58 protein-coding genes and 1 pseudogene (2 of these 59 cut by a window edge) are annotated in these 57,514 nt (G+C 49.4%); 33 read left to right on the top strand and 26 right to left on the bottom strand.

From position 1 onward, the window contains the following. The 4 genes from aceE to LC431_RS01020 all read left to right on the top strand — a co-directional run. Positions 1-1,907: the 3' portion of a pyruvate dehydrogenase (acetyl-transferring), homodimeric type gene (gene aceE, locus LC431_RS01035; RefSeq protein ID WP_013576985.1), read on the top strand. The gene continues 757 nt to the left of window position 1, outside the view; 1,907 of the gene's 2,664 nt are visible here — the last part of the coding sequence; its start codon lies beyond the left edge, outside the window; its stop codon occupies positions 1,905-1,907. A gap of 13 nt (positions 1,908-1,920) precedes the next feature. After that, entirely contained in the window at positions 1,921-3,816 is a 1,896-nt protein-coding gene (aceF, locus tag LC431_RS01030; protein WP_013576984.1) for a pyruvate dehydrogenase complex dihydrolipoyllysine-residue acetyltransferase, read from the top strand. A 211-nt stretch (positions 3,817-4,027) separates the two neighbouring features. Then, positions 4,028-5,452 carry a dihydrolipoyl dehydrogenase gene (lpdA, locus tag LC431_RS01025; RefSeq protein WP_013576983.1) on the top strand — a complete coding sequence of 475 codons (1,425 nt, stop codon included), beginning with the start codon at positions 4,028-4,030 and terminating at the stop codon, positions 5,450-5,452. A gap of 250 nt (positions 5,453-5,702) precedes the next feature. Then, complete coding sequence (locus tag LC431_RS01020; protein WP_223509165.1) at positions 5,703-8,114, top strand: glycerophosphodiester phosphodiesterase family protein; 2,412 nt, start codon at positions 5,703-5,705, stop codon at positions 8,112-8,114. Positions 8,115-8,138: 24 nt separating this feature from the next. On the opposite strand, the gene LC431_RS01015 is transcribed toward LC431_RS01020, so the two are convergent. Together LC431_RS01015 and LC431_RS01010 are read right to left on the bottom strand one after the other, a co-directional pair. Next, positions 8,139-9,251, bottom strand: a complete 1,113-nt coding sequence (locus LC431_RS01015) for an ROK family transcriptional regulator (RefSeq protein WP_013576982.1) — start codon at positions 9,249-9,251, stop codon at positions 8,139-8,141. Positions 9,252-9,273: 22 nt separating this feature from the next. Further along, on the bottom strand, positions 9,274-10,104 hold the full coding sequence (locus LC431_RS01010) for a glycerophosphodiester phosphodiesterase family protein (protein WP_013576981.1): 831 nt from the start codon (positions 10,102-10,104) through the stop codon (positions 9,274-9,276). A 228-nt stretch (positions 10,105-10,332) separates the two neighbouring features. Here LC431_RS01010 and LC431_RS01005 point away from each other — a divergent pair, with 228 nt between their 5' ends. The 8 genes from LC431_RS01005 to LC431_RS00970 all read left to right on the top strand — a co-directional run bounded on the left by LC431_RS01005 (position 10,333) and on the right by LC431_RS00970 (position 19,329). Next, the gene (locus LC431_RS01005) at positions 10,333-11,424 is read left to right on the top strand and encodes an ABC transporter ATP-binding protein (protein WP_013576980.1); all 1,092 of its coding nucleotides are present in this window, start codon (positions 10,333-10,335) and stop codon (positions 11,422-11,424) included. Then, positions 11,411-12,274, top strand: a complete 864-nt coding sequence (locus tag LC431_RS01000; protein ID WP_013576979.1) for an ABC transporter permease — start codon at positions 11,411-11,413, stop codon at positions 12,272-12,274. The genes LC431_RS01005 and LC431_RS01000 overlap by 14 nt, the downstream gene beginning before the upstream one ends. Next, positions 12,271-13,107 carry an ABC transporter permease gene (locus tag LC431_RS00995; protein WP_013576978.1) on the top strand — a complete coding sequence of 279 codons (837 nt, stop codon included), beginning with the start codon at positions 12,271-12,273 and terminating at the stop codon, positions 13,105-13,107. Before LC431_RS01000 ends, LC431_RS00995 begins: the two co-directional genes overlap by 4 nt. 57 nt (positions 13,108-13,164) lie before the next feature. Further along, positions 13,165-14,220, top strand: a complete 1,056-nt coding sequence (locus LC431_RS00990) for an extracellular solute-binding protein (RefSeq protein WP_369794759.1) — start codon at positions 13,165-13,167, stop codon at positions 14,218-14,220. 262 nt (positions 14,221-14,482) lie between these two features. Beyond that, entirely contained in the window at positions 14,483-15,007 is a 525-nt protein-coding gene (locus LC431_RS00985; RefSeq protein ID WP_223509163.1) for a fimbrial protein, read from the top strand. Positions 15,008-15,102: 95 nt separating this feature from the next. Continuing rightward, positions 15,103-15,816: a molecular chaperone gene (locus LC431_RS00980; RefSeq protein WP_223509162.1), complete on the top strand. Its 714-nt coding sequence runs from the start codon at positions 15,103-15,105 to the stop codon at positions 15,814-15,816. Between the two features lie 80 nt (positions 15,817-15,896). Continuing rightward, positions 15,897-18,338 (top strand): fimbria/pilus outer membrane usher protein, encoded by a 2,442-nt coding sequence (locus LC431_RS00975; protein ID WP_223509160.1) that lies wholly within the window; start codon positions 15,897-15,899, stop codon positions 18,336-18,338. A gap of 7 nt (positions 18,339-18,345) precedes the next feature. After that, complete coding sequence (locus tag LC431_RS00970; protein WP_223509159.1) at positions 18,346-19,329, top strand: fimbrial protein; 984 nt, start codon at positions 18,346-18,348, stop codon at positions 19,327-19,329. A 105-nt stretch (positions 19,330-19,434) separates the two neighbouring features. Here LC431_RS00970 and LC431_RS00965 read toward each other — a convergent pair whose 3' ends face one another. Continuing rightward, positions 19,435-19,815, bottom strand: a complete 381-nt coding sequence (locus LC431_RS00965; protein WP_223509157.1) for a hypothetical protein — start codon at positions 19,813-19,815, stop codon at positions 19,435-19,437. A 755-nt stretch (positions 19,816-20,570) separates the two neighbouring features. Here LC431_RS00965 and acnB point away from each other — a divergent pair. Next, complete coding sequence (gene acnB / locus LC431_RS00960; protein WP_223509155.1) at positions 20,571-23,168, top strand: bifunctional aconitate hydratase 2/2-methylisocitrate dehydratase; 2,598 nt, start codon at positions 20,571-20,573, stop codon at positions 23,166-23,168. A gap of 76 nt (positions 23,169-23,244) precedes the next feature. Beyond that, positions 23,245-23,610 (top strand): protein YacL, encoded by a 366-nt coding sequence (gene yacL / locus LC431_RS00955; RefSeq protein WP_013576972.1) that lies wholly within the window; start codon positions 23,245-23,247, stop codon positions 23,608-23,610. On the opposite strand, the gene yddG is transcribed toward yacL, so the two are convergent. From yddG to LC431_RS00930, 5 genes are all read right to left on the bottom strand, one after another. After that, entirely contained in the window at positions 23,600-24,490 is an 891-nt protein-coding gene (gene yddG / locus LC431_RS00950) for an aromatic amino acid DMT transporter YddG (protein WP_217244619.1), read from the bottom strand. The two genes, yacL and yddG, sit on opposite strands and share 11 nt — an antisense overlap. A gap of 103 nt (positions 24,491-24,593) precedes the next feature. Beyond that, positions 24,594-25,469, bottom strand: a complete 876-nt coding sequence (locus tag LC431_RS00945; RefSeq protein ID WP_015690452.1) for a hypothetical protein — start codon at positions 25,467-25,469, stop codon at positions 24,594-24,596. A 430-nt stretch (positions 25,470-25,899) separates the two neighbouring features. Continuing rightward, positions 25,900-26,694: an adenosylmethionine decarboxylase gene (gene speD / locus LC431_RS00940; RefSeq protein ID WP_013576969.1), complete on the bottom strand. Its 795-nt coding sequence runs from the start codon at positions 26,692-26,694 to the stop codon at positions 25,900-25,902. A gap of 28 nt (positions 26,695-26,722) precedes the next feature. Further along, positions 26,723-27,598 carry a polyamine aminopropyltransferase gene (speE, locus tag LC431_RS00935; RefSeq protein ID WP_013576968.1) on the bottom strand — a complete coding sequence of 292 codons (876 nt, stop codon included), beginning with the start codon at positions 27,596-27,598 and terminating at the stop codon, positions 26,723-26,725. 214 nt (positions 27,599-27,812) lie between these two features. Continuing rightward, a complete protein-coding gene (locus LC431_RS00930; protein WP_013576967.1) occupies positions 27,813-28,160 on the bottom strand; it encodes a YacC family pilotin-like protein in 348 nt (115 codons plus the stop codon). Positions 28,161-28,370: 210 nt separating this feature from the next. On the opposite strand from LC431_RS00930, the gene cueO reads away from it, so the two are divergent. From cueO to tssD, 13 genes are all read left to right on the top strand, one after another. After that, positions 28,371-29,975, top strand: a complete 1,605-nt coding sequence (cueO, locus tag LC431_RS00925) for a multicopper oxidase CueO (RefSeq protein ID WP_217244618.1) — start codon at positions 28,371-28,373, stop codon at positions 29,973-29,975. Between the two features lie 258 nt (positions 29,976-30,233). Beyond that, positions 30,234-30,782 carry a PTS glucitol/sorbitol transporter subunit IIC gene (locus tag LC431_RS00920; RefSeq protein WP_013576965.1) on the top strand — a complete coding sequence of 183 codons (549 nt, stop codon included), beginning with the start codon at positions 30,234-30,236 and terminating at the stop codon, positions 30,780-30,782. Between the two features lie 47 nt (positions 30,783-30,829). Further along, positions 30,830-31,819: a PTS glucitol/sorbitol transporter subunit IIB gene (locus LC431_RS00915; protein ID WP_013576964.1), complete on the top strand. Its 990-nt coding sequence runs from the start codon at positions 30,830-30,832 to the stop codon at positions 31,817-31,819. Positions 31,820-31,828: 9 nt separating this feature from the next. Beyond that, positions 31,829-32,191, top strand: coding sequence for a PTS glucitol/sorbitol transporter subunit IIA (gene srlB / locus LC431_RS00910; protein WP_013576963.1), 363 nt, complete (start codon positions 31,829-31,831; stop codon positions 32,189-32,191). Positions 32,192-32,213: 22 nt separating this feature from the next. Then, positions 32,214-32,993 carry a sorbitol-6-phosphate dehydrogenase gene (srlD, locus tag LC431_RS00905; protein ID WP_013576962.1) on the top strand — a complete coding sequence of 260 codons (780 nt, stop codon included), beginning with the start codon at positions 32,214-32,216 and terminating at the stop codon, positions 32,991-32,993. A gap of 86 nt (positions 32,994-33,079) precedes the next feature. Then, positions 33,080-33,442 (top strand): transcriptional regulator GutM, encoded by a 363-nt coding sequence (gutM, locus tag LC431_RS00900; RefSeq protein ID WP_013576961.1) that lies wholly within the window; start codon positions 33,080-33,082, stop codon positions 33,440-33,442. A gap of 79 nt (positions 33,443-33,521) precedes the next feature. Then, positions 33,522-34,295 carry a DNA-binding transcriptional repressor gene (locus tag LC431_RS00895; RefSeq protein ID WP_013576960.1) on the top strand — a complete coding sequence of 258 codons (774 nt, stop codon included), beginning with the start codon at positions 33,522-33,524 and terminating at the stop codon, positions 34,293-34,295. Then, positions 34,288-34,440 carry a hypothetical protein gene (locus tag LC431_RS00890; protein WP_157962109.1) on the top strand — a complete coding sequence of 51 codons (153 nt, stop codon included), beginning with the start codon at positions 34,288-34,290 and terminating at the stop codon, positions 34,438-34,440. The genes LC431_RS00895 and LC431_RS00890 overlap by 8 nt, the downstream gene beginning before the upstream one ends. A 4-nt stretch (positions 34,441-34,444) precedes the next feature. Beyond that, positions 34,445-34,972, top strand: a complete 528-nt coding sequence (locus LC431_RS00885) for a hypothetical protein (protein ID WP_223509154.1) — start codon at positions 34,445-34,447, stop codon at positions 34,970-34,972. 214 nt (positions 34,973-35,186) lie between these two features. Beyond that, on the top strand, positions 35,187-35,723 hold the full coding sequence (gene hpt / locus LC431_RS00880) for a hypoxanthine phosphoribosyltransferase (RefSeq protein ID WP_013576959.1): 537 nt from the start codon (positions 35,187-35,189) through the stop codon (positions 35,721-35,723). Between the two features lie 411 nt (positions 35,724-36,134). Beyond that, a complete protein-coding gene (locus LC431_RS00875; protein ID WP_013576958.1) occupies positions 36,135-36,494 on the top strand; it encodes a tlde1 domain-containing protein in 360 nt (119 codons plus the stop codon). After that, the gene (locus LC431_RS00870) at positions 36,491-36,991 is read left to right on the top strand and encodes a hypothetical protein (RefSeq protein WP_013576957.1); all 501 of its coding nucleotides are present in this window, start codon (positions 36,491-36,493) and stop codon (positions 36,989-36,991) included. The genes LC431_RS00875 and LC431_RS00870 overlap by 4 nt, the downstream gene beginning before the upstream one ends. 1 nt (position 36,992) lies before the next feature. Continuing rightward, complete coding sequence (tssD, locus tag LC431_RS00865; RefSeq protein WP_013576956.1) at positions 36,993-37,484, top strand: type VI secretion system tube protein TssD; 492 nt, start codon at positions 36,993-36,995, stop codon at positions 37,482-37,484. Between the two features lie 1,669 nt (positions 37,485-39,153). On the opposite strand, the gene LC431_RS00860 is transcribed toward tssD, so the two are convergent. From LC431_RS00860 to LC431_RS26370, 7 genes are all read right to left on the bottom strand, one after another. Further along, positions 39,154-39,375: a DNA-binding transcriptional regulator gene (locus LC431_RS00860; RefSeq protein WP_112151099.1), complete on the bottom strand. Its 222-nt coding sequence runs from the start codon at positions 39,373-39,375 to the stop codon at positions 39,154-39,156. Between the two features lie 317 nt (positions 39,376-39,692). Continuing rightward, positions 39,693-41,036 (bottom strand): contractile injection system protein, VgrG/Pvc8 family, encoded by a 1,344-nt coding sequence (locus LC431_RS00855; RefSeq protein ID WP_223509152.1) that lies wholly within the window; start codon positions 41,034-41,036, stop codon positions 39,693-39,695. Beyond that, positions 41,029-41,151: a GpE family phage tail protein gene (locus tag LC431_RS00850; protein ID WP_223509151.1), complete on the bottom strand. Its 123-nt coding sequence runs from the start codon at positions 41,149-41,151 to the stop codon at positions 41,029-41,031. The genes LC431_RS00855 and LC431_RS00850 overlap by 8 nt, the downstream gene beginning before the upstream one ends. Before the next feature lie 32 nt (positions 41,152-41,183). Then, entirely contained in the window at positions 41,184-41,465 is a 282-nt protein-coding gene (locus LC431_RS00845) for a phage tail assembly protein (RefSeq protein WP_223509150.1), read from the bottom strand. Between the two features lie 58 nt (positions 41,466-41,523). Further along, positions 41,524-42,033, bottom strand: coding sequence for a phage major tail tube protein (locus tag LC431_RS00840; RefSeq protein ID WP_223509149.1), 510 nt, complete (start codon positions 42,031-42,033; stop codon positions 41,524-41,526). A 13-nt stretch (positions 42,034-42,046) separates the two neighbouring features. Beyond that, complete coding sequence (locus LC431_RS00835; protein ID WP_223509147.1) at positions 42,047-43,216, bottom strand: phage tail sheath protein; 1,170 nt, start codon at positions 43,214-43,216, stop codon at positions 42,047-42,049. A 207-nt stretch (positions 43,217-43,423) separates the two neighbouring features. Further along, positions 43,424-43,486: a tail fiber assembly protein gene (locus tag LC431_RS26370; protein ID WP_223509213.1), complete on the bottom strand. Its 63-nt coding sequence runs from the start codon at positions 43,484-43,486 to the stop codon at positions 43,424-43,426. Between LC431_RS26370 and LC431_RS00825 the strand changes: the two are divergent. Further along, a pseudogene (locus LC431_RS00825) lies at positions 43,476-43,640 on the top strand (terminase); the annotation flags it as partial. The gene LC431_RS26370 and the pseudogene LC431_RS00825 overlap by 11 nt on opposite strands. Position 43,641: 1 nt before the next feature. Next, a complete protein-coding gene (locus LC431_RS00820; RefSeq protein WP_223509145.1) occupies positions 43,642-44,673 on the top strand; it encodes a phage portal protein in 1,032 nt (343 codons plus the stop codon). A gap of 118 nt (positions 44,674-44,791) precedes the next feature. On the opposite strand, the gene LC431_RS00815 is transcribed toward LC431_RS00820, so the two are convergent. From LC431_RS00815 to LC431_RS00770, 10 genes are all read right to left on the bottom strand, one after another. Beyond that, positions 44,792-46,468, bottom strand: coding sequence for a hypothetical protein (locus LC431_RS00815; protein WP_223509144.1), 1,677 nt, complete (start codon positions 46,466-46,468; stop codon positions 44,792-44,794). Positions 46,469-47,391: 923 nt separating this feature from the next. Next, complete coding sequence (locus LC431_RS00810) at positions 47,392-47,778, bottom strand: hypothetical protein (protein WP_223509142.1); 387 nt, start codon at positions 47,776-47,778, stop codon at positions 47,392-47,394. A 224-nt stretch (positions 47,779-48,002) separates the two neighbouring features. Beyond that, the gene (locus tag LC431_RS00805; protein WP_223509141.1) at positions 48,003-48,770 is read right to left on the bottom strand and encodes an HNH endonuclease; all 768 of its coding nucleotides are present in this window, start codon (positions 48,768-48,770) and stop codon (positions 48,003-48,005) included. Further along, complete coding sequence (locus tag LC431_RS00800; protein ID WP_223509140.1) at positions 48,763-50,016, bottom strand: AAA family ATPase; 1,254 nt, start codon at positions 50,014-50,016, stop codon at positions 48,763-48,765. The genes LC431_RS00805 and LC431_RS00800 overlap by 8 nt, the downstream gene beginning before the upstream one ends. A gap of 271 nt (positions 50,017-50,287) precedes the next feature. Then, positions 50,288-52,312, bottom strand: a complete 2,025-nt coding sequence (locus LC431_RS00795; RefSeq protein WP_223509139.1) for a replication endonuclease — start codon at positions 52,310-52,312, stop codon at positions 50,288-50,290. Between the two features lie 79 nt (positions 52,313-52,391). Further along, positions 52,392-52,616 (bottom strand): TraR/DksA family transcriptional regulator, encoded by a 225-nt coding sequence (locus LC431_RS00790; protein WP_015690415.1) that lies wholly within the window; start codon positions 52,614-52,616, stop codon positions 52,392-52,394. Beyond that, the gene (locus tag LC431_RS00785; RefSeq protein ID WP_015690414.1) at positions 52,616-52,798 is read right to left on the bottom strand and encodes a DUF2732 family protein; all 183 of its coding nucleotides are present in this window, start codon (positions 52,796-52,798) and stop codon (positions 52,616-52,618) included. Before LC431_RS00785 ends, LC431_RS00790 begins: the two co-directional genes overlap by 1 nt. A 66-nt stretch (positions 52,799-52,864) precedes the next feature. After that, complete coding sequence (locus tag LC431_RS00780) at positions 52,865-53,191, bottom strand: hypothetical protein (protein WP_223509138.1); 327 nt, start codon at positions 53,189-53,191, stop codon at positions 52,865-52,867. Positions 53,192-53,198: 7 nt separating this feature from the next. Further along, complete coding sequence (locus tag LC431_RS00775) at positions 53,199-53,363, bottom strand: phage filamentation protein Fil family protein (RefSeq protein WP_015690412.1); 165 nt, start codon at positions 53,361-53,363, stop codon at positions 53,199-53,201. A gap of 10 nt (positions 53,364-53,373) precedes the next feature. Beyond that, a complete protein-coding gene (locus LC431_RS00770) occupies positions 53,374-53,646 on the bottom strand; it encodes a Cox family DNA-binding protein (RefSeq protein ID WP_015690411.1) in 273 nt (90 codons plus the stop codon). Between the two features lie 120 nt (positions 53,647-53,766). On the opposite strand from LC431_RS00770, the gene LC431_RS00765 reads away from it, so the two are divergent. Continuing rightward, entirely contained in the window at positions 53,767-54,066 is a 300-nt protein-coding gene (locus LC431_RS00765) for a helix-turn-helix transcriptional regulator (RefSeq protein ID WP_015690410.1), read from the top strand. Between the two features lie 75 nt (positions 54,067-54,141). Then, positions 54,142-55,149, top strand: coding sequence for a tyrosine-type recombinase/integrase (locus tag LC431_RS00760; protein ID WP_223509137.1), 1,008 nt, complete (start codon positions 54,142-54,144; stop codon positions 55,147-55,149). Between the two features lie 148 nt (positions 55,150-55,297). Here the strand turns inward: LC431_RS00760 and can are convergent, their stop codons facing one another. Next, on the bottom strand, positions 55,298-55,954 hold the full coding sequence (gene can / locus LC431_RS00755) for a carbonate dehydratase (protein ID WP_013576954.1): 657 nt from the start codon (positions 55,952-55,954) through the stop codon (positions 55,298-55,300). Positions 55,955-56,089: 135 nt separating this feature from the next. Here can and LC431_RS00750 point away from each other — a divergent pair, with 135 nt between their 5' ends. Further along, on the top strand, positions 56,090-57,013 hold the full coding sequence (locus LC431_RS00750) for an ABC transporter ATP-binding protein (RefSeq protein WP_013576953.1): 924 nt from the start codon (positions 56,090-56,092) through the stop codon (positions 57,011-57,013). Beyond that, positions 57,013-57,514, top strand: the 5' portion of a protein-coding gene (locus LC431_RS00745) for an ABC transporter permease (RefSeq protein WP_013576952.1). 269 nt of this gene lie beyond the right edge of the window; 502 of the gene's 771 nt are visible here — the first part of the coding sequence; its start codon is at positions 57,013-57,015; its stop codon lies beyond the right edge, outside the window. Before LC431_RS00750 ends, LC431_RS00745 begins: the two co-directional genes overlap by 1 nt.

Genomic DNA, 57,514 nt, shown 5'->3' with positions numbered 1-57,514 from the left:
ACCTGTGCTTCATCATCAATTGTAACCTGCAGCGTCTTGATGGCCCGGTAACCGGTAACGGCAAAATCATCAACGAACTCGACGGCATCTTTGCAGGCGCTGGCTGGAACGTGATCAAAGTGATCTGGGGCAACCGCTGGGATGAACTGCTGCGTAAAGACACCAGCGGTAAACTGATCCAGCTGATGAACGAAACCGTGGATGGCGACTACCAGACCTTCAAGTCCCGCGACGGTAAATACGTTCGTGACCACTTCTTCGGCAAATACCCTGAAACCGCCGCTCTGGTCAAAGATATGACCGACGACGAAATCTGGGCGCTGAACCGTGGCGGCCATGATCCGAAGAAAGTCTTCGCTGCACTGAACAAAGCACAGAACACCAAAGGTCAGCCGACCGTTATCCTTGCGCATACCATTAAAGGTTATGGCATGGGCGACGCTGCCGAAGGTAAAAACATTGCTCACCAGGTGAAGAAAATGAACATGGATGGCGTGCGCTATATCCGTGATCGTTTTAGCGTGCCAGTAACCGATGAAAATCTGGAAAAACTGCCGTACATCACGCTGGAAAAAGACTCTGCAGAATACAAATACCTGCACGAACGTCGCGCTGCGCTGAAAGGCTACCTGCCGACCCGTCTGCCAAACTTCACGCAGAAGCTGGAAATGCCGAAACTGGAAGACTTCTCACAACTGCTGGAAGAGCAGAAGAAAGAGATCTCTACCACTATCGCTTTCGTCCGTGCACTGAACGTGATGCTGAAAAACGACTCCATTAAAGACCGTCTGGTGCCGATCATCGCCGATGAAGCGCGTACATTCGGTATGGAAGGTCTGTTCCGTCAGATTGGTATTTACAGCCCGAACGGCCAGCAGTACACCCCGCAGGACCGTGAGCAGGTTGCTTACTATAAAGAAGACGAGAAAGGTCAGATCCTGCAGGAAGGTATTAACGAACTGGGTGCCGCGTCTTCATGGCTGGCCGCAGCGACGTCTTACAGCACCAACGATCTGCCAATGATCCCGTTCTACATCTACTACTCCATGTTCGGTTTCCAGCGTATCGGCGACCTGTGCTGGGCAGCGGGTGACCAACAGGCGCGTGGCTTCCTGATCGGTGGTACGTCAGGTCGTACTACCCTGAACGGCGAAGGTCTGCAGCACGAAGATGGTCACAGCCATATTCAGTCTCTGACTATCCCTAACTGTATTTCTTACGACCCGTCTTACGCGTACGAAGTGGCTGTCATCATGCATGACGGTCTGGTGCGTATGTACGGTGAAGCGCAGGAAAACATTTATTACTACATCACCACGCTGAACGAAAACTACCACATGCCAGCCATGCCGGAAGGCGCGGAAGAAGGCATCCGTAAGGGTATCTACAAGCTGGATACGCTGGAAGGCAGCAAAGGGAAAGTGCAGTTGCTGGGCTCCGGTTCCATCCTGCGTCACGTACGTGAAGCGGCAGAGATCTTGTCCAAAGACTACGGCGTAGGTTCTGACGTTTACAGCGTGACCTCCTTCACTGAACTGGCCCGCGATGGTCAGGACTGTGAGCGCTGGAACATGCTGCACCCGACTGAAACCCCACGCGTTCCGTACATCGCCCAGGTGATGAGCGACGCGCCAGCGGTGGCGTCTACTGACTACATGAAACTGTTTGCTGAACAGGTTCGTACATACGTTCCGGCCAGCGATTATCGCGTACTGGGTACGGATGGCTTCGGTCGTTCAGACAGCCGCGAAAACCTGCGTCACCACTTCGAAGTGGATGCGTCTTACGTTGTGGTTGCTGCGCTGGGTGAATTGGCTAAACGCGGCGAAATCGAAACGTCTGTAGTGGCTGAAGCCATTAAGAAATTCGATATCAATCCAGAAAAAGTTAACCCGCGTCTGGCATAAGAGGTAAAGACAGATGGCTATTGAAATTAACGTACCGGACATCGGTGCAGATGCAGTGGAAGTCACCGAAATTATGGTGAAGGTGGGCGATAAAGTTGAAGCAGAACAATCGCTGATCACCGTAGAAGGCGATAAAGCTTCTATGGAAGTGCCTTCTCCACAAGCTGGCGTGGTCAAAGAAATTAAAGTTGCGGTCGGCGATACCGTCGAAACCGGCAAACTGATCATGATCTTTGACGCCGCTGACGGTGCTGCTGATGCAGCACCTGCGAAACAGGAAGCCAAAGCAGAAGAGAAACCTGCTGCTGCCGCACCTGCTTCCAGCGAAAGCAAAGAAGTGAACGTACCTGATATCGGTGGCGACGAAGTTGAAGTCACTGAAATCATGGTGAAAGTGGGCGATACAGTAGAAGCGGAACAATCGCTGATCACCGTAGAAGGCGACAAAGCCTCTATGGAAGTCCCTGCGCCGTTCGCGGGCAAAGTGAAAGAAATCAAAATCGCTGCGGGCGACAAAGTCAGCACCGGTTCCCTGATCATGGTCTTCGAAGTGGCAGGTTCTGGTGCAGCCGCACCTGCCGCAGCAGCAGAAACCCAATCAGACGCGGCACCTGCGGCTGCGGCTCAGTCCGGCAGCAAAGAAGTGAACGTGCCTGATATCGGTGGCGACGAAGTTGAAGTCACTGAAATCATGGTGAAAGTGGGCGACAAAATCAGTGCAGAACAGTCACTGATTACCGTTGAAGGCGACAAAGCCTCAATGGAAGTCCCGGCTCCGTTCGCGGGTACCGTGAAAGAAATCAAAATTGCTGCGGGCGACAAAGTCAGCACCGGCTCTCTGATCATGGTCTTCGAAGTAGAAGGCGCTGCGCCTGCTGCTCCGGCGGCTAAGAAAGAAGAAGCGGCTGCCCCGGCGAAACAGGAACAAAAAGCCGCTGCTCCTGCTGTTAAAGCAGAAAGCAAAGGCGAATTCGCAGAGAACGATGCTTACGTTCACGCCACGCCGGTTATCCGTCGTCTGGCCCGTGAATTCGGCGTTAACCTGGCGAAAGTCAAAGGCACTGGCCGTAAAGGTCGCATCCTGCGTGAAGACGTACAGACTTACGTGAAAGACGCGGTCAAACGTGCTGAAGCCGCGCCGGCAGCAGCAACGGGTGGCGGTCTGCCGGGCATGTTGCCTTGGCCGAAAGTGGACTTCAGCAAGTTCGGTGAGATTGAAGAAGTTGAACTGGGCCGTATCCAGAAAATCTCTGGTGCGAACCTGAGCCGTAACTGGGTGATGATCCCGCACGTTACGCACTTCGACAAAACTGATATCACTGAGCTGGAAGCGTTCCGTAAACAGCAGAACGATGAAGCCGCTAAACGCAAACTGGACGTGAAATTCACCCCGGTGGTCTTCATCATGAAAGCCGTTGCCGCTGCCCTTGAGCAGATGCCACGCTTCAACAGTTCCCTGTCCGAAGATGGTCAGAAACTGACGCTGAAAAAATACATCAACATCGGTGTGGCGGTTGATACGCCAAACGGTCTGGTTGTTCCGGTCTTCAAAGACGTGAACAAGAAAGGCATCGCCGAGTTGTCCCGTGAGCTGATGGCTATCTCCAAGAAAGCCCGTGACGGTAAGCTGACTGCTGGCGAAATGCAGGGCGGTTGCTTCACTATCTCCAGCCTCGGGGGTATCGGGACGACCCACTTCGCGCCAATCGTTAATGCGCCGGAAGTGGCTATCCTCGGTGTTTCCAAGTCTGCCATTGAGCCAGTCTGGAACGGCAAAGAGTTCACACCGCGTCTGATGATGCCAATGTCGCTCTCCTTCGACCACCGTGTCATTGACGGTGCCGATGGTGCGCGCTTCATCACCATCATCAACAACGTGTTGTCAGACATTCGCCGCCTGGTGATGTAAGTGAAAAGCCGGCCAGACGGCCGGCTTTTTTCTGATAATCTCTTCATGCTGTTTGAGATTTTCCAGGGCAAAGCACAAATCGGATGCCGTTTGTTGTTTCAAATTTGTTAACAATTTTGTAAACTGCGGGCGGATAGAACGACCCGGTGGATGATGGGCGTTACGATATAAAATGACGTCAGACCCGCCGGACATAAATTAAGAGGTCATGATGAGTACTGAAATTAAAACTCAGGTCGTGGTACTTGGGGCGGGTCCTGCGGGCTATTCTGCTGCTTTCCGTTGCGCTGATTTAGGTCTTGAAACTGTTCTGGTTGAACGTTATTCCACGCTTGGCGGCGTGTGTCTGAACGTTGGCTGTATCCCTTCTAAAGCTCTGCTGCACGTCGCGAAAGTGATCTCTGAGGCAAAAGCACTGGCTGAACACGGTATTGTTTTCGGTGAGCCGAAAACGGACATCGATAAAGTCCGCGTCTGGAAAGAAAAAGTCATCAACCAGCTGACCGGCGGTCTGTCCGGTATGGCGAAAGGCCGTAAAGTCAAAGTCGTTAACGGCTTGGGCAAATTTACTGGCGCGAATACTCTGGTTGTTGAAGGCGAAAATGGTCCGACGACCATCACTTTCGACAATGCCATCATTGCGGCGGGTTCCCGTCCAATCAAACTGCCATTCATTCCACATGATGACCCGCGTGTCTGGGATTCTACTGATGCACTGGAGCTGAAAAGCGTCCCTGAGCGTCTGCTGGTCATGGGCGGCGGCATTATCGGTCTGGAAATGGGCACCGTTTATCACGCGCTGGGTTCTCAGATTGACGTGGTAGAAATGTTTGATCAGGTGATCCCTGCGGCTGATAAAGACGTGGTGAAAGTCTTCACCAAGAAAATCAGCAAGCAATTCAATCTGATGCTGGAAACCAAAGTGACAGCCGTAGAAGCCAAAGAAGATGGCATTTACGTCACGATGGAAGGCAAAAAAGCCCCTGCTGAACCACAGCGTTATGACGCCGTGCTGGTGGCTATCGGTCGCGTGCCTAACGGTAAACTGCTGGAAGCGGGCGCTGCAGGCATTGAAGTGGACGACCGTGGTTTCATCCACGTCGACAAACAAATGCGCACCAACGTGCCACACATCTTTGCTATCGGCGATATCGTCGGTCAGCCAATGCTGGCGCACAAAGGTGTTCACGAAGGCCACGTGGCTGCCGAAGTTATCTCCGGCAAGAAACACTACTTCGATCCGAAAGTCATTCCATCCATTGCCTACACTGAGCCAGAAGTTGCCTGGGTGGGTCTGACTGAGAAAGAAGCGAAAGAAAAAGGCATCAGCTACGAAACCGCCACCTTCCCGTGGGCAGCTTCCGGCCGTGCTATCGCTTCCGACTGCGCAGACGGCATGACCAAACTGATCTTCGACAAAGAATCTCACCGTGTTATCGGTGGTGCGATTGTCGGCACCAACGGCGGCGAGCTGCTGGGCGAAATCGGTCTGGCGATCGAAATGGGTTGTGATGCAGAAGATATCGCGCTGACCATCCATGCTCACCCGACTCTGCACGAGTCCGTGGGTCTGGCAGCAGAAATCTACGAAGGCAGCATTACCGACCTGCCAAACCCGAAAGCGAAGAAAAAGTAATTTTCTCCTTTGCTGATAAACGCCTCTCCGGAGGCGTTTTTTTTTTGCCTGATATTAGGTGCTAGTTATTTATATATCAAATGGGTTGTTAATGATAAATATAAATTGAATATGTTTAATGCGTTGATTGTTTAATATTTGGTGTCTGATTGCTTTATTCGTGAGCTTGGTAGCATTTTATTTTAAATTCAATGTTAAAACGGAGGGGGTTAATTGTTTTAATTACATTAGATATATAAATGGAGCAACAATGGACGTTAAGTTAAGGACTACGCTCAGCGTATTATGTTTATTGTCATTATGTCCGTCGGCTAAGGCCGCAACCGAATGTATGTTTACCTCACAATCAAACGTAAATATCACCTACAGCGATACGATTGTAATTACTGATGAAGCACCGCCTGCCAATGGTTTTAAGCAACTCACCACGCAAACCAGTACGCAATATATTCCTTCAACCGAGATTCATTCAACCTGTAATGCAGGTCAGGATGGGCAAGCTTTTTCAGGCAGTGTTGCCGGATATCAGGGATCATTAGATATTTTTACCGCCATAAATGGTAAAAACGTGCAACTTTATGGCACGTCTATTCCCGGCATATTTTATGCGGTAAAAATGTATAGCAAAAAATGCCCGGAAATGGGGGGCTATGTTCCCCCGAGTAAAGACTGGACGTTTCTCTATGATGTTGGCGATGACGATGAAAAATCGTGTTTGAAAAGTGATGAGCCTTATTATTTTGACCTGGCTTTCTTTATGAATTCAGATTACCAGCCGCGGGAAGATACCATCGCGATTCAAAATATCCCGATACAGGAACACGGCAATTTCAAACTTTCCGGTACGGATGGTGATGATGCGCAAGGGAAGGCAACGGTTGAAACGGTGCAGTTTGTCGCTGAATTAAGGAAGAATGCCACGGAATGTCCAACGTCGGCGACATTGTTGAATGAATTACAAAACAACCTTGCGAAGAATAACCAAATAGTCACGGCCCAGCATCGAGGGGATTTTAATGACACGCAGCCAGAAAACAGCCTCGGTGCTTTTCATCTGTCCTATGATCGTTGCCGCGCTAACGTGGAAACGGATGTCCGCGCGACGTCAGACGGTGAACTGGTTGTGTTTCATGATCTCAACATCGGTAAGATGCTTGAGCCAACTTATGATCCTATCGCGAACTCCGGGCCGAATGTGGCGCTGAGTAGTTTGACACTGGCAGAATTGCAGCAAAAGTACCTCGTCAATGTTGCCACGCGACAACCGACAACGTATACGGTACCGACGGTCAATCAACTGATAGATGATTACATTGCCTATAATGGCCAGTCACTCATTTATCTCGAAACCAAGTCATCTTCCGTCATCATGCCCACTGCACTGGCCCTGTATAATAAATCGGTTACGTATTCGGGCAGCAACCTGTTACAGCGGATCATTATGAAAGTGAATATGGCGGAATATCCCTCGCCAGACCTTTGGAATAATGCACTGATTAACGCCGGTATCCCGGCGGGGGTCACCATCATGATCGATCCGGTGATTACACCTAATGATGCCAGTAAAATAAATGACTTGCCTGACACCACCTTTGCCTGTCCTGCCGGGATCTCCGATAGCAAGGCGGTTTGTGCCGTTCGCGCATGGGCAAACGCGCCAGCGACACTGGCCCCGATGGTCTCTGTGTTAATTAAAGATTCCGCCGATTTTGAGGAAGTGAGCACCAAACAAAATGAACAGGGCAGCTATGACGCGCCAGCCAATTTCCAGTTATCAAATACGGTGAGTGGTACGGTGGCTGAAATGGTGGCGGTAATTAAAGGGGCAGGGAAAGCGCTGGAGATATTCTCACCCGTACCAGATTACATGTTATGGAAAAATTTAAATTTCTACACCGAAACGGTCTATGACAAAAATATCCCGCAGGATATCTCGGTCAGAGAAGCATTTTATAATAACGACTCATCATGCTGTTACCGCGTGCTGGATAAGCTCAGTCCGTCAACAATAGCGGCAGAAAAAAATGATTATCGCATGAACCTCGGCTGGCTGCGGGATATCGGCGCAAATGTCATTACGGCTGACGACACGGATTCGATTAATACTTATTTTTCTGGCACTGGAGTGCTTGATAGAAAATTAACGCCACATGTCTGGACACCTTCTTTTTATATGCAATCGATTCTGTCCTGGCAATTGGGTAGTGCAGTCATGGAAGGCAAGAGTCTGGCTTCCGAGAAAGATGCTTATGCTCTCTATAATAACAATGATTCCTATGCATGGACCTATCGTCCCGACCCACCTATTGCGGTGATGCGAGCCGGCTATTACGCATGGATGTCAGTTAAACGACAACCCGATGGACGGGTACGTATTTCACCCGCATATAATAAGGAGCAATGCTTGCGCTCAGCGTTGAGCAACCATTCGTGGGATTATGTTGGCTGGAAAAAGGATTGCACCTCGGAGAATACATTGTGGGAGATGCAACCTAAAAGCGGCAGTGAGGATTGGTTTTCGCTAATTGATGCCCATCATATGAGCCTGGGTTGGGCATACTCGGGCAAACTGTATTACGCCTATTCCTATGGCTATGTCTACGTCGATAAACCGTCAACGCTATCGGATCCTTATTACTGGTCATTCGGCACAGCAATATAACACGCGGTCGTCAGGCATAGTGCGCTATGCCTGATTAATCACCTGATACAACGGGATCATCGCCGCGCCCCACGAGGCGCTTTCGGCACCCATCGGGGAGTTCGCCAGCCGGACTTTCGGGCGGTCTGGATCAAGCCTGGCATCGAGCCTTTGCGTTAAAACCTCAGTCAGCCTTTCGGTGATGGTTTTCGGCATGGCACCCCCTAAAATAATCAACTGTGGATCCAGCCATTGCAGACATCCCATGATGCTCTGCTCGACCTGATCGCAACAGCGTGAAAACCAGACTTCCAGCAAGGGATGCTGTTCTGCGGTGAGTGCCGGTAGTTGCGCTTCGCTTAACCCTGCTTGTGTGAGCGTCGCGACCAGATCTTTATAGGATGGACGCGGTTTATCGCCGGGAAATGCCATACCGACTTCACCGGCATTCAGAAACCCGCCGCGCAGGAGTTTGCCATCGGCGATAATCCCGGCACCGATCCCGTAGCCGAGATCGATAAAGGTTATGTCACGATAGGAATTCCACGTACCTGAATACAGCTCGCCAATCGCCGAGGCATTGGCGTTGTTTTCAACCCATGTCGGCCAGGGCAAATTGTCCTCAAACGCCTGTTGCAGGTCGACATCGCGCCAGCTTGAAAGCCAGGCCACACAGTGACGCTTTTTGCCATCGGGCTTGAGAAAACCCGGCACGGCATACCCCATGCCGAGGATGCGCGCATGTTTAAGCTGGCGTTTTTTTAACGTCTGCTCCACCAGGTTTTTAATCTGTTTTAGTGTGGTGGCAAGCGGCTGATTTTCCTGATGAGGCTCAGAAATACTGAACAGTTTGCGGCCACTGAGATCGACCAGCGTCATGTCGATAAAGCCAGGGCTGAAAGCCAGCCCGACCGCACACGCGCCGCCAGGATTGAGCCGCAGGGGCAGCGACGGTTGTCCGCGCTGCCCCATATTGCGTTCGCCTTCGATAACCAGACCCGAAAATAAAAGCTCCCGGCATTGTTGGGTGATTGCCCCTGCAGTGAGATTTGAATAGCGCGCCAGTTCGGCGCGTGTCACCGGTGCATGGCGACGAATCAGCTCCAGCAGCAAACGTTGGGTAGGACGCAGTTCCAGACGGTCAGGTTTTACATTCATAATATGGCTATCGTTTTTGTTATCAGGCCCAGCGCAGTCCCGCTTCTTCAATCAGCGCCTGCAGGTACGGAAGATCATCATGGCTGAGCATATCGATCAGACCTTCACGCAGCCAGCCCATGATCTCGGGGTGACTATCATACCCGAATTTGTGCTGGTACTGCTCCAGTGGCGTCATGCCATTTTTCACTTCATGCAGGTACATGCGTACCCCCAGTCCCGCCTGTTTATAGGCCCGAAGATCGTCAACATGGGCGAACTCATATTCAAAACAGACGCAACTGGCATGGGAATGCTGCACGGCGGCCAGTTGATTGTTGTAACGCTCCAGCGTCACGACCTGCAATGCTAAATCTGGGATCAGGGCTTTGACGCGGTTAATCAACACATGATTAAACCCCAGCAACTGAATATGTGACAGCGCCTCTGGCATTGACTGCAACAAGGCAACCAGATGATACACAAATTCGTCATGTCGACGACGTTGCTTCACTTCCACGATCAGGCCCATGCCATTCTCTACCGCCCAACGCAGAATATCCTGCAATAAAGGGATCGGCGTGCCCGCAAATTGCGCATGGTATTTAACGCCGAAATCAAATTGCCGTAACTGCGCGAGCGTCATTTGCTCGACAAAACCTGTGCCGGTCGACACGCGATCAATGCGGTGATCGTGTGTGACCACCAGATGATTATCTGCGGTCAGATGAATATCTAACTCAATGCAATGAGTCCCTGCCTCTTTTGCCCCGATAAACGCGGGCAGAGTGTTTTCCGGATAACGGCTGGAGTAGCCGCGGTGACTGTTTGCCAGCACGATGCCTTGTGCGGCCTGATGAAAGTTAAACGCCATTGCCTGTTCCTTTTATGGTGTGAACATATGGCCATTAAATTTACTCTTTAAATTTAATTATGGAAATAAAATAATTATAGTGATTATTTTTATTGTTCAACATTATGATAAATAATTAGTTTTTGTGTTTTTATGGCTTGGTTTTGATTTTGAGGATCTTTGTCACATAAATTTTATATTTAGTGTGTAAATTTAATTGCCGGAGTATTAACACAGGATTTGTACACTATGTCGACGCTTTCACTGGAACAGGTTACAAAGCAATTTGGCGCGTTTTACGCCGCCCGCGAGATCTCCTTCACCGCCGAGGAAGGTGAATTTGTCACCCTGCTTGGCCCGAGCGGCTGTGGCAAAACCACGCTGCTCAAAATGATCGGCGGGTTTCATCAGCCAGACAGCGGACGCATTCTGATTAACGGGCAATCCGTTAATAATTTGCCGCCGGAAAAGCGCAACACGGCAATGTGTTTTCAGTCGTACGCGCTGTTTCCGCACCTGAATGTGGCGCATAACATCTGTTTTGGTTTGAAGCAAAAACGCTTACCTCTTGCCGAGCAGCAACTGCGGCTGGCGGAGGCGTTGAAGCAGGTTGGCTTGCAGGATCAGCACCTGAAAATGCCGGTGCAACTTTCTGGCGGGCAGCAGCAACGCGTGGCACTGGCCAGAGCGATGGTCACGCGTCCGGATGTGGTGTTGTTTGACGAGCCGCTGTCCAATCTGGATGCGAAACTGCGTGAAAGTGTGCGTTTTGAAATCAAAGAGTTACAGCGGCAATATCAACTCACGTCCATTTATGTCACCCATGATCAGGCCGAAGCGTTGACCATGTCCGATAAGATCGTGGTGCTCAATGCGGGCAACGTGGAGCAAATTGGGCCGCCAGAAGAGATTTATTACCGTCCTGCTAACCGTTTCGTCGCTGATTTTATTGGTGCAGCCAATATCGATATCGCCCACATCACTCCTGCGGAACAGCCTGGTTTTTATCGGGTTCGTTGCCAGTTAGGTGAGTTTTACGTACGTTCTCCGCGTCCTCCGCTCGCTGAGCATTGCTATATCTGCTGGCGGCCTGAAGATGCGCGCTTTGTGCCGCAACCACAAACCGGCGATAACCATTTCTTCCTCACGCTGCGCAAAATGGCGTTTATGGGCAACCTGACCGAAGCATGGGGCGATAACGATGACGGTAAATTGTCGGTACGTCTGCAACTGGTCAAAAAACCGCAGGCCGAAAGCGGGGCGCGGGTTTGCTTCCGTTTACCCGAGGATGCGATTCACTTCCTCGAGCCAGTAGTGGAGGGGCACGATGAAATGGCGTAATGAGCTGACCGCCTGGCTGCTGATGATCAGTGGACTAGGCACCATTGTGTTGCTGATGGGATCGACCTTTTACGTGGTGCTGGTACAAAGCATCGGCTATTTCAATCTTTCCGGCGACAGCCAGTTTTCGCTCGAATACTGGCAAAACGTATTACAAGATCCGGTGCTGCACAGCGCGCTGATCTATTCGGTTAAAGTCTCAATATTGGGGGCTTTCGGTGCGGTGCTGCTCTCTTACCCGCTGGCGTTGTGGCTCCGTCAGCCGCTGGTGGCGAAAGAAGGTATCGTTGCTGTTTTGCGTGCGCCGATGTTTATTCCCGGCCTCGTGGCGGCATTTCTGTTCATCAATATTATTGCTTATCACGGCGTGATCAATGAGCTATTGCTGGCGCTGGGCGTTATTGATCAACCGCTGCGTATGCAGAACGATGACTTTGGCTGGGGCGTCGTTATCTTACAAATCTGGAAGAATCTGCCGTTCGCGCTGATTCTGGTCGGTGGCTCAGTTAACGCAATCCGTACCGATGTACTGGACGCGGCGAGTAACCTGGGTGCCAGCCGCTGGCGCTGTTTTCGGGACGTTATCTTTCCCCTGACGTTACCCGCAGTGCAAGTGTCCCTGATCCTTATTTTTATCGGTGCGCTGGGCGACTTTGCCTTCTTCTCCGTCGCTGGTCCGCGCAATACCTACTCGCTGGCTCGCCTGATGCAGGCCACGGCCATGGAATACGGCGAATGGAATAACTCTGCGGTTATTGCCGTGATTATCATGCTGACGGCAGCATTGGGTACCTTGCTTATCGCCATCCTCCTGACACCGCTCGCCACCCGCAAAGGAGAGGTCAAATGAACCGCACGGCGAATGGACGCCTGATCGTCACGATTTCACTGTTGTTCTTTATTCTGGTCAATCTGGTCTGGCTTGGACTGCCATTTTCAATGGCTATCTTATGGTCGCTGGTTGACCCGCAACACCCGTGGAGCTACCCGGACTTATTCCCGCAAGTGTTGTCGATTAACCGCTGGATACAGGTGTGGCAGCAAACTTCGCTGTCAGAAGCCCTCTTTAACAGCTACACCATTGCGCCCGCCGTGGCGATGCTGAGTTTACTGCTGTCGTTACCCACCGCTTATGCGTTTGGGCGCATGACTTTTCGGGGCAAAGCCGTTGCGGAAATGCTCACGCTGATCCCACTGGTCATGCCAGGTATGATCATCGGGATTTTCTTCAGCGCCATGCTGATGAATCTGAATATCAGCAACCCGTTTATCAGCATCGTGTTAGGGCACACTGTGCTGACACTGCCTTACTCGATTCGCATTATGTCCGCAGGGTTTAAAGCGGTGCCGCAAGATTTAATTGATGCCAGTCGCGATCTCGGTGCCAGCCATTGGGGAACGTTCTGCAATGCTTTTTTACCGATGCTCAAGCCCAGTTTCCTGGCCGCGTTGATTTTTTGTCTGGTGCGCAGTTTAGAAGAGTTCAGCATTTCATACGTTCTTGGCGCGCCAGATTTTATTACCGTGCCGACCATTCTTTATTCTTTTCTCGGCTATTCCTTTGTGCGCCCGGATGCGGCGGTAGTCTCAATGATCCTGGTGATCCCGAATGTAGTCCTGATGGTCATTATTGAGAAGCTGTTGAAAGGGAATTATCTGTCACAGTCAACCGGCAAGGCGTGATCCTTGATAAGGGAGTCATTCAACATGAAAACAGGCACGGTTTTATTTCTCAGTGGCATGTTATTGAGCGGGGCAGCGACCGCCACGCCACTGGCACAACAAGATTGGGATCTTGTCGTCGCACAGGCCAAAAAAGAAGGCTCAGTCACCTTCAACGTCTGGTATTTACAACCGCAATGGCGCAGTTTCGTTGCTGATTTTGAGAAACAGTACGGAATTAAAGTGCGTATTCCGGAAGGGTCGATTGATGGCAACATGAATAAACTGCTGGCGGAAGCTCGCCGCGAGAAAGGCAAAATGGACGTGGTGGCCTTGTCGGTGGCGCAATTACCGATCATCCGTAAAGCAAATGCCCTGGCGCAGGTAGACTGGCTGCCGGGTTACGGGGATGCGGTGCATCAGTTGCAAAGCGTGAATACCGAAGGATATGCGGTTGCCTTTTGGGGCAACCAAACCGGTATGGCCTACGATCCGCAACAGATGGGCAATCAACCTTTGCCGCAATCACTCGATGATTTACAACACTTTATCGATGCGAATCCGAAGAAGTTTGGTTACAACGATCCGAATAACGGCGGGGCAGGCGAAGCCTTTATTCAGCGCGTGGTCACCCTCTCCTCAGGCACATTTGATGCCGATGCCACGCAAGTCGATCCTGACATTATTAAAAACTGGAAAAAGGGTTGGGAATGGTTCGTCGGTAATAAAGAAAAAATCACCCAGACCGCATCGGGTGCGGATAGCCTGACCCGTCTGAATGATGGCGAATTATTGCTGGTACCCGCCTGGGAAGATCATCTGGCAGGTTTGCAAAAATCCGGGGCGATTACCGGGCGCCTGAAATTTTATATTCCGGCTTTTGGTATGCCGGGAGGGGGCAATATTGCGGCTATTGCCGCAAACAGCACACATCCGGCGGCGTCGGCGGTGTTCCTGAACTGGTTAACGCAAGCTGAAACCCAGCGTGCGTTGAATGTCGCTTTCGGCGCGGTGCCGATGAACAAACAAGTGAAAACAGACGTGGTGCAGCCAGACATTGCCACGCAGTTTTACGGCAAGGAATACAGCATGCAGCTCAGAAAAGAGTTTGTGCGCCAGGTTTCTATGCAATAAGTCGTCCATGTCTGAAACCGGAAATATTTCTCATTTCCGGTTTTTTTGCCTTTTTTCACCCGTGGCATACACTGTGCCTGTTCTCATTTATCTCATTACACCCTCATTCATTTATTTTCTTCAGCTCAATGTTATCGATAAAATAATGTGAGGGGATGTGATTACCTCAAATATACCTGCTTGTTTAAAGTGAATGTATATCGCCAGCTTTGATAAATGAATCTGGTGGGATTTATTTAATTTTAATCTCAGGTATTATTCCATGAATAAGCGTAATCCTTTTATTTTACTTCTTGGTACGGTTTTGTGTTTCAGTCAGACCGTCGTACAGGCAGCCGATGGCACCATTAATTTCATCGGACAAATTGTTGCCACGACATGTGATGTGAATGGCGGAAGTAATGCCTCCATTAATGTGGATTTAGGCACTGTCGCCGCGACCTCATTTACGGCAGCCGGTGATACTTCTTCGCCGACCGCGTTCACGATTTCACTCACCAACTGCCCGACAACCTTCACCGCTGCGGCCGTCAAATTCGATGGTACCGCCGATGCAGTGGATAATCAGCTGCTGGAAGTTAGCGGTGGCGCAACCGGTATAGGCATTGAAATTGCGGATAGTCAGGGGACACCAATTCCTCTTTACACGGCCTCACGTTTTTATCCCATTGATGCGACTGCCGAAGGGGTGGATATGAACTTTATCGCCCGCTACAAAAGTACCGGGGCAACCGTAGGCGAAGGCGCAGCAAATGGGACCTCTCAGTTCACCATTAATTATCAATAATAATAATCAACAAATAATCTCTTTAAACTGGCAGGGATGCCAGAGCTTCAGACGCGGATGTCTTTTTTTTATTGACGGAAATATGAGAGGAATATATGCGGCGTCTTTTTATTATTTTATCAGGGATGTTATTTATTCTCTTTCCGGTGCCTCCGGTTTATGCGGGTGTGATTACAGAAGCCACGCGGGTGATATATCCGGGTAATAAAAAAGAAACCTCGCTGACCGTCAGTAATCAGGATGCACAGTCAGAGCCCTTTCTGATCCAGTCATGGGTGGATAATAACGGGCCTGACGGGACACAAAAATCCTCCGTTCCTGCGCCTTTTATCGTGACTCCCCCTTTATTTCGGCTGAATGCCGGTCAAGATAACAGTCTGCGAATTATCCGTACAGGCGGCGTGCTGCCTGAAGATCGCGAATCCCTGTTCTGGCTGAATATCAAATCCATCCCCCGTTTGCCTGAAAATGCCCCCGCCGGTTTATTGCAAATCGTGGTGAAGACGCGCCTGAAGCTTTTTTACCGGCCCGCAGCGTTGCTCGCCCCCGCCGCGCAAAGCGCCTGGCGGCAGTTGCAGTTCTCCCGTCAGGACTCAACGCTGCGGGTGACCAATCCGACACCTTATTACTTCACATTTTTCAGGTTAAACCTTGGCAGCAACCGTGTGGCAACAGGTAACACCATGGTTCCGCCCTTTGGGGAAGCCCGTTATCCCTGGCCTCAGGGAGCGGTCACTGGCGAGGTCAGCTGGCAGGTCGTCAATGATTATGGCGGTACCAGTTCAGTGGAAAAAAACCGGATGCGCTGAGGCATGTTATGAATAAAAATCATGTCGTTACGCATCTTTCATCTTCCCTTTTGCGGTCATGGCTTCTGGCGGGAATCGCTTTGGGAACATCTGAAACACGCGCGGATGACCGTTTTAACGTTCAGGCACTGGAAATAGAACATCCGGGCGCGCCGGTGGATATATCGCAATTTTCCCGGGCTGGCGGGCAGACGCCGGGTGTTTACCGCGTGGATGTGCTGGTGAACAATGTGCCGAAAGGGCGGCAGGATGTGACGTTTATCGCCTTGAGGGATCTGACACTCTCCCCGCTTTTTACTCCGGCACAATGGCAAAATCTGGGACTCAGAACCCGCAGCATTCCGGCATTACGCGACTGGCCTGTACAAAAGCCGGTTGAGGATTTCACGCCGCTGATGCCCGGTGTTGTGAGCCAGTTTGACTTTTCCCGCCAGAAACTCCTGATCACCATCCCTCAGGGATTGCTCGACACGCTGGCAAGGGGCGCGGTCAGCCCGGAGTTATGGGATGAGGGAACGCCGGCCTTACTGCTTAATTACAACCTCAGCGGTGCCCGTACCTGGCAAAATTCAGGCGGCAGTGATCAGAGCCAGTTTCTGAGCCTGAGAAGTGGTGCCAACTGGGGCGGCTGGCGGCTGCGCAACTACAGCACCTGGCGTTACAGCCGCAACATTGACGGGCAATCGCAGCAGGACTGGGATTCGGCGTACAGCTTTCTCCAGCGCGATGTGCCGGTGCTCAAAGGGCAATTTATCGCGGGAGAAAGCACGACACCTGCGGATATTTTTGACAGTTTTACCTTTCGCGGCGTGCAGTTGTCTTCCGATGACAATATGTTGCCTGACAGCTTACGCGGCTTCGCCCCCGTGATCCGCGGTATTGCCCGAAGCAACGCGCAGGTGACGATTAAGCAAAACGGCATGGTGATCTACCAGACCTATGTGCCGCCCGGCGCTTTCAGCATCGACGACTTATACCCGACTTCCGCTTCCGGGGATCTGGAGATAACGGTCAGGGAAAGTAATGGCGAAGAGCGACATTTTACCCAGGCATTTTCTGCTATCCCGATCATGCAGCGCGAAGGCCGGTTGAAATATGCCCTGACACTGGGGAAATACCGCACCTATCAGTCCGGGGGTGATGAACCTGAATTTCTTCAGGGATCACTGATTTATGGTCTGGGTTATGGCGTGACGCTGTTTGGCGGCAGTCAGCTGGCGCAGAACTATAAAGCGGCGAATGCCGGTATCGGCAGTATGGTCGGGGATTGGGGATCCTTGTCATTTGATACCACGCTGGCCAACAGCGAACTGACAGACAATCACACAGAACGCGGTCAGGCATACCGGCTGCAATATGCCAAAAGTGTGACTGCAACAGGCTCAACGCTGTCGCTGGCAGGGATCCGCTTTGCCGGGGATTTTTATCATTTCAGTGATGCCAGTAACTGGCGTGAGGACGAAAGCAACGGAAATTACTATGGTCAGCCACGGGAACAGTATCGCCTTAACCTGACCCAGATGATCAACAACGGGCAGTGGGGATCGCTTTCGCTTTCGTGGTATCAGCAAAACTACCGACAGTCGCAAATTAATCAGCGCAGTCTGGGGATCAGTTACAACGTCAATATTGCCAGTATCGATTACGCCTTATCGGTATCGGATAACCGTACTTACGGCACTGAGAGCGATAAACAGATCGCCTTTAATGTCAGTATCCCCCTGGGTCGCTGGCTGTCAAACGCCTGGGCCACGGCTAACGTGAACAGCGCCAGTCACGGGCGGACGCTTTATCGGACCGGTATCAACGGCATGCTGCTTGAGGATAACAACCTCTCTTATGCCGTCAGTGAAGGTTATGGCACTCACGGGCAGGGAAACAGCGGTAGCGCCAGCCTGAATTATCTGGGCAGCGCCGCGCAGCTCAGCGGGGGCTACAACTACAATCAGGACACTCATCAGGTCAATTACGGATGGCAGGGTGCCATTGTGGGCCATCCCTTCGGTGTCACTTTCGCGCAGCCTCTTGCCAGCGATCTCTCTGCCATTGCCATTGTCCGCGCCCCGGGGGCGGCGGGCGTGAAATTACAAAATAATACCGGCGTGTATACCGACTGGCGCGGCTACGCGGTGGTGAATTATCTCAGCCCGTACAAGCGAACCCGTGTGGCGCTGGATACCACATCACTGGACGAAAACGTCGATATTGACGACAACATCCTTTCCGTTGTTCCCACTGCCGGTGCCGTGGTTATGGCGTCCTTTACCACGCGGGCCGGTAGCAGATTATTGCTCAACCTTACCTATAACGGGCAGCCTGTGCCCTTCGGCGCAGAGGCGTTTGTGGTGGGCGACGAACGAAACCGCGCCATCGTCGGCGACCAGGGGCAGGTGTATCTCAGTGGCTTGTCGGATCAGGGCGCGGTCAGAGTGACATGGCAAGGGGGACAGTGCGAAGCACCGTTTACATTATCTGGTGCGCAAAAAGCGGCGGTCTCTCAGGCCAGCAGCGTATGTCGATGAGGTATTTATGAAAATGATGATACTGCTGGTCTGTCTGGTTCTGTTTTCTGGCAAATTATGGGCAGCCTGTTCTACCGCACCGGTAATGCCGCAGTCCTGGGATTTAAGTTCGGTTGCGGTAACATCCTCTTTGCCTGTTGGGGCGGATATTCCCGGAAGTCAGCATACTTTCAGCATCAGCGGTACTTGCGGTACAAACGGCAGCAACGAACTCTCCGGCGACCCGATCATCGCCTGTTACTACGGAAACGGTACAGAAATCGCGGGTTTCCCCGGCGTTTACTCTACCGGTGTCGAGGGCATCGGTATTGCCCTGACTAACTCCAGCGGACAACGTGTGGTTGGCGGTGGTGTAGGCTGCGATACGCGCAACACATCGCTGGGTAACCTGGACAGCAGTCTCAGCTATCAGATAGCTGTCACGTTATCGTTAGTCAAAACCGCCAATGACATTTCGGATACGGCACTGGCGCAAAGCCAGACCCGTTTCGGGCTGGGGGTGTATGGCAAATCCGGCCTCGGGGGCGGGGGAGCCAACACGCTCTCTTATACAGGCAATATCAACATCAGAACGGAAAGCTGCGATGTGCTGAATAACACCATTAATGTTTCTCTGGGCACGGTCTGGCCGGGGCTTTTTTCCAGTGCCTCCGCTGGCGGCGTCACGCCCGATGTCCCATTTAGCATCGAACTCAATTGTGATGCCGGGGCGAATGTGAATATCCGTATCGATGGCACTGCTGACGATTCGCTGGTCGCCGGTGTGATCAAAATCAGCAATGGTGCGGAAGGGCAGGCATCCGGAGTGGGAATTCAGATCCTGAAAGGCAATACCTCGCCTGTGAGCCTCGGACAACAATGGGCAATCACCCCTTCGGCCAGCGAAGGAAGCCTGAGTATTCCCTTTTTTGCCCGCTACTATCTCAACGGGCAAACACTCAGCAGCGGGAGTGCGAATGGCACGGCCACGTTTACGATGATTTATTATTGAGAAAGGTCGCCTTTGCAGACGACATGAAGTGAAGTTTGTTCTGATAAAACAGCCAGATATGTACGATAACCTCCCGGCGTGTCCGCACTGAGTGTCGGTTTCCGGCTATTTATCATCAAAATCATACTGCGGGCTGCTTTGGAATGAGGGGTAGGATCTGAGGTTTTTATTTTTTAAGCGTGCTTCTAACTCAGTCCTGGTTTTTAAGGGAAAGCTCTCATATTCTCTTTCTAACCGTATATTTCCGGCAGGTAAAAGAGCAAAAAGATCATTATGAAGTGTTTTAACTTGTTGGCTGTAGACGCTAACTTCTGTTAGTGCATCGTAGTAGTCAAATGCCCTGATCATAAACTGATGATGTTCATTCCCGGCACATTGATCGATTTGAGCGGTGCCAAGGTATAAAACGGCGATGCTTACCGTTCTTTTGTCATAATCTGCTATATCGGCTGAAGTAATAAAAGGCCGGGATTTCATTTCTGCCATACATTCCTCCAGTTTAGTGTTGAGATTATTGTAGGCTAAAAGATACTTATCACGGCTATATTCGATGTCTTCATTGATATGCGCAAAGCAAGAGAATGTCATCGTGAGCATAAGCATCAGAAGGTTTTTTTCATATTTAACGATCCCTGTTATTTAAACGTTTTTTCCATGTATTAAATAAACCGGTAATTTTCTTCCTGAGTAATCAGTAATAAATCAATATTCAAAAACATATAGCGAAGTTGTTTTCCCGAGCAATAAGTATTTCCTGCCAATGTTGTGTTTTGCGATCCGAAGATGAGTCCGGGGGTTATAAGATTGCTTTTCACTCACTTTCTGTTCAGGAAGCACTGACCTGCCAGCTACAAACCGGCTGTCCTTTGGGGCGGTTTTTTTGTGTCTTTTTTCTGCATTTCCCGCCGTTTATTCCCTTGTGTGATCAGGGTTGTTGTGATGATCTAGAAGGCGAATTGGGATGAACAGCCGATCCGTCTGTGCTCAACGATTCAGCAAAGATTTAATGTTGCTTTTATGTGAACGAATTAACAAGCGGGCAAAATCCTGCTATGCTGCCCGGGCGCTAAAGGGCACTGTGCTCAGGTTCAGGATGTGTCGTAAACCGACAAAGAAACAATCATACCCGCAGTGTCCCCGAGTCATCAGACCGTTTGAATTCCCCTGTCCCTACAGGCATGACGCGAGGCTGATGATGGAAGCCAGGCATAATAAATGACAATGAGAGCGAGGAGAAAGTCGTGCTAGAAGAATACCGTAAGCACGTAGCCGAGCGTGCTGCAGAGGGCATCGTCCCTAAGCCACTTGATGCTTCACAGATGGCAGCGTTGGTTGAGTCCCTGAAGAATCCGCCACAAGGCGAAGAAGACACTCTGTTAGACCTGCTGATTAACCGTGTTCCACCGGGCGTCGACGAAGCCGCCTATGTTAAAGCCGGATTCCTGGCTGCAGTCGCCAAAGGCGAAACTACCTCTCCGTTGGTCACTCCTGAAAAAGCCGTTGAACTGCTGGGCACCATGCAGGGCGGTTATAACATTCACCCGCTGATCGACGCACTGGATAGCGACACGCTGGCGCCTGGCGCCGCGAAAGCGCTGTCTCATACGCTGCTGATGTTTGATAACTTCTACGATGTGGAAGAAAAAGCGCATGCGGGCAACGAACACGCGAAAAAAATCCTGCAGTCGTGGGCCGATGCCGAATGGTATCTGTCACGTCCGCAACTGGCTGAGAAAATCACCGTCACTGTGTTTAAAGTGACGGGTGAAACCAATACCGATGATTTGTCACCAGCTCCGGATGCCTGGTCCCGTCCAGATATTCCTCTGCATGCGCTGGCAATGCTGAAAAATGAACGCGAAGGCATTCATCCGGATCAACCGGGCAGCGTCGGTCCGATCAAACAAATCGAAGAACTGAACAAAAAAGGTTTCCCGCTGGCTTACGTGGGTGACGTTGTCGGTACCGGTTCTTCGCGTAAATCGGCCACTAACTCCGTGCTGTGGTTCATGGGTGATGACATTCCTCATGTGCCAAACAAACGCGGCGGTGGTGTGGTGCTCGGCGGTAAAATCGCGCCAATCTTCTTCAACACCATGGAAGATGCCGGTGCCTTACCGATCGAAGTGGACGTGTCCAACCTGAATATGGGCGATGTTATCGACATCTATCCGTATAAAGGTGAAGTGCGGAATCACGAAACCGACGAAGTGCTCGCGACTTTCGAACTGAAAACCGATGTCCTGCTCGATGAAGTGCGCGCAGGCGGCCGTATTCCATTGATCATCGGCCGTGGTTTAACCACCAAAGCCCGTGAATCCCTGAAATTGCCGCAGAGCGAAGTGTTCCGCATTGCGAAACCTGTTGCTGCAAGCAACAAAGGTTTCTCGCTGGCGCAGAAAATGGTGGGGCGCGCCTGTGGCGTTGCCGGTGTTCGTCCGAACGAATATTGTGAACCCAAAATGACGTCCGTGGGTTCTCAGGACACCACCGGTCCGATGACCCGTGATGAACTGAAAGACCTCGCGTGTCTGGGCTTCTCTGCCGATCTGGTGATGCAGTCATTCTGTCATACCGCTGCTTATCCTAAGCCGGTTGACGTGACCACCCACCATACGCTGCCTGATTTCATCATGAACCGTGGCGGTGTTTCACTGCGCCCTGGCGATGGCATCATTCACTCCTGGCTGAACCGTATGCTGCTGCCGGACACTGTCGGCACCGGCGGTGACTCCCATACCCGTTTCCCGATCGGGATTTCGTTCCCGGCGGGTTCCGGTCTGGTGGCCTTTGCGGCAGCGACCGGCGTGATGCCTCTTGATATGCCGGAATCCGTTCTGGTGCGTTTCAAAGGCAAAATGCAACCGGGCATCACTTTGCGTGACCTGGTGCATGCGATCCCTTACTACGCGATCAAAGAAGGTCATCTGACCGTCGAGAAGAAGGGCAAGAAAAACCTCTTCTCTGGCCGTATTCTGGAAATCGAAGGCTTGCCGGAACTGAAAGTCGAACAGGCGTTTGAACTGGCGGATGCGTCCGCAGAACGTTCAGCGGCAGGTTGTACGATCAAACTGGATCAGGCGCCGATCAAAGAATACCTCAGCTCTAACATCGTTCTGCTGAAGTGGATGATCTCTGAAGGTTACGGCGATCGTCGTACCATCGAGCGTCGTATCAAAGGCATGGAAGAGTGGCTGGCGAATCCGACCCTGCTCGAAGCCGATGCGGATGCTGAATACGCGGCAGTGATCGAAATCGATCTGGCCGAGATCAAAGAGCCAATTCTTTGTGCGCCAAACGATCCGGATGATGCGCGTCTGCTGTCTTCCGTACAGAACAGCAAAATCGATGAAGTCTTTATCGGTTCGTGCATGACCAACATCGGTCACTTCCGTGCGGCGGGTAAACTGCTCGACAGCCATAAAGGCGCGTTGCCAACCCGCTTGTGGGTTGCGCCACCGACCAAAATGGATGCGGCTCAGCTGACGGAAGAGGGCTATTACAGCGTCTTTGGTAAGAGCGGTGCGCGTGTTGAGATTCCGGGCTGTTCACTGTGCATGGGTAACCAGGCGCGTGTGGCGGACGGCTCTACCGTCGTTTCCACCTCTACCCGTAACTTCCCGAACCGTCTGGGCAACGGCGCTAACGTCTATCTGGCTTCGGCGGAACTGGCGGCGATCGCCTCCCTGCTGGGCCGTCTGCCAACGCCGGAAGAATATCTGGGTTATATGGCGGAAGTGGATAAGACCGCAGTGGATACTTACCGTTATCTGAACTTCGACAAGCTGAGTGAATATACCGATAAAGCTGACGGCGTGATCTTCCAAACCGCAGTCTAAGTCGCTATATTTGCGCCAGTGTTGAAAGGGAGCTTCGGCTCCCTTTTTTATTGTGATTTTTTCAGAGGACTGCACCATGGATTACGATTTTTTGCGCGACATCACCGGTGAGGTCAAAGTGCGTTTTTCAATGGGCCATGAAGTGCTTGGTCACTGGCTGAATGAAGAAGTGAAGGGCGACCTGAGCGTGCTCGATAACGTCGAAGCGGCATTGAGCGATCTGAAGGGCAGCGAACGCCAGACGCAGATGGCCGGCCATGAATACACGCTGCTGTTAGCCGACGATGAAGTGATGATCCGTGCCAATCAGCTGGATTTCGACGGCGATGAGATTGAAGAAGGGATGAGTTATTACGACGAGGAGAGTCTGGCGTTTTGCGGCGTCGAGGACTTTTTGCAAGTCCTCGCCAAATACCGTTCTTTCGTGATGACTAACCGCTGAGTGACTTGCCCCGCGAGGCGGTCCAGCACAGCAGCGAACCGCCGACCACCATCAGCACGCCCGGCCAGAAACTGGCGCCCGGCAACGTATGCAGCCACAATCCGGCAATCAGAATCGATGACAGCGGCGTGAAATATGACAGCGCGGCCACCAGTGTCGTATTGCCTTTTTTCATGGCAATATCCCAGCACTGATACGACACCGCGGTCACCGCGCCCATCGCCAGTAATTCGAGAATGGCAGGTAATGTCAGGCTGATACGGCTGGAGGAATACGTGAAGTAAAGCGCCCACAGTACGCCGCCGGTTGCCAGCAGAAACAGCGGCAGCACGCCTTTGCCTTTACACAATACGCGGACCAGATTGGAATACAGTGCCCACGACACGGCCGCGCCCAGTGCCAGACCGTAGGCCACCGGGTTGCCGCGCACATTGCGCATCATCTGGTGAATATCCAACCCGTGACCGCCGCTGATTGCCCACAGCACTCCCGCAAATGCCAGCACCGCGCCCGGCCAGATCCACCAGCGGACACGTAATTTCAGCAGCGGAACCGCAAACAGCAACGTCAGACTGGGCCAGAGATAATTCACCAGCCCGAGCTCCAGCGTTTGCTGACGGGTATGCGCCAGACCGATCGCCAGTGAAAATGCCACCATATAAAAGATAAATAGCAGACCGCAGATGATCAGATATGCAGCAGATTCACCACGCAGAGACGGTTTGCCGCCGACCATCCAGACTAAAATTCCGCTGACAGTATAAATAGAGGCGGCCGCACCAAAAGGCCCCAGAGATTCGGACAAACTGCGGGTGAGCGCCACGCTCATGCTCCACAATAAAATGGCGAGAACGCCAGACAGTGTTGCAAAACGATCCATAAGAAAGGTAAGCCTCTGGAAAAGGAGACTTTTAAGATAAGCGATTGTTCCGGTTATTTACACCGGAACAATCCGCTTGAGAGGCGCTTATTGTCTGAAATCATCAGAAGTAGAAACCGGCTTCCAGACCCACGGTGGAAGTGGTGGTCGCGGGCTGATAATAGCCAACGGTGCGTCCGTTCAGATCACCCTGTTTCTCGTCCGACTTGCCGTATTTCTGATGCACATAACTGGCTTTCACAAAAACATCTTTGTTGATATTCCAGGTCAGGCTGGTAAATGGCGAAAGCCTGGATTTCGGCTCCAGCCAGACCCCTCCCTGATTGCTGTGCGTCCAGGTTTTAATCGGATACAGCGCACCGCCTTCCAGACTCAGACGTGAATCTGCGGTCATTTGCCAGTTCGCCCCCAGTGACGCTTTGGCGTAAGGCTGCAAAGACACTTCAACGGCGGTGTACTGCCGGGTGGTGTTTTGTGAGGCAATATACACATCGTCAGAGCGGATATTTCGCACCCACGCCTGGCCGCCGACAGCGCCTTTCATATCGAAAGACACACTGTCGGATGCCCGGTAACGGTAGCCACGGGTCATGTCCGCGCTGTAGCCGGTGTAATAGGTTTTGCCCTTCAGCGAGCCGTTCGGCACGTTGGCCTGATCGTCCAGCGTACTGCCTTTATAACGGACGATCCCGAACATCACGCTCATGTCCCAGGCTTTTAATAAGCCGCTTTGGGTATCGAGATAGTTATTGGATCCGAAATTAACGCGCAGGCGCGGGCCATGTTCAGCAACATATTTACCGTCCATATTACTGACGGATTCGTCCCACTTGTAATATTCGGCACCATAACTCACATAGTGCCGCATCCCTTCGGTATTGCTGCTCAACAAACTTTCCCCGGCCCGGGAAACCCCGGAAACCAATAAAGAACTCGCGACCAGCAAGCTGGATACGGTCTTTAATTTAATCATTTTCATGTTTTATTTCTACTTACGGGTGGATGGAGCTGGTTGCTTAGTAAGCAATGAGGGGATGCTAATGTCAGGAGGGGGATAATTAAAGTTATTTATCTGTTTTTAGTAAAAAAGCGATCTTTTGATCTGCCATAAGCTAAATTATTGGTTATATAACAATTTTGTTTGACTTAATATCTGTATATTATTTCTTTAATTTGGCTTAAATAACAGATCCTTCATCGTTAAATTTAGCTTAAATAAAGATTTAATGACTGTTTTGATATTAATTTGTCTTAAGGAGTATAGCGGGTATTCATCCATGTAAATATATTTTACTTAAGTAATGCTTATTGAGTTTCAGGCGGGGGAATATTCAATATCAGAATTTGTCTATACAAAAGAAAGGCCGGACATTTCAAAAATGCCCGGCCTTTCCTTTATTCAGCTCTGATCAGACTGACGGCAGATTGCGGCCGTAATAGATTTCCTGCATTTCCTTGTAGAGCAAATCGGTGATTTCTTTACGCTCTTGCGCGCTCAGTTCATCCGGTTTGGCATTAAACAAGTAATGTTTGAGATCGAACTCTTTCAGTAACATCTTGGTATGGAAGATGTTTTCCTGATACACGTTGACGTCCATCATGTCGTACAGTGCTTTCATATCCTGCGACATGAAGTTCTGAATCGAATTGATGGAATGGTCGATGTAGTGTTTAACGCCGTTCACGTCGCGGGTGAAACCCCGGACACGGTAATCGATGGTGACGATGTCGGATTCAAGCTGATGAATCAGATAGTTCAGCGCTTTCAGCGGCGAAATCACGCCACAGGTCGAGACTTCAATGTCAGCGCGGAAGGTACACAGCCCGCCTTCGGGATGGCTTTCCGGATAGGTATGCACACAGATATGGCTTTTATCCAGATGCGCGACCACGGAATTCGGCAACGGACCCGGATGCTCGGTGGTATCGACATCACGCGGGTCCATCGGCTCTTCGCTCACTAAAATCGTCACGCTGGCGCCCTGTGGTTCGTAATCCTGTCGCGCCACGTTGAGGATATTGGCACCGATAATGGAGCAGGTTTCGGTGAGAATTTCCGTCAAACGGTTGGCGTTATATTCTTTGTCAATGTAGGCAATGTAGCCATCACGATCATCTGCGGTTTTGGCGTAGCAGATATCGTAGATACAAAAACTCAGGCTTTTGGTCAGGTTGTTGAAGCCATGCAGTTTCAGCTTTTGCAATTTAGTTCACCCCCTTATGGATGCTGTATCAGCGTGCGGCTGACAGGGCATTCAGTAAATATTGCGGCAGGGCAAAGCTGCCGTGATGAATCGCCGGATTGTAATAACGGCAAGTTATGTCTGCGGCGTCGAAACGCGCCTGCAAGGTTTTGCTGTCAATCTGGCGATATTCCGGGCTGTTGGTCGCCCAGGCAAAGGTCATGATGCCGCCGTAATAGGTCGGGATCGCGGCCTGATAGAAACTGACATCACTGAAATAGTGGCTCAGTTTGGTGTGGCTGTTCACCGCTTCATCCTGCTGGAGGAAGCACACGCCATTTTGTGCCACGAAAATGCCGCCCGGATTGAGGCAACGGGCACAACCTTCGTAGAATGCCGACGTAAACAGGCTTTCTCCGGGACCGATGGGATCGGTGCAGTCGGAGATGATCACGTCGAAGGTTTCAGTGGTCTGATTAACGAAGTTCACGCCGTCGTCGATCACCAGTTTGAAACGCGGATCGTCATAAGAACCGGCATTATGGTTGGGCAGATACTGGCGGCAAAACTCCACCACGCCGGCATCAATTTCCACCATCGTGATCGACTCCACGCCTTTGTGGCGAGACACTTCGCGCAGCATTGCGCCGTCGCCGCCACCAATGATCAGCACCTTGCGGGCGCTGCCGTGGGCGAACAACGGGACGTGGGTCAGCATTTCGTGGTAAATGAATTCATCACGCTCGGTGGTTTGCACCACGCCGTCGAGCGCCATCACGCGACCCAGCGCCGCGTTCTCGAAAATCACCAGATCCTGATGATCGGTTTTCTCTCGGTATAACTCTTTATCGACGCTGAAGTACTGGCCAAAATGGGCGTGCAGCGTCTCATACCATATTTCTTTGGATGACGAGTTCCGGGACATGTCGTTGTTTCTCCTGATCAATCGCAGCCATAAAAATGGGCGCACATGATAGCTAACTCTGCCTGTCCATGCACGGTTGAATTTCAGACAGGTAAATGTAGATTAAGTGTAGACGAGGCAGGCGTGGTGCGAAAAATCGGGGGACAGGGAGGAAAGCAAACAGGCTCCGGCATCAGAATGACGGAGCTCACGGCTGAAAAACGGCTGACAGGATTCAGTTGGTGTAGGCCAGTAAACTCAGCGAGTCGCGGGCCAGAGACTTACATTTTGTCGGTTTAGGCACGGCGATCCCACTCAGATCACGGTAGCTTTCTTCGCCCATCGACTGCATGTTAAAGCTGTTGTAATTGCTCAGGTCCCAGCGATTTTGCTGGGCGAAAAACACGATAGCCCGTTTGATTTGGGTGTTCGGCAGTTGTTCGTAACCGCAGTTATTTTTCAGATAAACGAAGACTGCCGTCAGATCCGCCAGATCTTCCGCTTCTGATTCACTCAGCGCCTGACTGGCGGAGGAGAAACCGAGCAGCGACAGTAATAACAAACACAGTGTTGTTTTTTTCATGGGTGTGTTCTTGTTCTTGTAGATTGAAAGTCAGAAGGACTTGGCTCACAGGCAGTTAAAAGGACGTTACCATATTTGCACTGAGCGGCACCAAATTTCTTTTACCGCTGAACCGCTTGACCTTCCCCTTAGGGGAAGGAATAGGCTGTCGTACTATTATGGCACGCCTGCGCCATCTGTCTGGTTATCACCCTTCAAAAGGACCGAAAAATGAACCGACGCGATTTCGTGAAGTGGACGACCCTGATGGGCGCCGCCAGTATGCTGCCCGGCTGGAGCCGTTTCGCGCTCGCCGCTGACCGCCCGGCATTGCCCATCCCGGCATTGCTCGAACCGGATATCCGCAGCGCCATTACGCTCACATTACAGCGCGGGCAGAGCCAGTTTCTGCCCGGCGTGAACACTGAAACCTGGGGCGTAAACGGTAATCTTCTCGGCCCCGCGTTGCGTATCCGTCGTGGGAAACCGGTCAGCGTCACCATCAATAACCGGCTGGATGTGGCCAGCACCGTTCACTGGCACGGGCTGGAAATTCCCGGTGACGTGGATGGCGGGCCGCAGGGATTAATCGAACCCGGCCAGAATCGCAAAGTCAGTTTGCAACTTGATCAACCCGCATCGACCTGCTGGTTCCACCCGCATCCGCATCAGACCAGCGGTTATCAGGTGGCGATGGGGCTCGCCGGGCTGGTGCTGATCGAAGATGAAAGCAGTGATCTGTTGCAGATCCCAAAACGCTGGGGCGTGGATGATATTCCGGTCATTTTGCAGGATAAGCGCCTGAACGACGCCGGTAAAATCGATTATCAGATGGACGTCATGACCGCCGCCGTCGGCTGGTTCGGGCAACACATGCTGACCAACGGCGCGGTGTATCCGCAGCACGGAATTTCCCGTGGCTGGGTACGTTTTCGTTTACTCAATGGCTGTAATGCACGTTCGCTGCACATCGCCACCAGCGATCAGCGGCCGATGTATGTCATCGCCAGTGACGGCGGTTTCCTGCCTGAGCCGGTGAAAGTCAGCGATTTGCCGCTGCTGATGGGCGAGCGTTTTGAAGTGCTGATTGATTGCAGCGACGGCAAAGCTTTTGATCTGGTCACGCTGCCGGTGAAGCAAATGGGCATGACGCTGGCACCGTTCGACAAACCGTTGCCGGTGTTACGCATTCAGCCGACGCTGACCCAAAGCGGCAGTTCATTGCCGGACACGCTGGTGCCGCTTCCGGCGCTGGTGTCAGTGGATAATCTGCCGACCCGCTGGCTGCAACTGATGATGGATCCGCAGCTTGATCAGCAGGGTATGGCGGCGCTGATGAAACGTTATGGCCACAAGGCGATGGCCGGCATGAGCATGGATCACGGCGGGGGCGGGATGGCCGCAATGCCGGGTATGTCCGGTTCCGGTCACGACGGTCATGGCGGTATGGCAGGAATGGACATGAGTCAATCGTCCGGTGGTTATGATTTCATGCAGGGCAACAAAATTAACGGCAAAGCCTACGACATGAACCTGCCCGCTTTCGATGTGAAACAAGGCCAGTATGAGAAATGGACCCTTTCGGGCGAAGGCGACATGATGCTGCATCCTTTCCATATCCACGGCACACAGTTCCGTATTCTTTCTGAAAACGGTCAGCCGGTCGCGCCCCATCGTCAGGGCTGGAAGGACATCGTGCGCGTTGAAGGCGCCCGCAGCGAAGTGCTGGTGTGCTTTAATCATCTGGCGGATAAACAACATGCTTACATGGCGCACTGTCATCTGCTGGAACACGAAGACACCGGCATGATGCTCGGCTTTACGGTATCCGCGTGATCCGGTTTACTGCTTTCCTTTCTGTAATTTCTTAAAAATCAGCGGCCGGGGGCGATCCTCCGGCCCGCCTCTTTCCCTTCCCTCCCGTTTCTTTCTTTGCCTGTGCTACTCCTTCGAACATCTATCTTTCAATTTGAAAGATTAAACTTTCAAAATGTGATCAATATATAATTAATATAAATTCAATATGATTATATTTTCAGCGTGGAGTAACAAAACATGAAAGCTTAAACCCACGTATCCCTACAGGAGAAGATGATGATCGATGTAATAACGCACGGTGCCGAGTGGTTTATCGGCCTGTTTCAAAAAGGGGGAGAGGTGTTTGTCGGCATGGTCACCGGCATTCTGCCTCTCTTAATTAGTTTGCTGGTCGTCATGAACGCGCTGATCGTGTTTGTCGGACAGCGGCGGATCGAACGTCTGGCGCAGCGTTGTGCCGGAAATCCGGTTTCACGTTATCTGCTGTTACCGGTGATTGGCACCTTTGTTTTCTGCAATCCGATGACCCTCAGCCTCGGGCGTTTTATGCCTGAAATCTACAAACCCAGCTATTACGCCGCAGGCTCCTACAGCTGCCATTCCATGAACGGACTCTTCCCGCATATTAACCCCGGCGAACTGTTTGTGTATCTCGGCGTTGCCAGCGGACTGACCACGCTGGGATTACCGCTCGGGCCGCTGGCCGTCAGTTATTTCCTGGTCGGTATGGTGACTAACTTCTTCCGCGGCTGGGTAACGGATCTCACCACCCGCATCTTTGAACGCAAGATGGGCATTCAGCTTGATCGTGAGGTTCAGTTGTAATCAGGTTCAATTCTAATCAGGTCAAATTCTAAAAAGCGGAGCAGAAAATGAGCGTTACGATTCGCATTAACCGGGGTGAAGGTGGCTGGGGTGGTCCGTTGCTGATTGAGGCGGTGCCCGGCAAAAAAGTGATGTATATCACGGCGGGCACGCGCCCGGCGATTGTCGACAAGCTGGCAGAACTGACCGGCTGGGAAACGGTAGACGGTTTTAAAGAAGGTGAGCCACCGGCAGAGGAAATCGGTGTGGCGGTAATCGACTGTGGCGGCACGCTGCGCTGCGGCATCTACCCAAAGCGACGCATCCCGACGGTTAATATCCATTCGACCGGTAAATCCGGCCCGCTGGCACAATTTATTACCGAAGACATTTATGTTTCCGGTGTCCGTGAGCATGACATCGTGCTGGAAAGCGCAGAGGCGGCTGAGCCGGTAAGCGCAGCGGCTAAACCCGCACCGGCTGCGGCAGGACGCGACTACGACACCACTAAAAAAATTACCGAACAAAGCGACGGCCTGCTGGCGAAAGTCGGGATGGGGATGGGCTCCGGCGTAGCCGTTTTATTCCAGGCCGGGCGCGACACCATCGACACCGTGCTCAAAACCATCCTGCCATTTATGGCGTTCGTGGCGGCGCTGATCGGCATCATTATGGCCTCCGGGCTGGGTGATCTGGTGGCGCACGGGCTGACGCCGTTGGCGAAAAGCCCCGTCGGGTTGGTGATGCTGGCGCTGATCTGTTCCTTCCCGTTGCTTTCTCCTTTCCTCGGCCCGGGCGCGGTGATCGCGCAGGTTATCGGCGTGCTGGTGGGGGTGCAGATCGGGCTGGGCAATATCCCGCCACATCTGGCGCTGCCTGCACTTTTCGCCATCAACGCTCAGGCGGCGTGCGATTTCATTCCTGTCGGACTTTCGCTCGCCGAAGCCAAACAGGACACCGTGCGCGTCGGCGTGCCTTCGGTGCTGGTCAGCCGTTTTCTGACCGGCGCACCGACGGTACTTATCGCCTGGGCCGCTTCCGCTTTCATTTACCAGTAAGGAGTCACTGTGCAAACCATTTATCAAACCACTATTACGCAAATCGGCGATTTCGCCCGTGAAGCCTTAACCGACCAGATGCTGATCACCTTCCGTGAAGGGGCACCAGCGGATATTCAGGATTATTGCTTCATTCACCAGCCCGGGAAAATGGAAGGGGAATTGCATCGTGGCGCGTATATGGAACTGGCTGATGTGCGTTATCCGGTGACCGCCGTGGGAGAGGTGGCGATGCAAAATCTGCGCGAGCTGGGGCATATCACCCTGCGTTTTGACGGCAGTGCCGAGGCTGAGTTTCCCGGCAGCGTACATGTAAAAGGCACCACGCCCGACGATATTCCGCTGGGCAGCGTATTGAAATTTATCGATTAACTATCAGAGTCAGGAGTCAGTTATGGAACAGGTTGCAGTCGTGATCGGCGGGGGGCAGACGCTGGGCGCATTTCTCTGTCAGGGGCTGGCTGAATCCGGCTATCGCGTGGCGGTGGCGGATTTGAATGAGAAGAATGCCGCATCGGTGGCAGAGCAGATTAACCGGCAGTTTGGCGAGGAAAGGGCGTTCGGATTTGCAGTCGATGCCACCAATGAAGCCAGCGTAGAACAACTGGCGAAAGCGGTGGATCAGACGTTCGGCAGGGTCAGTTTACTGGTATACAGCGCAGGGATGGCGAAGGCATCGCCAATCACGGATTTTGCCCTCAACGACTTTGATCTCTCGTTGCAGGTCAATCTGGTGGGATATTTCCTTTGCGCCCGTGAGTTTTCGCGCCTGATGATCCGCGACCGTATTCCGGGACGCATTATTCAGATCAACTCCAAATCCGGCAAAGTGGGCAGCAAACATAATGCCGGTTACAGCGCGGCCAAATTCGGCGGCGTGGGGCTGACACAGTCTCTGGCGCTGGATCTGGCAGAGTACGGTATTACCGTGCATTCGCTGATGCTGGGCAATTTACTCAAATCGCCGATGTTCCAGTCATTATTACCGCAATACGCCAAAAAACTGGGCATTCAGGCCGATGAAGTCGAGCAGTATTACATCGATAAAGTACCTCTGAAACGCGGGTGCGACTATCAGGATGTGCTGGATATGCTGCTGTTTTATGCCAGCGATAAAGCCTCGTATTGTACCGGTCAGTCGATCAATATCACCGGCGGACAGGTGATGTTCTGATGTGCTCCGCCTCTGTTATGCAGGGGCGGATTACTCTGTCATTAACAACATCATGTTATTAACAACATCATGTTAAGGAGAAAATGATGACCCCGACTGCGGCATTAATATTCTGTGCGGTGCTGGCCTGGGTGGCACAAATCGCGCTCGGCTGGTGGCAGTTACAGCGCTTTAACCGGGCATTCGACAGACTGTGTTTACAGGGAAATGTGGGCGTCGGGCGTTCCGGCGGACGTTTCAAACCGAGAGTGGTACTGGCGCTGGCTTTCGATAAACAAGAAAAAGTCTGTGACGGCTTTTTACTGCGCGGCCTGACGATTTTCGCCCGCCCCCGGCCGGTAACGTCGCTTAATGGCATGAGCCGGGAACAATTGATGACAGGTGTGATCTTCCCGAAAGATCCGAATATTCAAACTGCACTATCATTAGCGATTGAACCGAAATCATGATATTTTCACTTTAAAAGCTATTATCTTTCAAAAAGAATGATGGCTGTGAATTTATCTTAAAATTTGAGCGAAAATCGTGATGAAACCTAAGCAACGGCAGGCGGCGATACTGGAGCATTTACAGCAATTTGGAAAGACGGCGGTGGACGATCTCGCCGCGCATTTCGCCACAACCGGCACCACTATCCGCAAAGATCTCACCCTGCTGGAAGAAGAGGGTGCAGTAATCCGCACTTACGGCGGTGTGGTGCTCAGCCGTGAAGAAGGCGACCAGCCTATCGACCGTAAAACCCACATTAATACCGGAAAAAAATTGCGCATTGCCCGCGCAGCTATTCAGGAAATTCAGGACGGCGACTCGCTGATTTTTGATGCGGGCAGCACCGTGATGCAGATGGTGCCTTTCCTCAGTCAGTTTAATAACATCACCGTCATGACCAACAGCCTGCATATCGTCAATGCGCTGGTGGAACTGGATAATGACCAGACCATCCTGATGCCGGGCGGCACCTATCGCAAAAAATCCTCCTCCTTCCACGGCAGTCTGGCCGAAAGCGCGTTTGATAAATTCAATTTCGACAAACTGTTTATCGGCGCAGATGGCGTCGATCTCGACGGCGGTGTTACCACATTCAACGAAGTTCACGGCGTCAGTCAGGCGATGTGTAAAGCGGCTGAGCGTATTTTCCTGCTGGTGGATTCGTCAAAATTTGGCCGCAAAAGCCCGAATGTGGTGTGCCACTTAGGCAAGGTCGATACGCTGATCACCGACAGCGGGCTTAGCAGCCAATACCGCGATGCCATCGAAAAATTGGGGATCCGCATTATTCTGGTCGGGGAAGACGATGAGTGACGCATTACTGAATTACGCATGTAAAACGCTGGAAATTGAAGAAACCCGCCGGTTACGGACGCGGCCGGATGATAATTTCCGCAGCGTCCGGGAAACGGTGACATATGCTGTCGACATCATTAACCGTATTTTTCAGACCAGATAAACACATGCAAACAATTAATCCGCAGTATTTTTCCTGTAGTACCTCGTGTCTGGGTTATATCGACAGGAGTTTGATTGACTGGAAATCAGCCAGCCCAGGCCAATGGTTTATCGGGGTACTTGATACGTGCAAAAAAATGATTTCACTCGTTCCGGTGAATGTTTTCGATCGTTCAATGGGACATCTAAATGAGCAAACACTTACGAACCAGTCTCAGCAAGGAATGAACCGTTATGCTTCCGGGGCTGCGGGAGAAAAATGGGGGCGCTCAAGCATGCCTGATTTTTTAAAGAGCAGGCCCGCAGGAATGACACATCATATGGCGGTTGCTTTGGAATCAGGTTTTTCTAAAGAAAGTTCATTAGGTTTTGTTCTCATTAAAATCAATAACAATTTTGCTCAGATGAAAACAACGTCGACCTCTTTAAATGGCGATAAGCCTGGTTTTCTTGTTAACCATAGTTTTTCTCGGGCAACGGCCTTTAAAACCTCTGCCTTTTCCCCTACGGGTGCCCAGATGCCTGCTCAATGACGGAATGCACTGGTTATGTATCTGAAAAATGGTGCTTTTGGGATAAAAAATATCGCGGTATCTAATGATTAAGTTTAGCTGACCCGGTTACACAGGAAGCTGACACCAGCGTTACTCATCGGCGGGTTCTTTGATATAATCCTTTCCACTATATGGTCGCTGTTTTTCTGAAAAACAGCGATAAGTATTCTTAAATCAGGTGGTTAGTCTTTATATGAAACATCGTGTTGACGTCATGATTTCCGAAGAGGAAGTCAAAACCCGAATTGCCGAGTTGGGCCGTGAAATCACCGAACACTACCGCGACAGCGGCAGCGAAATGGTGCTGGTTGGATTGCTGCGCGGTTCTTTCATGTTTATGGCTGACCTGTGTCGCGCCGTGGACGTGCCGCACGAAGTGGATTTCATGACTGCCTCCAGTTATGGCAACGGCATGTCTACCACCCGCGACGTTAAGATTCTCAAAGATCTCGACGAAGACATTCGCGGTAAAGATGTGTTGATCGTCGAAGACATTATCGACTCCGGCAATACGCTGAGCAAAGTGCGTGAAATCCTGCAACTGCGTGGCCCGAAATCTCTGGCCATTTGTACCCTGCTGGATAAACCCGAGCGCCGCGAAGTGGACGTAAAAGTTGAATATGTCGGTTTCCCGATCCCCGACGAATTCGTTGTCGGCTACGGCATCGACTACGCCCAGCGTTATCGCCATCTGCCGTATGTTGGTAAGGTTGTGATGCTGGACGAGTAAAGTTCGGCTGCGCCCCGCACAGCAGTTAATTAAAAACGGCCTTCAGATTTGGAGGCCGTTTTTTTATATTCATTTCAAATAATAAATAATCTATTCAACTTATCTGTTGTATGCCCGGTAAAATTAAAATTGAAAATTATGCTTTTTAGGTATAGGTTATTTTTAATCATAGCTTTTATTATTATAGTTTTGTATAAGCTCAAGTTGTTAACTGAGCGAATAACTAAAGAATACTCACCAGGGATGAAATTATAAAAAATGAAAACCTTCAGGAAGATTAACGAAATCAATATGAATGATGCATGACACTATTTCATGGGTGATGTCGATGGCTTATATTCATGATATCTATGATTGATTCATAAAGTCTCAAACAAAGTCACCATGATTAACTAAACAAGGATGGATATTATGACGTGGGAATATAATCAAAGCAGCGGTGAATTGAAGCATAACGGACAACTATTCCAACAGGGCTATAGCGGACATGGTGCAGGAATAAATAATCCAGCTATGGAGTCTGTGAGCAGCCAGGGTCCAATCCCAAAAGGTTATTATCGTATAACAGGAGCGCATAATACTGTTACGCCTGTCACCATTATTTTGGAACCTATTTTGGGGACTAATACGTATGGGCGAGACCTGTTCAGAATCCATGGCGGTTCAAGGAGTGGCGGACGCAATGCATCGAATGGTTGCATCATTATTGATGGCGTACGTAATCGCGAACAAATCATGAATAGCGGTGACACGATTCTGGTGGTCAGATGATGAAAATTTTACTGTCTTTTTTATTAACGTTTTCATTTTCGGCAGTCGCCACGATGCAAATAACTTCCATGCAGTTAACTCAGCAGATAAAAAATCGGGGGGCTCAGGCAGTTATCGCTGATTTATACAAAGATGATGAATCCCAATGGCAGTATGTGCTGACTAAAATAGGCAGTGGTGAACAAAACTGGCTGGACGTGGCCGCATTATTAGCGCCCGGTAGTGATGCTGATTCGGCGGAGTCTCTTGCTACTGCAGCTGCCACGGCCATTCCACATAACCCAGCGGGTGTGCTCTCCCTTCTTAAAGGCGAGGTTTTACCCTTCAGTACCGATAACGTATGCGCTTTACCCTTTTATAGCATCAAAGAACCGGAATTTAATCAATATATCGTTAATGCTATTCAGGCTCTTTATAAGGTTTCGAACAGCAAAGCGTGTATCGATACTATTGTTAAGACTATTGGTCAATCAAACGGATTTGTTGAGGATAACTAATATGGGCATTCCTGTTTATATGTTTTTGTATGATGATAGCGGTAATATTATTAAGGGAGGTATTGACATTCAAGGCCGTGAATACAGCGTGGAAGTGTTAGGGCTGCATCACAGTGTACATATTCCGACCGATAACCATAACGGTAAATTCACCGGCACCCGCCGGCATCTCCCATTTCTGATAGAAAAAGAAATCGATTCGTCTTCACCTTATCTCTATAAAGCCCTTTCTATGGGGCAAGCGCTGAAGCGCGTAGAACTGAAATATTATCGGATCAACGATGCAGGACAAGAGGCGGAGTATTTTACTATTCTGCTGGAAAACGTGAAAGTCGTTAACCTAATGCCCGTGATGTTCGATATCAAAGATCCCGCAAAAGAAAAATTTAATCATATGGAAATCGTAGAATTTCGTTATCAGAAAATTACCTGGCTTTATCTTGATGGAAATATTCAACACACTGATGCCTGGAACGAAAGGGCGACGGTATAGTTAGTACGCAGATGACGACGTAAAATCTCGCTAAAAAACACCTATTCTTTGTCTCAGGGAACGATATTAATGACATGAATTAAATGGTTTTTATTTCAGTATCCATGCATTGACCACATCGACATTATCCTTCGATGTAAAAAATCCTTGCGGGTACTGCATGCAGTTCTTCTCCATAAAGCCGGGGTTGGAATGCAGCGGTTTTCCCAGGAAAATAACTTCAAGTAACCTCCTCATTTACCGTCGTTACGATTTCAGGCTCAAAGCGACCTCTGCGTCTGCAAAAATGTTGCCTGGTTGAATAAAGTAAGAGGGTAGAAAGAGGAGGTAACTAAATCATAGTGCTATAACCTCAGTGCCTTATATTACAAAAAAATATTTTAAACTAAATCAGCGGGTTCTTTTTCCTCCAAATATAGTTATCCTTATTTTTTATTCTGAAAAATAACCATGGCATAACCCAGGCAAGTAAGAATAAAGGTATCGCTAAAATGACAGATAGATTAACAAAGTTATAGTTTTGGTAGAGTAACAGGATTAAAAGAGCTGAAATAAAAATCAAGATGATCCGCAAATATAAAATTAACTTCCTCGTAGGTCTGTCAATATAGGCCATGATTATTTCAGCACCACAATAAGGACATAGGGTACTGTTTTCCTTTAATTTACTATCACAGAATCCGCATGTAGCATGCTCATCAACATGATTACTTTTCACGTAAACCTCTCGGACTGACTTTTGCTGTGTATGAATTCTTGCTTAATGTTATTTATTTGATTTTATTATCTTAATTACTACTCTTTATCTCGAGTGTACTTTACATAATTTCTTTTGAAATTAGCAAGGGGATTTTTCTTGCAAACCGTAAGTGAATATGTGGGGGGTCTGTTAGTTTTTAGTAATGACTCCTTTTACCAAGATTGTTCTTATTTTGAATTTCTATATACAACCCTTATCTGAACAGGGGATGGGTTTTATAATATAAATTATGGCTAAGACATTTCCTAGTAAGCATGCCATATGAATTTTTATTGAATACCTTGCTGACTGCTTCTTGATGCGGCTGAAATAAAAATCGGCAGGGGTAGCGAAAAGAACAGGCCAGGAATTGGAAAAAGCTCATACGCTAATGTTTCTGACTCCCCATGTGCTGAGAGAACAAGACATTGTTCTTATTTACACATTATTTGGTCGCTTGTCTGGCATCCGGTGTCATTTAAACTCATTTTTGTTTCGTAATACTTACTCAGGGCTTTGTTTATGATTAGATTTTCTGGACAGATACAAGTGATACTAATCTCCTCTCCCTGCGTTGAACACCGACAGGCGTCGATTCTCCGTGACTGAGCTTTTAGTCAACCCGCAGTTATTGGCAGAACGCCGGGGCGCGCCGGAGAGGCTTTTTGCGGTCAAAACCTCCGGGTCAGGGGCAGAAGCAACGATGCGCTATTCTGGTGCGTGCTTATATCTCCGTCGACAATTGAGAACATCGGACTGACAGGTTCAGATACTGTTGAACGGCGCTGAGTAATAAAAAGGCACTAAAAAAGGCACATTTTTGTGCCTTAGAAAACGATGTTAAATATATGAATTAAATGGATTTATTCATTTCAGTGTCCACGCATTGACCACATCGACAAATGAAGCCCCGTTTTCGGGGCTTTTTCATTAGTGCATCTGTAGGGATTGCTGACTGTGTTTGTCTGGATGCAACTGAACAGCATGAACAGTTCCTGGCTCAACGATGATGTCAGCAATCGACTCATGTGTTTTGAATGTACAGCTGCAATTAATATTCTGGCACTGGTGATAGCGTTCTTTGGTGTTGATGCTCAGATAACGGCTGGAGCGTGCGTGTGCTGCGTGTTGGCATTTCGGGCAGTGCATCATAATAATCACCATGTAATCATTCTAATCATATTCAATCATTATATGTTATTGCTGAAAACATACATCGGGGATTACAGTGTTTTACATAACAGGTGACAAATTCCCCAAGGCAGACGAGATGACAAATCAGGACGATATACAAAGCGCTATTCGTGACGCTAACGAAAGGGAACGTTACATCTGGCGTCGTGCCCGTTGGTTTATGAAGGCCGTTTGGGTTTGCCTTCTTATATACGCACTCTTCCCAGTGGTGTTTTGGATATACTACTGTTTTTAGGCATGTTTTATACGCTCATCATGAAGATTAGCCTAAACATTCACAACCTATCGTCCCCGATCGCTTCATAACTCACATCAGACAGCAACACCTCCAGATTCAACGTCGTCACAAATCCACTGCCGCCCAGGCTGTGCGTCACCTTGCTGATTATCCACGGCTGCGCGTCGATCACGGATTTAAAGCCGGACACGGCAACCGGCGTTTCAGGGAATAAATCCGCCCGCCCGCGAGCCAGGGAGATCGAGAACTCGGCCACACCGCGCTGGAGTTTGTCCCATTTCGCCTGGGCTGCGCGCATGGCGGCCTTTTGCGTGGCGTAGATGGTGGTGAGGGTAAACACGTTTTCATCGCTGCCCGCCAGGTAATCCCCTTCTTTCGCCTCCGGCGTTTTCTGCACTTTCGCGCTGGTCTTCTTTGCCTTCGGATGTTGCAGGGCGCGCAGATACTGCACTTTCGGCTTCCGCTGCACCTTCACCTTTTTTGGCTTCGGGTCTTTGGTATGCAGCCAGCTTGCCGATACGCCGGTGTATGCCCCACGGTCAGCAATATTGAACGTGTGCCCGTCGCCGTCGCTACGGACAATCGTCATCTGCGGGATTGGCTTCCCGCTGGCCGTCTTTGCCGCCCCAGGTTTGATAAACAGTAATCTGCCCGCCTTGATGGCGACAACCGCGCCGTTCAGCTCCGCCAGGCGGGTAATAAATTTCGCGTCTGTTTCCTGGGTCTGGTCGATGTGCGACACCGGGACGCCCCTGAAAGGCTCGGCAACGGCGGGCTTGAGGTTGTTGCGCGCTGCCACGGCAGACACCACCGCTTCCAGGGTCGTGTTGTGATAGGAGTTGTCGCGGCGGGAGTTCAGGCTGCCGCGATAGTCCGCACTGCGGGCGCGGATGGTCACCCGTGCCAGTGATTCACGCTGACGGTTGAGCTGGGCGGTGGTTTCACTGATGGACGTTCTCAGGCGGCGCTCAGAGTCAGACAGCGTGCGCGTGCTGATGCCCGCCTGGGTAAGTTCCGTGCGCTGACGCTGCACCGACAGCCGCAGCCCGTTGAACTGGGTCTGCAACTGCGCGGCGGTACGCTTCGCGGACTCCATGGCCTGCGCCTGTGCACGGGTCGGGCTGGCGGTATTTCTGAACTGGATCGCCAGCGCCGCCGCTTCCGCTTTGGCGGCGTTGAGTTTCTGACCGGTGACGGCAAGCTGTGCGCTGGATTTACGGAAGCCGTCAATCTTCCCGGCCTGGGCGTTCAGGTCTTTGAGCGTGGTCTGCGAATTTTTAATCTCTCCGGCCAGCGCCTTACTGGCGTTTTGCACCGATTTAAACGGGCGGGTCGCCTGGTCAACCGCCTTTAACAACACCTCTAATTTTAAGTTACTCAATGTCGGTGGCTCCGCTGCGCTGCATGGCCTTATGACGCCAGCCGCAAAGCTCGGTCAGCGTCATCGGGTTCAGTTCTGACGGCGGCCAGTGAAAAATCACCGCGATATCTGCCATCAGATCATCAACTGTCAGGGTAGGGGGAAGCTTTACTGTTCCGACTTCGGCGATAAAAAACCGATCACCTTACCGGCCAGCGCAATCAGGTCGGGCAGGTTCAGGCTTTTACAGTCCTGCGCGGTCAGGTTCGGCACGGTAATGCGCGGCAGAATGACGGTCAGCGCGTCAACGTCGGCATTCGCCAGCGCCGCCAGGCCAATCCCGCGCAGGTGTCCGGCGTTCGGCTTGATGATTTCAATCTGAGTGATCAGGGTGTCGCCGCGCTTGATCGGCTCTTCCAGGATAACGACATTTTCATTGTGTTCTGACATAGCGGTGTCTCTTCTTCAAAGGTGAGGTTTCGCGCCGGTGTCCGGCGCGGGTTACGGGTTACAGGCCGATGTTTTTGCGGTGCTGTGCCACGCGGTCAACGCCGCCGACGATTTCCACCATGTTCACGGTATCGACTTCAATCACGTCTCTGCCGTCAATCGTGAGCTTGAAATAGGTGCACTGGGTGGTGATCTTGGTTTCGGTGTCTTCGCCCTGTTTGTACTCGCCGAAATCCATTTCCTTGTGACGTCCGCGCAGGGTGACTTCCACGGCGGAGGTGTCACCGGAGTCGTCGCGCTGGAAGGAACCGGCAAAGCGCAGCGGCACGGCATCGACTGCACCCCACTGTTTCAGCACCAGTTCATCCATCCCGCCCACCGTCCACTCAAAGCTCAGCGCGTCGTCGTCCAGCCCGAAATCAATCGAGGCCGATCCGGTCATGCCGCCGCCTCGATAGTTCTCCAGTTTGCGGGTCAGTTTCGGCAGCGTCAGCGCGCTGACCGTGCCGAGGTAGCTGTTCCCGTCGTTAAACAGGTTCAGGTATTTCAGTTTCTTAGGCAGTGCCATGTTTTAGCGCCTCTTAGCTGTTGATGGCCGTGGCAAACGTCGCCAGATATTGGTCGGTGATGCGCTGACGCAGGGTTAAATCTTCCAGCGGCGGCACCGGCGTATAGTCGTAATCAATAAACAGCTTGCCTGCTTTCAGGGTTTCAACGGTGTTCGCTTCCGCGTCATACCAGCAGGTGCCGTCAATGATCAGACCGGCGGTTTTCATTTCGCGCAGCTTGGCGTTAATGCCCGCAATCATGTCCTTGATAAGCGTCGGGGTCATTGGCCTGTCCATCGCCCACAGGTGCGCTTCCGCCATCGTGTCCGCCAGCACCTGCGCGGTGCGGGTGTAGTTCTCAAACAGGAACAGCGGATCATCCGAGCAGGTGCGCTGCCCCCAGAACTTAAAGCCGTCTTTGCGGATAAGGGTGGTGACGCACGCCTGGTTCAGCAGGTCGGCATCGGTGCCGGGGGTCTGCAAATCCCAATAGACGCTGGCAGACAGGCCGGTGACGCCGTTGATCCCGACGTTCGAAAGCGTTTTATGCCAGCCGGTTTCCGCGTCGATTTTGGCACGCAGGCCGAGGGCATAAGCGGTGGCGGGGGCGATGTCGCTGGCGTTGGTGGTGGTGTTCCAGGATACAAAATCCGGCCAGATCACCATCAGCTCACGCTGGCTGAAATTATCGCGGTACTTGATGGCATCGGACACGGTTTTGCAGCCGTAGGCGCTGACGTAGCCGAATGCACGCAATTGCTGACAGACGGCGGCGAGCGCCGTCGCGACCTCCTGATTATCCAGACCCGGCACGCCGAGAATGCGCGGCTTTACGCCGAGTTCAGTCTGGGCGGACAGCAGGGCTTTCATGCCGGTATACATGCCGGTTTCATCTGAACCGCCGATGATGTTAGAGGTGGTTTCCGCTTCGGTTTCGCCTTGGGCGACGCGTACCACGACAACAACCGGTTTAGCCTGGTTGGCGATAGCCATCAGGGAGGCGCGCAGCGTGCCGGTTTTACCGGCCTTACCGGCGGCGGTCAGCACGTTAGTAATGAGCACCGGCGTATCCAGCGGGAAGGTCGCCGCGTCCGCATCCTCTGCGGTGCAAACCATCCCGATGATGGCGGTGGAAACGGTGGAGATAACGCGGGTGCCGTCATTGATTTCAACAACGCGCACGCCGTGATGATAATCAGCCATGGTGTTTTTTCCTGTGATTGGGGTGACGTCAATCATCGCGTGTTGTGTACGCGCAGGCACGGCGGGAGGGATGTTTGAACAATGGCACAACGTGGCTGCAGCACAGTCACATCTGTCTATGCGGTACCGAAAACGTTATGTCCTGCATGGTCAGATATGACTGTGCTCGATACAAAAAAGCCCCTTTCGGGGCATGAATTACATGAATTAAGCGGGGATTTCAGGCCAGGTAACATCCGGCGCGGCAGACAAATCCAGCCGGTTAACCATGACCGCCAGCGGCAGCCGTTCCACCTACGAAGCCAGTCGCAGTGAGGAAGCCAGCCACGCTGATGTCGCCTGGGCAATCATGCACGCCCTGCTTAACGAACCACTGACCGCCGCGAACGGCGGCCAAAGCCCTAACATCCTGGAGTTTTATTAATATGAGTAAGCGCAAATTCCGCAAGACGGCACAAACAGCAGTCACCGCCACAGCGCAGCAGACCGGCGGCGCAGAGGCGTTCAGCTTTGGCGACCCGACGCCGGTATTAGACCGCCGTGAAATTTTGGATTACATCGAATGCACCGGTAACGGCCAGTGGTATGAGCCGCCGGTCAGCTTTGACGGCCTGGCTCGTACGCTGCGGGCAGCGGTGCATCACAGTTCATCGCTATACGTTAAGCGTAATATTCTGGCCTCGACCTATATCCCGCATCCGCTGCTGTCACAGCAGGAGTTCAGCCGCTTTGCCCTGGATTATCTGGTGTTCGGGAATGCGTTTTTGGAAGTGATCCGCAACCAGCTCGGCGACGCCGTGGTGATGAAAACCGTGCCTGCAAAATATGCCCGCCGGGGGGTTGAGCCAGATACTTACTGGTTTGTGCAGCAGTGGAAGGATGCCCATCAGTTCGAAGCTGGGAGCGTGTTTCATCTGATTGAACCGGACATTAATCAGGAACTGTACGGCCTGCCGGAATACCTCAGCGCCCTGAACTCTGCCTGGCTGAATGAGGCCGCCACGCTGTTCCGCCGTAAGTATTACCAGAACGGCGCGCACGCCGGATATATTCTCTACATGACAGATGCAGCACAAAGCAGCTCGGACATCGATCAGATGCGCAAAGCGATGCGCGACACGAAAGGCCTGGGCAACTTCCGCAACCTGTTCATGTACGCGCCGAACGGCAAGCCGGATGGGATCAAGATTCTGCCGCTGAGCGAAGTCGCGACCAAGGACGATTTCTTTAATATTAAGAAAGCCAGCCAGAACGATTTGCTGTGCGCGCACCGCGTTCCACCGCAGATGATGGGTATCATTCCGGAGAACAGCGGCGGGTTTGGTGATTCGGTTAAGGCGTCTCAGGTGTTTGTCAGGAATGAGCTGACACCGTTGCAGGAACGATTTAAGGAGTTGAATGCGTGGTTTGGGGAAGAGGTGATTAGGTTTACTTCTTATACGTTAGCCCCAGAATAGATTAGTAACGCCCCGAATTATGGGGCATTACTAACTGCAAATAACTGCCCCAGATTAAATCGTCTCAGGCAATCCCTTGAACAAGGGAAAGGGATATAAGTATCACAGTGAAAATATGTCAGTCTGACTTATGGCTAAACAGAATACCAGTTACCGAGCCTTTGTATGCATCAAGTCTTTCCTGCCTTTGTTTAAACTTTGACTTAATATCTGCAATACTAGGGAGACCGAAAACCCCCAGAGTAGCGCTTATAGTCCCTAAAGCAACATTACCAGTTAACGCACCTGCAATTGCTATCGCACCATTAGCAACGCACGGCAGCACATCGAGGCCATAGATTCTTAACTTTTCTGCCTTAGCCTTAGCTATTACTCTCTGATGTTCTATGAATGCTCTATCAATATTATCGACTACTTGCTGTGTTGTTTTTGAATAATCAACAGCCGAAGAGTGAATCAAACTATCCACGCCACTAGATAATACCCCCCTGATTTCCTCCATGAGATGATTGCGTCTTAATTCGATTATTTTATTCGTAGGTACATTACCTAACCATGAAAAACCATCTTGCATACCATTTGCTAACGCGTGAACCATATGCATATTTTTTAACTCAACATCATTAATATCAAATTTTTGGGACTCGTACTCAATTAACCACGTATAATAAAGCCATGATGTTTCAGCATTTATATATGGAGTACTACCAAGTTCTTGCGCATTACGTTTTGCTGAATAAGCTTGAGGCATTCGGCCACAACTATTAAAAAACACTTCCATCCCCGCATGATCACCCACAACTTTCCGTGAGAGTCGGTCTTGGTCAGATAAAAGTTTCGTTAATTGATGTTTAGCATCACCGCCCCATTCAGTATCAAAAATAAGCCTGTCAGGCCTTTTGAGATTTTTTAACACTTGCTCTACACCAACTAGCGTAGTGCTAAATTCACGAAAATCATCAATATTTTCGAACTTCCGGTCGTATAGATATTGTGCATGAGCTAGAACATAGGGCTCACATGCGGCCATTAAGTGTTCGATGTTATTCTCAGAAAAATCTCTCCTATCAGGTAAGATTAAAACAATCGCAGGCTCTATTTCCTCAAGAGCCATATCCCTGTATGTCATACACGAGAGGATATGTTTAAGAAGTAATCTCGTGAACTCTGATTTATCAGCAGTGGCATGTAACCGTCCAACACGTAATATAGGGCAAGGTAACGAGATAGTATCAACATAAAGGCCTGCTGTTGACACAGCATTTTCGCTATAGGAAGGAAACAAATCTCCAGAAAAATTAGCCTTTAGCTGGGAGCCATCTTGTAAATGTATAACCCCAATATCGGATGCAACACTCCAGAACTCTTTAATCTGAGCGAAAAATTCAGGGAAAACATCATAAATGTGCTGTGCGTAATCAGTCTTTTTTGAGAAAAAACTAGCTAATTTATACGGCTCATCACCGCTATCGATCATAATTCTAAATATATCACCGAAATTAGCAAAGAGGATATCAAAGTAAGCCTTTTGCAGATCTATTATTGAGTAATTGCTTTTTGTTTTCTCACGTTCAACAAAATGATTAATAGCCGATCCCATCGCTCTAATTCTGCCATCAACTGTTGAAGGATCAACTTTTCCGTCATCTCGTAGACGTACTTTTTCAAAGCTGGCAACAAACCCATCAATCAAGTGCGTAGCGATTTTAATTTTACCCGCTTCAAGCTCTTGTTTAATAAGGAATACTCGATCAGTTAAATCACTTATGTATTCCTCATTCTGATAACTATCCATATGCTCTCCAGAAAACAATCAACGTTATTAAAAATAAAGAAGTGGAAGTTTAGTAATTGATGCTCAGATAATGCTACTTATATTTTGATGGCGAGTCTTTTTCTATCACTTAACAACTTATAAGTCGAGAAATTGCAGTTCTTGTCAAGAGCAGCACATTAGCACCAACTCACATTTTACTTAATTTGCGTTACAAGCTGTCCAAGCGCTTCAGATCCGCGCTGTGCGCCCCGTAGCTGAGCACCAACCAATAAAGAAAACACCTCAGCGCCTGGAAGAGGAGCAATTTTGGCCACTCAACAGCTCCGCGCGCGCAATGTTACCCGCCTGCCCGCTTTTGACTTGGTTCAATGTTTTTAATGCATGCACCAAACGGCAACAAGCCCAGCCATAGGAGAGATTTGGCGATTTGCGATGTTTTATTGAATATGCAAAATCATGCAACTACTACATGCAACCTCATCATATCTGCTCGAACACCTAGTAAGATGGTAAAGAAAGGACTTATGATATTTTAAGAGAGGATTAAAAAGATGAATGTTGGGATTATGGTTTTTAGGACATTATCTTTTAACCTTAAATATTTAGGCTAATTTAATTAAATTTTTACTGGAGGAGCGTTTGAAAATATCATTCTGCTATAGTCCACGCTTTATTAATAACGCTTAACTCTTGCTCACGGTTCAAAACAGCATATTTACCATGCCGAAGGCAGTCAGGCCATGTTTCAAAATATTCAAAATCTTCGCGTTGAGTTGAATTAATCTCTCTAAACTTTCCCCATTGTTAGATTTTATCTGTGGGAGCAATTTTATTTCTATGTGCATAATGATTACGAAGAGACTCAAGAGCATGGAAGCAAAAGAATGGAGCATTATCAAGATTAGTAAGGGCTGATCTTAAGTCATTTAAACAGCGATTTATTAAAATTCCACTTTCCCAATCTTTTTTTTCCTAAGGAAAGTTAACTTTTTATCTATATCTTCTTGAGTAACTGCGATGTTTCTTAATGGATAATCACTACCAAACACAAAATTTTCCTCCGTTTCTTCATCGATGCCACGTTCTATAACTACAGAGTAATTAAAACCACGAATAAATGCTAACTTAGCCATCTCATTTTCAAGCATGGATTTTACTATTCTTCTTAAGAATATAATGTCACTTTTCTCATGGGTTATTATCTTGACGATAATTTGATTGAGGATAATACTAATCTTAGTTTCTCCTGTAAAACCTGAATCTTTTAATCCGAGTTTTATATTAAATTGCATGTCTGATAGTGCACGCTCAGGTAAAGTATTTTCCAATTAAGAAATAATTATTCATTTTTATCCTTTTTTTGTGCGTGCATTATTTAATAGCCTAGAATAATCTAATGTTTTAGTCACCAAGATTTTTACTATCTGAAGTGATTGAATTTTAGTATTTTTAGGTGATTATTTTAAATTCAATTCACTTCATAATAACGGCATTTTTCATCCTATTTTTGACGTTTAGGATTTGGTGGCAATCATTTGAAATTATCGCTATTCTAATTACCTTCAATTAATTTTGGTTTTGTTTTTTTTCTGGGCTTGGATAAGTTTTTATTTAAGCCAGGATTTGCTGCGATTATTTTTTTTACTACGTGGTCTTTTACTGTTTCAAGATCTTTAATGGCCGTTTCTATTAGTGCAAGTTGTAATGAAGAATCATTTGATTCTAATACAGCTTCACTTGTCTCGATTACTTTTTCGATAAGATCAGTCGAAACGTCACTATATGAAGTGTCACCTAAAAATCTAAATAATCCACAAGTGGAAATAGTATCAGCGCCTTTTTTTGTCTTGGCATGATATAGACTCCCTGCTTTAAGAATATTGATGTGAAGCTTATAATCATCAAAGTGAGGATGTATGATTTTTGTAGAATTACCATTATTGGGGTAAGTGCTCCCGCAATCTTCTAGTAATATTTCTTGATTCCACTTGGCCCTATTACAATCTTTACAGGCTAAGCATAAGTTTTTTGGCTCCAACAAAAATTGTGGGTATTTATCTTTAGGGAAAATATGTTCCGCATCCCAAGTAGATAAATTCTTAACAACAATTTCTTGCTTGCAATAGACGCAAGTATGAAATTGTGCCGTATAATAAAATTTTTTTATATGTTCTTTTATTTCTACTAGTATTTCATCGTCCTTGTCTTCCCATTTTTTTCCGTCGTGTTTAGAGGGATCATTACAATATGAAATATAGTAATCCTGCAAGTGGTCATGATATACAACAGGAGTGTCTATCTTATCCCTAGTTTCACTCATGATCTACTCCTATAGCAAGTTCAACTAATTCAATTAATCTAAAAACAGGGTCATTTATACTTATTTTGTTTTTTAATTTTAGAACAGACTTAACTTCATTTATTTTATGTGGCTCAATATCAGCAAGCGTTGTTTTCCTTATAAGGAAACTAATTAATATTCTTGTAAGGTATTCATTTTTGTCTCCTGGTAACTCAAAGACTTTGGCAAGCTGATAATCGGATGATTTATTGTTAAAGTAAAATGCTGGCGTCAATAGTTCGCTTTTTATATCATAAATATAACTATTTTTGTTGTTCAATTTTGATACTATTAGAGGAGAGTGTGTGGCAATAAAAAAAGCACATCCATTGAAAGAACCGAATAACTTATTTAATAAACCTATATACTGTTCTTGCCAATATGGGTGTAGACTTATTTCTGGCTCATCAATAAGAACCAGTGCGTCATCTGTTATTGTACTCGCAATGCCAATCATAGATAACAATACACATTGTTCACCAGAACTAGCCCTTCGCAATGAAAAAGCTTCGTTTTCAGTTTTCTTTTTCAGTCGTAAATCCATAATTGTAAATGCTTCTGACTGATTTACTTTATAAATTGTACTAATGATACTATCAGGCAATAGAATATCTTTATGTGAAAATGTATTGTTATACAAATTGTATGTTATCTTTACTAAGCCATTTTTATCCGTTAAGCTTCTAAAAAAATAATATAGTTCCTTAAGCAAACTATATGATTTCTTTCCCGTGAAAGTCAATTTTTCATCATTGAAATATATTTCATTTTTCGGGTCATTGAGGTAATAAGTTTTATTTATATCATCAAAGACTAAGTTTGGTGATATTTTAAAAATTAGTTCGAAGAAAGGATCGAAGTTTAAAAAATCCAAAACCGAGTCCAATCTAATTAGGCTTCCTTCGTTTCGGTCCGTAAATAAGCTCATTGTTGCTGTTTCTATTAACTGTTTAGCTGAGCTGTTAGTACTATATCCTTGAACTCCTATGTATTTATATATACTTTTAAATTTACTATCAGGGATTTTTTTTGGAAATGAATCAAACGGTGTAGTTGCGACAGCAATGACTGACTGCCAGCGGTCACTTTTAAATCCCGCACGTGCAAAACTCGAAAGAAGCCTACTTTTACCGTCACCATTCTTACCTGTAATAACACAATAGGTGTTATTTTGCTTGTCAAATGCGTGTAGCAAATTTTCTTTAGATATCGATATTGGTTTCATATTTTGAAAATACTAGGTTTAGTTACCTAAAGCGTATCAGGTGTATTCATAATTGTCACATCTTGTAATGCTCTCCGGCTTCTCTTAAGTCAATTTATCGTGGTTACACCTCAGTCTTTTTACTTCCCTTACATCACTTCATAACATTTAATATTTAAAATTAATGAGTTAGTGCTTAAATGATAAGTTCATTTCTTATGTATCTTTAGGATGATCGCCAATTTGATCACATCAATTTAATTTACCTTTGATTATCTTTTTACCTATAACATTATGATTTATAAATATTTATTTTCATTGCGTCCAAGTTTTCACTCTCAGTGGCTGTACATACTTTTTTTATGATACAGGGACTGAGGTTAAACGTTAATGGTATGGGAGTTCTTTGGGCATTGATATGGCCGACAATTTTGTAATATTCATTTCCACCTAACCCACAGTTATTGACAGGACTCCGAGGCGCGCCGGAGGCGCTTTTTGCGGTCAAAACCTCAGAATCAACGGCAGAAGCAACGATGCGCCATTCAGTGGTGCGCGTTTCATATACATGTGATTCGCCGAGGTGGGGCGCGAAAATGCCCACAACTTTTTTCACTTCTTCATCGTAGGCGTTCAGCTCATTGGCAACGCGACGTGCTACGCGCACCGTCTGATCGTCACGCGGTACATTAGCGCCGCCCTGGGCAGTTATGTACGCCATAAAGTCACCGGCATCAGCAGCAGCGCGAACGGCTTCCACTTCTTCGTCAAAGGTTTCAGTCAGACTGATGGAACGGATGCGGCGGCACTCACGGTATGAACCCATAGTAGGCAGGCCGATGGGATGGAATTGAGGGATACGCCATGTTGCAGCCCAGGCAGTAACAGCAGCAGCGGAATCTGTCAGAAGCTCGCCGGTCTCGTGGTCGCGTTCGCCTTCCAGTGCGTAACCGTCGATATTCTTCGCGATGTATTTAGCGATGTAGCCAGCAGCACCGCCTCGGTTCAGGTGCTTACAGTCAAAGCGGTTCTTTGCTGCGCCGCGCTCGTCACCGTCTTCTTTCATGGCGTATTTGCGCATGATATCGATCACCGACTTACGCATGGCAGGCTTGGTGAATAACATCATGTGCCAGTGCGGAGTCGCGTCGTGGTGAGGCTCAACTACACGCATACCATAAACGGACAGGCCACTGTCTTTGAACGCGGTGCGCATTTTGCTCCAGATCCCGCAAAGATAACGTTGTGCATCTTTAGGCGTATAGGCCTCTTTGTCCCAGGAATGATTTCGCTGAACGCGCTTGTTATCACCTTTACCGATCATGCGGGTCGGGTGAAATTTAGAAGGCGTGGTGATGGTCAGAAACATCCCGACGTCACCATTCGCGGCAGCATATTTTTCGGTGCCGGCGATAGTGCTCATCAGCTCCATGCGGCGGATTTCAGGGTTTGAAATACTCGCCATGACCTTATCGATCAAACTGATACGCTCGCCGGTTTCGACATTCTCCAGGTCGCGGCTTTTTAGATAGTCCAGATTCGACAGTCGGCGGGAACGAACTTCACGAATAGCCTGCTTACTGGCATACGGAGATGCGTCACGGTTAACCTTGCCGATTGCGATCAGCAATGACTCACGCCATCGGGTACGCTGACCTTTCAACTGACTTAACCACCAGTCAGGATTTACCAGCCGAGAAATGCCAGCAATGGCAGACGTTGCATCAAGCTTGCCTTTAGTGAATTTTGTCCAATACATAGGGCTGACGTTGAAGGCACGAGACATTCCTGCAATATCACGATACAGAGCGCACTGCGTATCAGACTGAAGAAGTACCGCGTAATCTCCACCATGTTCAGCCAAAAGCTGATCGCAACGGTCTTCATAAATGGCCTTCAATTGTCCTGCAATATTCTGTGTGAAACGACGTAGCGGTTTGTCGCTCATGCCTGGTAACTGGTGATAAACATCGGCCTCGGAGATGAATTTCATGGAAGCATTGATATTCATTGCATGGGCTTTATTAACTGCATCGACACGCGGCAGGATGCTGCGCCCAAGGGTATAAACCAGATAATTATTAGCCGCGTGGATGCCCTGAGTTTTGAGCAGGTACTTATGGCGGCCAGTGAAAATTTCTTGCAGGTCTTTCGAGAGGGTTTTTACTTTGATTAAAACAGCTTGCCCCTGATCGTATTCATCACGGGTAAGCGGTCTCGGCCTTTCTTGGGGGACGATTGGGGCGAGGGGTTTATTCCAGGGGAACGCCCAAACATCGGGCGTTTCAGTCTGAGAAGTAAAGCGATTGTTCTGCATTACAAACCGTCTTTGATATCAATGATCAGATAGCCAGCATTGATGCCAGCCAGAATGAGCAATGCCATCGAGAACAAAATCATTTACTGTCTCGGTAATGCTTAGCGTTTAGCTCACTGATTTCCTTGCAATAGATACATAGCTCAACGCCAGGCAGAGCTGAGCGGCGTTCTTCAGGAATAGGGCGGTCACAGTCGAGGCAATACATGGAGGAAACGCCCGTAGTGCTTATGCGGGCAGCTTGAATTTGTGACTCTAAGATCAGGTCCGCTCGTTCTTGGGCAGCGTCAATAACATCAGCCATTAATGAAATTCTCCCGCTTCGTTTTGGATGCGGGTAGCCTCAACGCGTAAAGCTTCGGCGGCTTCAGTGCCGGTCATTGCCTGCTTGACGATGAAACATGCGATAGCCTCAAGACGTGCAGCGAATACGGCTGCACGATTTAAACGTTCGTCAGAACGAGCTTCATTTATCATTTCTTCCATTATCCAATCCTGTTTTTAGGCAAAAGAATGCCCGGCGGGTTGAACGCCAATTAAATTTCAGATGTATTAATGTTCTATGTTGAGAACTGAGTCGGTTTCACTAATAAAGGCCGGAAGCGCGTTGCCAAACTCAATGAGTGAGTTAAGTGCTTCAATGACCTTTATTCTTTCACTGTGTGCCAATTCAAAGAAACGCATATTAATATGGCGACTCTTCAACCCAGCATGAAAGCAGATCAATTTGCGCATGGTCGGCGTACTTTCATCAAACGTTTCCTGCGCAATATTTTTCTGGCTGGTCAGCATTTTTCGGATCCCGATAATATGCTGAAAACAGGCCTCTCTTTTTTCCTTCGGGATACTTTCCGAATAGCTCAATGTTTGCGATTGCATAGACACCTCAACCAAATAAGCGTTTGTAGAAGGGCTTCCGGCTCGAAACGGTTGAACACATTTGCGGTTTAGCTGGATTCCATCGTTTGCCACCTGGTAGTTCAATCCAGCCGTGTCCAAAACTGCGGGAAGGGCTTTGTCTTTTCAGTAGTGGTGCAATTGAGATAACCATTTTCCCCTCCTTAACGTGGCTCGCCCAAGCCCAACCACATCAGCCAGCCGTCGCGGATCTCTCTTGGGCGTTTTTCAAACGCTAACTTCATACCTGCGTTCCAGGCAGGCAGGTATACCCAAGTCTCACCGCGTGCGGTTGGATTCTCTGGGTTGCGCATTTCAATAATGGGCAGCTTTCCCGCCTCGATCATCGACTTAACAGCAACAGGTGTTTTGCCGATTGCCTTGGCAAATTCTGTGTAGGGAAGGGCATCCGACACACTTACGATTTGTTTGCTCATCTGCTAACCTTTCTCGAGATCTCGACAACTGCTTATAGCCGCTTAGCGACGCTTACAGATGTTTAGATTATGTTGAATCAAAATAACGTTTACATCTAATTATTAGAGGATCTTGAAAACATGTCAAGCTCAATAGCTGAGAAGATAGGGCTCATGAGGGAATCTGAGAGGATTAACCGGAGGCAATTCGCTGAGTTGACAGGCGTTCCATATAGCTCTTTGACCTACTACGAGAGTGGCAGATCCGTCCCGCCGACGGATGTGACTATGAAAATTTTGGCTCACCCAAAGTTCACAAAATACACAATGTGGTTCATGACTGATCAAATTTCTCCTGAAGCCGGACAGATCGCGCCGGTTCTCGCACACTTTGGGCAGGGCGAAACAACGTCGTCCCACTCCGACAAAAAGACTGGTTAACGCTACATTTCGATTTTTTACGTTTTATAGAATCACAGAGTCTTTGCAGTACCCACGATTCCGGAGGGCTTCAATATGTCGATTAAGAAGCTCGATGATGGTCGTTATGAAGTGGACATCAGACCGCAGGGGCGCAACGGAAAGCGCTTCCGGCGTAGGTTCGACAAGAAACATGAAGCAGCCGCCTACGAAAAATATGTAGCGGTGAATTATCACGACAAAGAATGGCTATCTAAACCGGCAGACAAACGGCCGTTATCCGAGTTGATAGAACTATGGTGGCTCTATCACGGGCAGAACGTGAAACACGGCAAGCTCGATAAAGCCAAACTGGAATTCATCTGTAACCTGATGGATGACCCGTGTTCTTTCCAAATTGATAGCCTGGCTATTACAAAATTTAAGTCTTTAAGATTGGCGAAGGGCGTTAAGGCAACCACGGTAAACCGCAATTTGATGTTGCTGAGTGGCCTGTTTACTTACCTGAACGAAGCCGGTTTGTTCCACGCTGAAAATCCGTTGCATGGGGTAACGTTGCTAAAAGGGCAGCTATCATCCATGACTTTTATGTCTGCTGATGAAATTGAAAAGTTGCTGTCAGTTTTGGAAGGGGACAATAAGAGGATTGCGATCCTGAGCTTGAGCACTGGAGGTCGCTGGGGAGAAATAAGCAGTTTGAAGGTGGAGAATGTCATTAATAACCGAGTGACTTTTCTCAATACCAAAAACGGCAAACCCAGAACAGTCCCGATCTCAGACGAGGTATGTAAGGCAGTCAAAAATCAGAAGTCTGGATTACTTTTTCCTGATGCCGATTATTTGACCTTCCGGCTGCTATTGAAATCGTTAAAGCCAGACTTACCGAAAGGGCAATCATTGCATGTGCTGCGGCATACGTTTGCCACACATTTCATGATGAACGGCGGGAACATAATCACCCTGCAAAGAATTCTCGGACACGCGAATATCAACCAGACAATGGTCTATGCTCACTTCGCTCCGGACTTCCTGCAGGACGCAATTTCCTTTAATCCACTGAGGGGAAAAGCGGGGCTGGAGTGTCCACATAGTGTCCACACCTAAGCATCTTTGTAGGTCTTACAGCTGCTTACAGTATTTATAACTCATTGATTTATAGTGATCGCGTTATAAGTGCAGGAAAAATAAATGGTAAAAAAGGCACATTTTTGTGCCTTTTGTTTTTTGAATTTCTGTAGAGTAGGGCGGCTTGTTATTGCGGGTCGCCGTTCAGCAAGGCGGAGACGCCCTGACGGTAGCGCTGTTCCAGTGTTTCGCGGCTGGTGGCATCAACTTCTAGGTTGCGCAGACGTCCGTCCAGAATGCCGTAAACCCAGCCGTGCAGCGTGACTTTCTGGCCGCGTTTCCAGGCCGATTGCATCACGGTGGAGTGGCCGAGGTTGTAAACTTGCTCAACCACGTTCAGTTCACATAACTTATCGAGGCGCTTCTCTGGCGACAGTTCGCCCAGCAGGGAACTGTGTTTGTACCAGATGTCCCGGATATGCAACAACCAGTTATTAATCAAACCCAGTTCAGGGTTTTCAACCGCCGACTGCACACCGCCACAGCCGTAGTGACCGCAGATAATCACGTGTTCGACTTCCAGCACGTCGATAGCATATTGCACAACGGACAGGCAGTTAAGGTCGGTGTGGATGACCAGGTTGGCAACGTTACGGTGAACGAACAGTTCGCCTGGCTCAAGCCCTGTCAGGCGCTCGGCGGGAACACGGCTGTCAGAACAGCCAATCCACAGAAAGCGGGGTTTTTGAGATTGGGAAAGCCGCTCAAAGAAACCAGGATCTTCATCAATCATGGTTTTGGACCAGGCTGCGTTATTACTGATGAGTCTTTCTATGTCATTCATTGATGTTAATAGCCTGTGTTACGAGCTGACTGCGATGGAGTAATATAGGGCAATGCCCCGACTTTTCAAACTGATTCGGCATCTCCGTTTACTCATTCTTACAACAGGGTTTTCACAAGAAGGTACGCTCCCTTTATGAATTATGCATTGGAACTGGAAAAGTTAACCAAAACTTACGCCGGTGGTGTACAGGCTTTGCGTGGAATCGATCTGCGCGTCGAAGCTGGCGATTTTTATGCCCTGCTTGGGCCAAACGGTGCGGGTAAATCCACCACCATTGGCATCATCAGTTCACTGGTCAACAAAACCGCCGGCAAAGTGCAGGTGTTTGGCTATGACATCGATAAAGATATCGTCAACGCTAAACGTCAGCTCGGGCTGGTGCCGCAGGAATTTAACTTCAACCCGTTTGAAACCGTCATGCAGGTGGTGGTTAATCAGGCCGGTTATTACGGCGTGCCACGTCCGCTGGCATTGCAACGTGCTGAAAAATATCTGACGCAGTTGGATCTCTGGGGCAAACGCAACGAGCGTTCGCGCATGCTGTCCGGCGGGATGAAGCGTCGTCTGATGATCGCCCGTGCGCTGATGCACGAGCCAAAATTGCTGATCCTCGATGAGCCAACGGCGGGTGTGGATATCGAATTACGTCGCTCAATGTGGGGTTTCCTGAAAGAGCTGAATGCACAGGGCACGACCATCATTCTGACCACGCACTATCTGGAAGAAGCGGAAATGCTGTGCCGTAACATCGGTATTATTCAGGGCGGTCAGTTGGTGGAAAACACCAGCATGAAGGAACTGCTCTCGAAGCTGAAATCTGAAACTTTCATTCTGGATTTAGGGGCAAAAAGCCCGCTGCCGGTGCTGGAAGGTTATCGCAGTAAGCTGACGGATACGTCAACGCTGGAAGTGGAAGTCATGCGCGAGCAGGGACTGAACTCCCTGTTCAGCCAACTGAGCAAGCAGGGCGTGCAGGTATTGAGTATGCGTAACAAGGCGAACCGTCTGGAAGAGCTGTTTGTCACGCTGGTGAACGGCAGCGAGGAAAAGAAATAATGTCGCAATTGTATTGGGTGGCACTCAAAAGTATCTGGCTGAAAGAGATCAACCGGTTTGGTCGCATCTGGATCCAAACGCTGGTTCCGCCGGTCATCACCATGACCTTATATTTCATCATCTTTGGTAATCTGATCGGCGCACAGATTGGCAACATGCACGGTTTCACCTACATGCAGTTTATCGTGCCGGGGCTTATCATGATGGCGGTGATCACTAACTCCTACGCCAACGTGGCCTCGTCGTTCTTCAGCGCCAAATTCCAGCGCAATATTGAAGAACTGCTGGTGGCTCCGGTGCCGACGCATGTCGTTATTGCCGGTTATGTCGGCGGCGGCGTGGCGCGCGGGATCTGCGTGGGGATCCTGGTCACGGCGATCTCGTTGTTCTTCGTGCCGCTGGTGATCCATTCCTGGTGGATCATTGCGCTGACACTGTTACTGACCGCAATCCTGTTTTCGCTGGGCGGTCTGCTGAACGCCGTGTTTGCAACAACGTTTG

It is taken from the genome of Rahnella sp. GSA61A, from assembly GCF_019969905.1.
In the GTDB taxonomy this organism is placed as follows: domain Bacteria; phylum Pseudomonadota; class Gammaproteobacteria; order Enterobacterales; family Enterobacteriaceae; genus Rahnella; species Rahnella aceris.
Note: the sequence above shows the minus strand (reverse complement) of the source record. Positions and strands in the feature narration are given on the sequence as shown.

What these genes read in the sequence shown, in the direction of transcription:
- LC431_RS00790 (WP_015690415.1), bottom strand. Translation starts at nt 52,616, where the DNA reads ATGGCTGATGTTATTGACGCTGCCCAAGAACGAGCGGACCTGATCTTA.
- LC431_RS00965 (WP_223509157.1), bottom strand. Translation starts at nt 19,815, where the DNA reads ATGGCAGAAATGAAATCCCGGCCTTTTATTACTTCAGCCGATATAGCA.
- LC431_RS00920 (WP_013576965.1), top strand. Translation starts at nt 30,234, where the DNA reads ATGATCGATGTAATAACGCACGGTGCCGAGTGGTTTATCGGCCTGTTT.
- LC431_RS00840 (WP_223509149.1), bottom strand. Translation starts at nt 42,033, where the DNA reads ATGGCACTGCCTAAGAAACTGAAATACCTGAACCTGTTTAACGACGGG.
- LC431_RS00915 (WP_013576964.1), top strand. Translation starts at nt 30,830, where the DNA reads ATGAGCGTTACGATTCGCATTAACCGGGGTGAAGGTGGCTGGGGTGGT.
- LC431_RS01005 (WP_013576980.1), top strand. Translation starts at nt 10,333, where the DNA reads ATGTCGACGCTTTCACTGGAACAGGTTACAAAGCAATTTGGCGCGTTT.
- LC431_RS00815 (WP_223509144.1), bottom strand. Translation starts at nt 46,468, where the DNA reads ATGGATAGTTATCAGAATGAGGAATACATAAGTGATTTAACTGATCGA.
- aceF (WP_013576984.1), top strand. Translation starts at nt 1,921, where the DNA reads ATGGCTATTGAAATTAACGTACCGGACATCGGTGCAGATGCAGTGGAA.
- srlD (WP_013576962.1), top strand. Translation starts at nt 32,214, where the DNA reads ATGGAACAGGTTGCAGTCGTGATCGGCGGGGGGCAGACGCTGGGCGCA.
- LC431_RS00860 (WP_112151099.1), bottom strand. Translation starts at nt 39,375, where the DNA reads ATGATGCACTGCCCGAAATGCCAACACGCAGCACACGCACGCTCCAGC.
- LC431_RS00990 (WP_369794759.1), top strand. Translation starts at nt 13,165, where the DNA reads ATGTTATTGAGCGGGGCAGCGACCGCCACGCCACTGGCACAACAAGAT.
- LC431_RS00795 (WP_223509139.1), bottom strand. Translation starts at nt 52,312, where the DNA reads ATGCAGAACAATCGCTTTACTTCTCAGACTGAAACGCCCGATGTTTGG.
- hpt (WP_013576959.1), top strand. Translation starts at nt 35,187, where the DNA reads ATGAAACATCGTGTTGACGTCATGATTTCCGAAGAGGAAGTCAAAACC.
- LC431_RS00835 (WP_223509147.1), bottom strand. Translation starts at nt 43,216, where the DNA reads ATGGCTGATTATCATCACGGCGTGCGCGTTGTTGAAATCAATGACGGC.
- speE (WP_013576968.1), bottom strand. Translation starts at nt 27,598, where the DNA reads ATGTCCCGGAACTCGTCATCCAAAGAAATATGGTATGAGACGCTGCAC.
- LC431_RS00760 (WP_223509137.1), top strand. Translation starts at nt 54,142, where the DNA reads ATGTCGATTAAGAAGCTCGATGATGGTCGTTATGAAGTGGACATCAGA.
- cueO (WP_217244618.1), top strand. Translation starts at nt 28,371, where the DNA reads ATGAACCGACGCGATTTCGTGAAGTGGACGACCCTGATGGGCGCCGCC.
- lpdA (WP_013576983.1), top strand. Translation starts at nt 4,028, where the DNA reads ATGAGTACTGAAATTAAAACTCAGGTCGTGGTACTTGGGGCGGGTCCT.
- LC431_RS01015 (WP_013576982.1), bottom strand. Translation starts at nt 9,251, where the DNA reads ATGAATGTAAAACCTGACCGTCTGGAACTGCGTCCTACCCAACGTTTG.
- LC431_RS00770 (WP_015690411.1), bottom strand. Translation starts at nt 53,646, where the DNA reads ATGAGCAAACAAATCGTAAGTGTGTCGGATGCCCTTCCCTACACAGAA.
- gutM (WP_013576961.1), top strand. Translation starts at nt 33,080, where the DNA reads ATGACCCCGACTGCGGCATTAATATTCTGTGCGGTGCTGGCCTGGGTG.
- LC431_RS00995 (WP_013576978.1), top strand. Translation starts at nt 12,271, where the DNA reads ATGAACCGCACGGCGAATGGACGCCTGATCGTCACGATTTCACTGTTG.
- LC431_RS00870 (WP_013576957.1), top strand. Translation starts at nt 36,491, where the DNA reads ATGATGAAAATTTTACTGTCTTTTTTATTAACGTTTTCATTTTCGGCA.
- LC431_RS00980 (WP_223509162.1), top strand. Translation starts at nt 15,103, where the DNA reads ATGCGGCGTCTTTTTATTATTTTATCAGGGATGTTATTTATTCTCTTT.
- LC431_RS00985 (WP_223509163.1), top strand. Translation starts at nt 14,483, where the DNA reads ATGAATAAGCGTAATCCTTTTATTTTACTTCTTGGTACGGTTTTGTGT.
- LC431_RS00765 (WP_015690410.1), top strand. Translation starts at nt 53,767, where the DNA reads ATGTCAAGCTCAATAGCTGAGAAGATAGGGCTCATGAGGGAATCTGAG.
- LC431_RS00750 (WP_013576953.1), top strand. Translation starts at nt 56,090, where the DNA reads ATGAATTATGCATTGGAACTGGAAAAGTTAACCAAAACTTACGCCGGT.
- LC431_RS00820 (WP_223509145.1), top strand. Translation starts at nt 43,642, where the DNA reads ATGAGTAAGCGCAAATTCCGCAAGACGGCACAAACAGCAGTCACCGCC.
- can (WP_013576954.1), bottom strand. Translation starts at nt 55,954, where the DNA reads ATGAATGACATAGAAAGACTCATCAGTAATAACGCAGCCTGGTCCAAA.
- LC431_RS00845 (WP_223509150.1), bottom strand. Translation starts at nt 41,465, where the DNA reads ATGTCAGAACACAATGAAAATGTCGTTATCCTGGAAGAGCCGATCAAG.
- LC431_RS00945 (WP_015690452.1), bottom strand. Translation starts at nt 25,469, where the DNA reads ATGAAAATGATTAAATTAAAGACCGTATCCAGCTTGCTGGTCGCGAGT.
- LC431_RS00885 (WP_223509154.1), top strand. Translation starts at nt 34,445, where the DNA reads ATGCAAACAATTAATCCGCAGTATTTTTCCTGTAGTACCTCGTGTCTG.
- LC431_RS01020 (WP_223509165.1), top strand. Translation starts at nt 5,703, where the DNA reads ATGGACGTTAAGTTAAGGACTACGCTCAGCGTATTATGTTTATTGTCA.
- LC431_RS00850 (WP_223509151.1), bottom strand. Translation starts at nt 41,151, where the DNA reads ATGGCAGATATCGCGGTGATTTTTCACTGGCCGCCGTCAGAACTGAAC.
- LC431_RS00875 (WP_013576958.1), top strand. Translation starts at nt 36,135, where the DNA reads ATGACGTGGGAATATAATCAAAGCAGCGGTGAATTGAAGCATAACGGA.
- LC431_RS00780 (WP_223509138.1), bottom strand. Translation starts at nt 53,191, where the DNA reads ATGCAATCGCAAACATTGAGCTATTCGGAAAGTATCCCGAAGGAAAAA.
- LC431_RS00805 (WP_223509141.1), bottom strand. Translation starts at nt 48,770, where the DNA reads ATGAGTGAAACTAGGGATAAGATAGACACTCCTGTTGTATATCATGAC.
- LC431_RS00930 (WP_013576967.1), bottom strand. Translation starts at nt 28,160, where the DNA reads ATGAAAAAAACAACACTGTGTTTGTTATTACTGTCGCTGCTCGGTTTC.
- LC431_RS00775 (WP_015690412.1), bottom strand. Translation starts at nt 53,363, where the DNA reads ATGGTTATCTCAATTGCACCACTACTGAAAAGACAAAGCCCTTCCCGC.
- LC431_RS00970 (WP_223509159.1), top strand. Translation starts at nt 18,346, where the DNA reads ATGAAAATGATGATACTGCTGGTCTGTCTGGTTCTGTTTTCTGGCAAA.
- LC431_RS00890 (WP_157962109.1), top strand. Translation starts at nt 34,288, where the DNA reads ATGAGTGACGCATTACTGAATTACGCATGTAAAACGCTGGAAATTGAA.
- LC431_RS00895 (WP_013576960.1), top strand. Translation starts at nt 33,522, where the DNA reads ATGAAACCTAAGCAACGGCAGGCGGCGATACTGGAGCATTTACAGCAA.
- yacL (WP_013576972.1), top strand. Translation starts at nt 23,245, where the DNA reads ATGGATTACGATTTTTTGCGCGACATCACCGGTGAGGTCAAAGTGCGT.
- LC431_RS00800 (WP_223509140.1), bottom strand. Translation starts at nt 50,016, where the DNA reads ATGAAACCAATATCGATATCTAAAGAAAATTTGCTACACGCATTTGAC.
- tssD (WP_013576956.1), top strand. Translation starts at nt 36,993, where the DNA reads ATGGGCATTCCTGTTTATATGTTTTTGTATGATGATAGCGGTAATATT.
- yddG (WP_217244619.1), bottom strand. Translation starts at nt 24,490, where the DNA reads ATGGATCGTTTTGCAACACTGTCTGGCGTTCTCGCCATTTTATTGTGG.
- LC431_RS00785 (WP_015690414.1), bottom strand. Translation starts at nt 52,798, where the DNA reads ATGGAAGAAATGATAAATGAAGCTCGTTCTGACGAACGTTTAAATCGT.
- LC431_RS01000 (WP_013576979.1), top strand. Translation starts at nt 11,411, where the DNA reads ATGAAATGGCGTAATGAGCTGACCGCCTGGCTGCTGATGATCAGTGGA.
- LC431_RS01010 (WP_013576981.1), bottom strand. Translation starts at nt 10,104, where the DNA reads ATGGCGTTTAACTTTCATCAGGCCGCACAAGGCATCGTGCTGGCAAAC.